At 66.5% G+C, this 56,584-nt stretch carries 50 protein-coding genes (1 of these 50 cut by a window edge); 17 read left to right on the forward strand and 33 right to left on the reverse strand.

The window, feature by feature from the left end; translation table 11 throughout:
* Window positions 1-82: 82 nt before the first annotated feature.
* Together AAIL17_RS13420 and AAIL17_RS13425 are read right to left on the reverse strand one after the other, a co-directional pair.
* On the reverse strand, window positions 83-607 hold the full coding sequence (locus AAIL17_RS13420; protein ID WP_424683356.1) for a hypothetical protein: 525 nt from the start codon (window positions 605-607) through the stop codon (window positions 83-85).
* A 54-nt stretch (window positions 608-661) separates the two neighbouring features.
* Window positions 662-994 carry a hypothetical protein gene (locus tag AAIL17_RS13425; protein WP_424683357.1) on the reverse strand — a complete coding sequence of 111 codons (333 nt, stop codon included), beginning with the start codon at window positions 992-994 and terminating at the stop codon, window positions 662-664.
* Window positions 995-1,133: 139 nt separating this feature from the next.
* Between AAIL17_RS13425 and bla the strand changes: the two genes are divergently transcribed.
* Window positions 1,134-2,015 (forward strand): class A beta-lactamase, encoded by an 882-nt coding sequence (gene bla, locus AAIL17_RS13430; protein ID WP_424683358.1) that lies wholly within the window; start codon window positions 1,134-1,136, stop codon window positions 2,013-2,015.
* Between the two features lie 17 nt (window positions 2,016-2,032).
* Here the strand turns inward: bla and AAIL17_RS13435 are convergent, their stop codons facing one another.
* The 3 genes from AAIL17_RS13435 to AAIL17_RS13445 form a co-directional block, all read right to left on the reverse strand.
* Entirely contained in the window at window positions 2,033-2,443 is a 411-nt protein-coding gene (locus AAIL17_RS13435; protein WP_424683359.1) for a hypothetical protein, read from the reverse strand.
* A 114-nt stretch (window positions 2,444-2,557) separates the two neighbouring features.
* Window positions 2,558-3,391, reverse strand: coding sequence for a class I SAM-dependent methyltransferase (locus tag AAIL17_RS13440; protein ID WP_424683360.1), 834 nt, complete (start codon window positions 3,389-3,391; stop codon window positions 2,558-2,560).
* Window positions 3,392-3,440: 49 nt separating this feature from the next.
* Window positions 3,441-4,358 carry a M14 family metallopeptidase gene (locus AAIL17_RS13445; protein WP_424683361.1) on the reverse strand — a complete coding sequence of 306 codons (918 nt, stop codon included), beginning with the start codon at window positions 4,356-4,358 and terminating at the stop codon, window positions 3,441-3,443.
* Window positions 4,359-4,546: 188 nt separating this feature from the next.
* Between AAIL17_RS13445 and AAIL17_RS13450 the strand changes: the two genes are divergently transcribed.
* On the forward strand, window positions 4,547-4,705 hold the full coding sequence (locus tag AAIL17_RS13450) for a hypothetical protein (protein ID WP_424683413.1): 159 nt from the start codon (window positions 4,547-4,549) through the stop codon (window positions 4,703-4,705).
* A gap of 105 nt (window positions 4,706-4,810) precedes the next feature.
* Here AAIL17_RS13450 and AAIL17_RS13455 read toward each other — a convergent pair whose 3' ends face one another.
* Both AAIL17_RS13455 and AAIL17_RS13460 read right to left on the reverse strand, forming a co-directional pair.
* Window positions 4,811-5,413, reverse strand: a complete 603-nt coding sequence (locus AAIL17_RS13455; protein WP_424683362.1) for an OmpH family outer membrane protein — start codon at window positions 5,411-5,413, stop codon at window positions 4,811-4,813.
* Window positions 5,414-5,515: 102 nt separating this feature from the next.
* Complete coding sequence (locus AAIL17_RS13460; RefSeq protein ID WP_424683363.1) at window positions 5,516-6,034, reverse strand: PH domain-containing protein; 519 nt, start codon at window positions 6,032-6,034, stop codon at window positions 5,516-5,518.
* 461 nt (window positions 6,035-6,495) lie between these two features.
* On the opposite strand from AAIL17_RS13460, the gene AAIL17_RS13465 reads away from it, so the two are divergent.
* The gene (locus tag AAIL17_RS13465; RefSeq protein WP_424683364.1) at window positions 6,496-7,098 is read left to right on the forward strand and encodes an SEC-C metal-binding domain-containing protein; all 603 of its coding nucleotides are present in this window, start codon (window positions 6,496-6,498) and stop codon (window positions 7,096-7,098) included.
* Between the two features lie 12 nt (window positions 7,099-7,110).
* Here the strand turns inward: AAIL17_RS13465 and AAIL17_RS13470 are convergent, their stop codons facing one another.
* Both AAIL17_RS13470 and AAIL17_RS13475 read right to left on the reverse strand, forming a co-directional pair.
* Complete coding sequence (locus tag AAIL17_RS13470; RefSeq protein WP_424683365.1) at window positions 7,111-7,515, reverse strand: DUF4440 domain-containing protein; 405 nt, start codon at window positions 7,513-7,515, stop codon at window positions 7,111-7,113.
* Window positions 7,505-8,038, reverse strand: a complete 534-nt coding sequence (locus tag AAIL17_RS13475) for a 2'-5' RNA ligase family protein (protein WP_424683366.1) — start codon at window positions 8,036-8,038, stop codon at window positions 7,505-7,507. The genes AAIL17_RS13470 and AAIL17_RS13475 overlap by 11 nt, the downstream gene beginning before the upstream one ends.
* Window positions 8,039-8,286: 248 nt before the next feature.
* Between AAIL17_RS13475 and AAIL17_RS13480 the strand changes: the two genes are divergently transcribed.
* The gene (locus AAIL17_RS13480; RefSeq protein WP_424683367.1) at window positions 8,287-10,503 is read left to right on the forward strand and encodes a prolyl oligopeptidase family serine peptidase; all 2,217 of its coding nucleotides are present in this window, start codon (window positions 8,287-8,289) and stop codon (window positions 10,501-10,503) included.
* Between the two features lie 74 nt (window positions 10,504-10,577).
* On the opposite strand, the gene tsaA is transcribed toward AAIL17_RS13480, so the two are convergent.
* Window positions 10,578-10,982 carry a tRNA (N6-threonylcarbamoyladenosine(37)-N6)-methyltransferase TrmO gene (gene tsaA, locus AAIL17_RS13485; protein WP_424683368.1) on the reverse strand — a complete coding sequence of 135 codons (405 nt, stop codon included), beginning with the start codon at window positions 10,980-10,982 and terminating at the stop codon, window positions 10,578-10,580.
* 186 nt (window positions 10,983-11,168) lie between these two features.
* Here tsaA and AAIL17_RS13490 point away from each other — a divergent pair, with 186 nt between their 5' ends.
* Window positions 11,169-11,717, forward strand: a complete 549-nt coding sequence (locus AAIL17_RS13490) for a hypothetical protein (protein ID WP_424683369.1) — start codon at window positions 11,169-11,171, stop codon at window positions 11,715-11,717.
* A gap of 189 nt (window positions 11,718-11,906) precedes the next feature.
* Here AAIL17_RS13490 and AAIL17_RS13495 read toward each other — a convergent pair whose 3' ends face one another.
* The 3 genes from AAIL17_RS13495 to AAIL17_RS13505 form a co-directional block, all read right to left on the reverse strand.
* Entirely contained in the window at window positions 11,907-12,668 is a 762-nt protein-coding gene (locus AAIL17_RS13495) for an ABC transporter permease (RefSeq protein WP_424683370.1), read from the reverse strand.
* On the reverse strand, window positions 12,668-13,630 hold the full coding sequence (locus AAIL17_RS13500) for an ABC transporter ATP-binding protein (protein ID WP_424683371.1): 963 nt from the start codon (window positions 13,628-13,630) through the stop codon (window positions 12,668-12,670). Before AAIL17_RS13500 ends, AAIL17_RS13495 begins: the two co-directional genes overlap by 1 nt.
* A 143-nt stretch (window positions 13,631-13,773) precedes the next feature.
* Window positions 13,774-14,688: a hypothetical protein gene (locus AAIL17_RS13505; protein WP_424683372.1), complete on the reverse strand. Its 915-nt coding sequence runs from the start codon at window positions 14,686-14,688 to the stop codon at window positions 13,774-13,776.
* Between the two features lie 223 nt (window positions 14,689-14,911).
* Here AAIL17_RS13505 and AAIL17_RS13510 point away from each other — a divergent pair, with 223 nt between their 5' ends.
* Window positions 14,912-15,421, forward strand: coding sequence for a GFA family protein (locus AAIL17_RS13510; RefSeq protein ID WP_424683373.1), 510 nt, complete (start codon window positions 14,912-14,914; stop codon window positions 15,419-15,421).
* A 19-nt stretch (window positions 15,422-15,440) separates the two neighbouring features.
* Here AAIL17_RS13510 and AAIL17_RS13515 read toward each other — a convergent pair whose 3' ends face one another.
* The 3 genes from AAIL17_RS13515 to AAIL17_RS13525 form a co-directional block, all read right to left on the reverse strand.
* Window positions 15,441-15,770, reverse strand: a complete 330-nt coding sequence (locus tag AAIL17_RS13515; protein ID WP_424683374.1) for a SecDF P1 head subdomain-containing protein — start codon at window positions 15,768-15,770, stop codon at window positions 15,441-15,443.
* Between the two features lie 298 nt (window positions 15,771-16,068).
* Window positions 16,069-17,877, reverse strand: a complete 1,809-nt coding sequence (locus AAIL17_RS13520) for an amidase (protein ID WP_424683375.1) — start codon at window positions 17,875-17,877, stop codon at window positions 16,069-16,071.
* A 321-nt stretch (window positions 17,878-18,198) separates the two neighbouring features.
* Window positions 18,199-18,876 carry a lysostaphin resistance A-like protein gene (locus AAIL17_RS13525; RefSeq protein ID WP_424683376.1) on the reverse strand — a complete coding sequence of 226 codons (678 nt, stop codon included), beginning with the start codon at window positions 18,874-18,876 and terminating at the stop codon, window positions 18,199-18,201.
* Window positions 18,877-19,080: 204 nt separating this feature from the next.
* Between AAIL17_RS13525 and AAIL17_RS13530 the strand changes: the two genes are divergently transcribed.
* The gene (locus tag AAIL17_RS13530; RefSeq protein ID WP_424683377.1) at window positions 19,081-19,326 is read left to right on the forward strand and encodes a hypothetical protein; all 246 of its coding nucleotides are present in this window, start codon (window positions 19,081-19,083) and stop codon (window positions 19,324-19,326) included.
* A 67-nt stretch (window positions 19,327-19,393) separates the two neighbouring features.
* Here AAIL17_RS13530 and AAIL17_RS13535 read toward each other — a convergent pair whose 3' ends face one another.
* The 8 genes from AAIL17_RS13535 to AAIL17_RS13570 form a co-directional block, all read right to left on the reverse strand.
* The gene (locus tag AAIL17_RS13535; protein WP_424683378.1) at window positions 19,394-20,014 is read right to left on the reverse strand and encodes a DUF1294 domain-containing protein; all 621 of its coding nucleotides are present in this window, start codon (window positions 20,012-20,014) and stop codon (window positions 19,394-19,396) included.
* Window positions 20,015-20,090: 76 nt separating this feature from the next.
* A complete protein-coding gene (locus tag AAIL17_RS13540; RefSeq protein ID WP_424683379.1) occupies window positions 20,091-20,516 on the reverse strand; it encodes a hypothetical protein in 426 nt (141 codons plus the stop codon).
* Between the two features lie 52 nt (window positions 20,517-20,568).
* Window positions 20,569-22,914, reverse strand: coding sequence for an FG-GAP-like repeat-containing protein (locus AAIL17_RS13545; protein ID WP_424683380.1), 2,346 nt, complete (start codon window positions 22,912-22,914; stop codon window positions 20,569-20,571).
* A gap of 159 nt (window positions 22,915-23,073) precedes the next feature.
* Window positions 23,074-23,655, reverse strand: coding sequence for an STM3941 family protein (locus tag AAIL17_RS13550; protein WP_424683381.1), 582 nt, complete (start codon window positions 23,653-23,655; stop codon window positions 23,074-23,076).
* 65 nt (window positions 23,656-23,720) lie between these two features.
* Entirely contained in the window at window positions 23,721-23,981 is a 261-nt protein-coding gene (locus AAIL17_RS13555; RefSeq protein ID WP_424683382.1) for a hypothetical protein, read from the reverse strand.
* Window positions 23,978-25,522, reverse strand: coding sequence for an alpha/beta hydrolase (locus AAIL17_RS13560; RefSeq protein ID WP_424683412.1), 1,545 nt, complete (start codon window positions 25,520-25,522; stop codon window positions 23,978-23,980). The genes AAIL17_RS13555 and AAIL17_RS13560 overlap by 4 nt, the downstream gene beginning before the upstream one ends.
* A 135-nt stretch (window positions 25,523-25,657) precedes the next feature.
* Window positions 25,658-26,371 (reverse strand): DoxX family protein, encoded by a 714-nt coding sequence (locus AAIL17_RS13565; RefSeq protein WP_424683383.1) that lies wholly within the window; start codon window positions 26,369-26,371, stop codon window positions 25,658-25,660.
* Between the two features lie 215 nt (window positions 26,372-26,586).
* Window positions 26,587-28,941 (reverse strand): FG-GAP-like repeat-containing protein, encoded by a 2,355-nt coding sequence (locus tag AAIL17_RS13570; RefSeq protein WP_424683384.1) that lies wholly within the window; start codon window positions 28,939-28,941, stop codon window positions 26,587-26,589.
* Between the two features lie 396 nt (window positions 28,942-29,337).
* Between AAIL17_RS13570 and AAIL17_RS13575 the strand changes: the two genes are divergently transcribed.
* On the forward strand, window positions 29,338-29,715 hold the full coding sequence (locus tag AAIL17_RS13575) for a hypothetical protein (protein ID WP_424683385.1): 378 nt from the start codon (window positions 29,338-29,340) through the stop codon (window positions 29,713-29,715).
* 672 nt (window positions 29,716-30,387) lie between these two features.
* Window positions 30,388-30,978, forward strand: coding sequence for an NADPH-dependent FMN reductase (locus AAIL17_RS13580; RefSeq protein WP_424683386.1), 591 nt, complete (start codon window positions 30,388-30,390; stop codon window positions 30,976-30,978).
* Window positions 30,979-31,108: 130 nt separating this feature from the next.
* Here AAIL17_RS13580 and ggt read toward each other — a convergent pair whose 3' ends face one another.
* The 8 genes from ggt to AAIL17_RS13620 all read right to left on the reverse strand — a co-directional run bounded on the left by ggt (window position 31,109) and on the right by AAIL17_RS13620 (window position 40,827).
* Window positions 31,109-32,830 (reverse strand): gamma-glutamyltransferase, encoded by a 1,722-nt coding sequence (ggt, locus tag AAIL17_RS13585; RefSeq protein ID WP_424683387.1) that lies wholly within the window; start codon window positions 32,828-32,830, stop codon window positions 31,109-31,111.
* A gap of 316 nt (window positions 32,831-33,146) precedes the next feature.
* Window positions 33,147-33,482 (reverse strand): hypothetical protein, encoded by a 336-nt coding sequence (locus AAIL17_RS13590; RefSeq protein WP_424683388.1) that lies wholly within the window; start codon window positions 33,480-33,482, stop codon window positions 33,147-33,149.
* Window positions 33,483-33,866: 384 nt separating this feature from the next.
* Complete coding sequence (locus tag AAIL17_RS13595; RefSeq protein ID WP_424683389.1) at window positions 33,867-34,589, reverse strand: MAE_28990/MAE_18760 family HEPN-like nuclease; 723 nt, start codon at window positions 34,587-34,589, stop codon at window positions 33,867-33,869.
* Window positions 34,590-34,618: 29 nt separating this feature from the next.
* Entirely contained in the window at window positions 34,619-35,758 is a 1,140-nt protein-coding gene (locus AAIL17_RS13600) for a DUF262 domain-containing protein (RefSeq protein ID WP_424683390.1), read from the reverse strand.
* A 5-nt stretch (window positions 35,759-35,763) separates the two neighbouring features.
* Window positions 35,764-37,074, reverse strand: a complete 1,311-nt coding sequence (locus AAIL17_RS13605) for a DNA methyltransferase (protein ID WP_424683391.1) — start codon at window positions 37,072-37,074, stop codon at window positions 35,764-35,766.
* Entirely contained in the window at window positions 37,067-37,801 is a 735-nt protein-coding gene (locus AAIL17_RS13610) for an NrdJb (protein ID WP_424683392.1), read from the reverse strand. The genes AAIL17_RS13605 and AAIL17_RS13610 overlap by 8 nt, the downstream gene beginning before the upstream one ends.
* 237 nt (window positions 37,802-38,038) lie before the next feature.
* Window positions 38,039-38,554 carry a histone H1-like repetitive region-containing protein gene (locus AAIL17_RS13615; RefSeq protein ID WP_424683393.1) on the reverse strand — a complete coding sequence of 172 codons (516 nt, stop codon included), beginning with the start codon at window positions 38,552-38,554 and terminating at the stop codon, window positions 38,039-38,041.
* Window positions 38,555-38,676: 122 nt separating this feature from the next.
* On the reverse strand, window positions 38,677-40,827 hold the full coding sequence (locus tag AAIL17_RS13620) for an adenosylcobalamin-dependent ribonucleoside-diphosphate reductase (protein ID WP_424683394.1): 2,151 nt from the start codon (window positions 40,825-40,827) through the stop codon (window positions 38,677-38,679).
* Between the two features lie 376 nt (window positions 40,828-41,203).
* On the opposite strand from AAIL17_RS13620, the gene AAIL17_RS13625 reads away from it, so the two are divergent.
* The 8 genes from AAIL17_RS13625 (at window position 41,204) to AAIL17_RS13660 (ending at window position 54,797) form a co-directional block, all read left to right on the forward strand.
* Window positions 41,204-42,580 (forward strand): Do family serine endopeptidase, encoded by a 1,377-nt coding sequence (locus tag AAIL17_RS13625; RefSeq protein ID WP_424683395.1) that lies wholly within the window; start codon window positions 41,204-41,206, stop codon window positions 42,578-42,580.
* A 372-nt stretch (window positions 42,581-42,952) separates the two neighbouring features.
* A complete protein-coding gene (locus tag AAIL17_RS13630; protein WP_424683396.1) occupies window positions 42,953-44,260 on the forward strand; it encodes a LysM peptidoglycan-binding domain-containing protein in 1,308 nt (435 codons plus the stop codon).
* A gap of 12 nt (window positions 44,261-44,272) precedes the next feature.
* The gene (locus AAIL17_RS13635) at window positions 44,273-44,974 is read left to right on the forward strand and encodes an HAD family hydrolase (protein WP_424683397.1); all 702 of its coding nucleotides are present in this window, start codon (window positions 44,273-44,275) and stop codon (window positions 44,972-44,974) included.
* Window positions 44,975-45,131: 157 nt separating this feature from the next.
* Window positions 45,132-46,526: a leucyl aminopeptidase family protein gene (locus AAIL17_RS13640; RefSeq protein WP_424683398.1), complete on the forward strand. Its 1,395-nt coding sequence runs from the start codon at window positions 45,132-45,134 to the stop codon at window positions 46,524-46,526.
* Window positions 46,527-46,607: 81 nt separating this feature from the next.
* The gene (locus tag AAIL17_RS13645; RefSeq protein ID WP_424683399.1) at window positions 46,608-47,936 is read left to right on the forward strand and encodes an aspartyl/asparaginyl beta-hydroxylase domain-containing protein; all 1,329 of its coding nucleotides are present in this window, start codon (window positions 46,608-46,610) and stop codon (window positions 47,934-47,936) included.
* 251 nt (window positions 47,937-48,187) lie between these two features.
* Window positions 48,188-51,004, forward strand: coding sequence for a TonB-dependent receptor domain-containing protein (locus AAIL17_RS13650; RefSeq protein ID WP_424683400.1), 2,817 nt, complete (start codon window positions 48,188-48,190; stop codon window positions 51,002-51,004).
* A gap of 102 nt (window positions 51,005-51,106) precedes the next feature.
* The gene (locus AAIL17_RS13655; RefSeq protein ID WP_424683401.1) at window positions 51,107-52,957 is read left to right on the forward strand and encodes a tetratricopeptide repeat-containing sulfotransferase family protein; all 1,851 of its coding nucleotides are present in this window, start codon (window positions 51,107-51,109) and stop codon (window positions 52,955-52,957) included.
* 97 nt (window positions 52,958-53,054) lie between these two features.
* Window positions 53,055-54,797 (forward strand): M1 family metallopeptidase, encoded by a 1,743-nt coding sequence (locus tag AAIL17_RS13660; RefSeq protein WP_424683402.1) that lies wholly within the window; start codon window positions 53,055-53,057, stop codon window positions 54,795-54,797.
* A gap of 100 nt (window positions 54,798-54,897) precedes the next feature.
* Here the strand turns inward: AAIL17_RS13660 and AAIL17_RS13665 are convergent, their stop codons facing one another.
* A protein-coding gene (locus AAIL17_RS13665) for a carboxy terminal-processing peptidase (protein ID WP_424683403.1) crosses the window boundary here: on the reverse strand, window positions 54,898-56,584 show its 3' portion. The gene runs 551 nt beyond the window's last position; the window shows 1,687 of its 2,238 coding nt (coding positions 552-2,238); its start codon lies beyond the right edge, outside the window — the gene reads right to left on this strand; it ends in the stop codon at window positions 54,898-54,900.

Raw genomic sequence — 56,584 nt, forward strand, 5'->3', positions numbered from 1 at the left:
CGTGGCCTGCGCTACGCAGGCCACGCGCCCGTTTGCATCCTGCGCACGTCCAGGAGCGCGGCCCGGAGCCCGCTGGTCGGGATCACTGTGCGGTCTTGACCGCCGCGGTGTCGCCCAGCCTGAGCTTCTGCCGCTGGTAGTCGATCAACAGCTGGTTGGCGTCCAGGTAGCGCTTTTCCTTCAGCGCGCCTTGCATCAACTGCGCGACCTCCTGGTCGCTCTTGCCGCGCAGCGACGTGTGGTGGATGTGCTGCGCAAGGTTCGGATCGTACGCATCGGCGACGACCTTGGCGCCCTGCGGCGACATGCCCATACCCTGCCAGGCCTCGGCCAGCTTGGCGCGCAGCTTGGCCAGGTTGGCCATTGAATTCAGCCAGGCCTGGTGATCGCCCCGCTCGAAGTCCCTTTCGGTATTCTGCCCTTGCCGATTCACCGAATCCGCATGCCTGCGCAGCATGTCCCCAAGAGGATCGCGCTGCTGCGACTGCTGTTGCGCATACGCCGCCGGCGCAACCAGTACCAGCATCGCGACAAAAAGAACGGACTTGCTCATCACGTCTCCCTCCAGATGTTTACGCCAGTCGACGACCGGCGAATGACCGTCCATCTCACCCCGCGCCACCCTACACCACGCCGATCCCACGTGGGAGTGGCCCGGCTGTCACCTGACCACCACCAGCGGCGGCCGGAGCGGGCTGTGCCGTGGCGCCGGCTCTCCGGTGTCCGCGTGAAAAACAGCGTATTGCTGCCGAGGCGTTCGAAAGCCACGTGGCCAGCGGTCGGCCCGGAACTCCTGCCGCACGCCGTGCACCGTGAGCGCGCGGTCGAACGCCGACACGCCGACCGGTTCGTAGCTCGGCGGCAGGTGGACGATGCCACTGCACCCGGTCGGGTCGCCTCGGCGACTGCCTTTCATCGACTTCGCATGCACGGCCAGCATCGACACGCGGCCGGCGAGCGGCGGGTCGCCGTTGGCCGACGAGCGTAGGTCCATCCGCGGCCGATCGTAACGCCGGTCGCCGCGTCGCCGCGGCAGGCCTGTGCGTCGTGCCCCAAGCTCGCCCGCACCGCGGCCGCAAACCGGTAGATGATTCGCGCAGCATCGCCTCACCGCCACGCGCACCGGGTTTTCCATGAAACGCCGCGACTTCATCAAGGGCAGCCTGCTGGGCGCCCTGCTGCCAGCCTCGCTGGTCCATGCCGCAGCCGCCGGCACTGGACAGGATCCGGCCACCCGGCTCGCCGCACTGGAGCGGCGGCACGGCGGGCGGCTGGGTGTGGCCATTCTCGATACCGCCAGCGGGCGTCGGGTGGCCTACCGCGGCGATGAACGCTTCCTCATGTGCAGCACCTTCAAGGTGCTCGCCGTGGCGGCGGTGCTGGCGCGGGTCGATCGCGGCGAGGAGCGGCTGGACCGCCGCATCGTGTTCGGCCGCGACGTGCTGCTCGGCCACGCCCCGGTCACGCGGCTGCACACCGGCGCGCCGGGGTTGCGCCTGGAGGAGTTGTGCGCGGCCGCGATCACGGTCAGCGACAACACTGCGGCGAACCTGCTGCTCACCGCCCTCGGCGGTCCCCAGGCGGTGACTGCCTTCGTGCGAGATCTGGGCGACCGCGTGACCCGGCTCGACCGCACCGAGCCGGAAGTCAACGTGACCCGCCCGGGCGATCCGCGCGACACCACCACCCCGGATGCGATGGTCGAGACGCTGCGCAAGCTGCTGCTCGGCGATGCGCTCAGGCCCGCATCGCGGGAACGGCTGCTGGCCTGGATGCGCGGCTGCCTGACCGGCACCGACAAGCTGCGCGCCGGCCTGCCCGAAGGCTGGAGCGCCGGCGACAAGACCGGCGCCGGTGCGCAGGGCGAAAGCAACGACGTCGCGATCCTGTTCCCGCCCGCGCAGGCACCGCTGCTGGTCGCCGCCTACTACGCCGCACCCGGCGCCGAGGCGCAGGAGCGCAGCGCGGTGCTGGCGCAGGTCGGCAGCATCGCCGCCTCGCTGCGGACCGCCTGACGGCGCGACGTGATCCGCTAACCTTTCGGCGAACGCCCGATGTACTCGACGCGGCGGAAGCGCAGCGCCGACCAGTCCTCGTCGATGGCCACCTGGCGCACGCTGTCGAAGCCGAGCGCGCGGATGACGTCCCAGCCGGTATCGTGGTTGAACTCGCAGCGCTGGCGCCGGGAGGATGCCTTCGGGTAGGCGAACCACAGCACCGCGTCGCCGGGCGCCTTGGCGGCCAGCAGGTCCGACAGGGCGTCCAGCCTGGCCTGCGTGGTCACGAACGCCAGCGCGAAGGCGACCGTGGCCGCCTTCGCCGGATCGCGCAGGACGGTGACGCCTTCGAGCGCCCGCAGCTCCGGCTCGAAGGCCGGCGGTGGATCGACCACCAGGATCTCCTGCTGGCCCTTCAGGTTGAGCTTGGCGAAGACGGGCGGCATGCGGATTCCGGGTTCAACAGGATGAAGGTGCAGTTGTTTCCAGGACCTGTCGGGCACGGCCCGCTCGCCCGATTGCGCCACCGCAGGTGCGAAGACGGTCCCGCCGGCGCGCCGTCAGCCCCACGAGGCCGACGCCACGATGCCGCGGGCCTTCTTCGGCAGGGCGATCTCGATGTGCAGGTTCGGCCGCAGCAGCGGCAGCCGGTCGAGCGTCCACTGCACGGCGCTCTTCCAGCGCACCCTGGAGCGCATGTAGGAAGGCATGAGCCGTGCCTTGAACGGCACGAAGTCGGGCGAAAGCAGGTGGAAGTAGCGCAGGACTTCCTTGCGGCTGTACTCGCGCCAGTGATGCCCGTAGGTATGCGTGCTGAGCACCTGGCTCACCGGGATGCCGCCGCCGTTGCCGCTCAGGTACCGGGCGAACTGCCAGGCCCGCCCCTTCCAGGAATAGTAGTTGGGCGTGGTCACCACGATGCGCCCGCCCGGGGCCAGGATGCGGTAGACCTGCCGCCAGAACTCGATCGGGTTGAAGGTGATGTGCTCGAGGATCTCGGTGAACAGCACGACGTCCATCGAATCGTCGGGAATAGCCGCAAGCTCGGCGGCGTGCTCCAGGTCGGGACACGGCACGAGCGGAATGTCCATCGCCTGGGCCAGGCGGCGCACGCTCGGCTCCGCGAAGGTGCCGGGCAGGTCCACCGCGGTCACGTCGAAGCCGGCCTGCCGCCACATCACGGCCTGGTGCAGCCAGTGCGCGCCGATGTCGATGACGCGCCCGCCGTTTCCGTTCCAGGTGGAGCGGAATTCCTCCAGCGTCACCACGAAACGCCGGTAGTGGTCGGCGAGGTAGCTCTCCTCGGTGCCGCCGTTGCGCTGGAACAGCGCCAGGTAATCACGGTAGCCGGCATCGCCGGTGACACCTGCATCCATGTTGTCGGCCTGGTTCATGGCTCTTCCCGGTCGGTCCGTCGTCTGCGATGGCTTGCGTGGCGCCGCGTTACGCGTGGGCAAGCGCGAAATCGATCGCCGCGCAGACGGCCGCCACCTGGGCCTCGTTGCACTGCTCGGGGGTCGCCCGCGGGCTGTCGGGGTAGACCTCGGTGGTGGTCTTGTAGCGCGCGTTGGTGATGCTTGCGCACAGGCCGAGCTGCCTGAGCGGGTAGTTGATGACGCCGGGCGCGACGACCGGCGAGCCGATGATCTGCCCGGCGGCGTCGGCGGGCGCAATGTGGGTGACCCTGGCCACGGCTGCGATCACCGCCTGCTGGAAGGCCGGCTGTGGATCTTCCGTGTCGCCGACCAGGTAGAAGCCGTCGGGGATCTCGCCGGGCTCGAAGGCCACGCCATCGCGGGCGGCCAGCGCCGGGCGGAACTCGGACTCGTCCGAATCGGTGGTCTCGTGCAGGTCGATGTGTACCCGCACGCGGTCGCGCAACGGCTCGACCAGCCGCATCAGCGCCGTCGATTCCTGCGCGGGGCTGTCGACGCGGAACGAACGGTTGGGATCCAGCGCGTGCGCATTCCAGCGATGGATCCGTTCGTAGGCCCAGGGGCTGACGCACGGCACGACGACCAGGTTGACCCGTCCCTCGTAGCGGGACGCATGCTTCTCCACGAACCGCAACGCGCCATGCACGCCGCTGGTCTCGTAGCCGTGCACGCCGCCGGTCACCAGCACGCACGGCAGCTCGTCGCGCCAGTCGCGGCTCCTGATCGCCAGCAGCGGGTAGGCGTCGGGCGGGTAGTCCAGATGGCCATATTCGCTCACGTCCCAGCGCGCGCCCAGCGCGCGGACCGGGCCCAGCACGTCCGTTTCGAAACTACGCTTGCGGGTCTGCCCGGCAAGCCAGGCGGCCACTTCCGCCTTGCCCCAGGGAACGCCGGGAGTGCCGATCGTGGAGGTGGTGGTCGTCATCGATTGTTCCGAAGCCGCGCAGGGAAAGTGACGGACTGTATCACCCGTGCCGGCCGGTGCGGCATGGCGACCGGCCGCAGGCGCGGCGCGCGTGGAGCCGGCGCTTTACGCGGTCGTGGTCGATCGGCGACCGCGTGTTAACCGCTCGCCCGCTAGCGTGTGGCCATCACCACTGCAGGAGTACGGCCATGTCCCAGGGCGACAAGTCTTCATACACCGACAAGCAGAAGCGCCAGGCGGAACACATCGAAAAAAGCGAGAAGAAGGAAGGCAAGTCGCAGGAGACTGCCGAGCGCATCGCCTGGGCGACGGTGAACAAGCAGGACGGCGGCGGCAAGAAGCACTAGACCGCGGCATTTTTTTCGTCCTAACGACCGGACCAGGGCGTCCCGCGACGCCCTGGTTCGTTCCGTGCGTGTGGCATGGCAGGTGGGCTGAAGTCCACCCGTGCCTTACTTGGCCGTATTGCTGTTGCTCGGCAGCGGTTCGAGGTCGAAGGTGATCGTGGTGACCTTGCGGTCCAGGCCCTGGACCACGTCGGGCGTCAGGTCATTGGTCATGTTGCCGCCCAGCACCGAATCGCGATCCAGCAGCAGGCCGCAGCGGTGGTTCTTGTAGACGGTGCTGACGATCGGTTCGGCGTCCTGGCCGATGCGCTGCATGGCCTTGGAGCGGGTCAACTGGATGCGCTGGTTGAGCTCGCCCGCCTGGCCCTGGAACGTCTGCACGCGCTGCTGCAGGGCTTCGCCCTGCTGCTTGCGCTGCGCCTCGCTCAGCGACGCGGCCTTCTGCTGGAAGCTCTGCAGGTCGGTATCGAGCGGCTTGCGCTGGTTGTCCAGCTGCGTCCGGGCCTGCTGGGCCAACTGCCCCAGCCGCTGGCTCGCCGCCTGGCCGACCTTCGATTGCGCGAAGACGCCCTCGCGCGAAAGCATGCATACGCCCGGCACGGCGTCGCCGCCCAGGCCTTCCGCTGCGCGCGCGGGTGACACGGGAAGGATGGAAAAGCCGGCCGCGGCAACCACGGCGGCGGCGAGCAGGGAGCGATGCAGGTTCATGGGTTCGTCCAGTAGTGGCTTTGGGCAATGGTCCGTGGGACCCCTCGCGGGGCTGGCGGTTCCCCAGCATACCCAAGCGGGGCGTCGCGGGCTCGGGATCGGCTACATCTGCTCCATCGGCAGCACGCGCCTGCGGGTGCGCTCGCGCAGCGAACACTCGCGCAGGGTGTCGGCCATGGCCTCCAGGCCGGGGATGCCGAACAGCTCGACCACCGGCATCTCCGCGTCCGACGAGTGCAGTTGCACCCGGCAAAGACCCAGCATCCGCATGCCCAGCGGCTTGAAGATGTCGAAGTGGTCGATGCGGAACAGCTCCACGTTGTCCTGCGCCTTGGAGAACAGGCCGCGCTCGACGCGCACGCGCTGGGTGGTGATGGTGAAGGTGAGGCTCAGGCTGCGCAGCCAGTAGACCAGCAGGCCGATGCCGAGCGTGCAGACCACCACCACGTATTGCCCGAAGGTGTAGATCACTTTCGGATGGCCGGCGAACAGGGTCTGCTCCGCGGTGGTCTCGTGCGCGGCGACGTACGCGTCGAGGTCCGTGCCGCAATACCGGCACTTGTGGGCGGCCGCCTGGATCAGCTCGGCGCAGGCCGGGCAACGCTTCATCTCGTCGTTCATGGCTCTTCGGTTCCGTTCGACCGCAGCGGTCGCCGCCGCGATGGTAGCGCCGACTTGTGCGGTAGGCGGTGCATCTTGCATCAGGCAAGGCGCGGCGAAGCGATACACAGGCATGATGGCAGGCCCCGGCCAGCGGGCCTTGCGCGCGGCTGGAGGCGGGACCGGCTTCCCGGCCGGTATCCCCCTGCCAGGCGCGACCGTGCTTCGATGCGATCTTCGCAAAGCACGTGGCAATCTCCGCGCCGTTCCGGGCCCGCAGCCCCCGATCGCTTCAGCCCGGCGAACCTGCGCAGCGCCACAGCATGCATTCCCAAAAGGCGCGCGGTCGCGATCGCACCCCCATCGGAAACCGCCGCGCCCTCGCGGCCGCAGCGAATCCGCCAGGCGGTCGCATGCACGACGCCGCACGGCGGCCCGGACGCGCGCCGTCGATTCCAGTTCCCCACCCGAGCGAGGATGCGATGTACACCACGACGACACCAGCCCGGATCGATCCCTGCGTAAGCCGGCTGATCGAGATGCTTGCGCCAGGCGGGCAGGCCAGCTACCTAGCGGTCCGCCCGGAGCCCGACGCCACCGTCAACGGATGCTTTTCCAACGTGCGCGCCAAGAGCGAACGCGATGGCGGCCGCATGCTGTGCGGCTGGCAGCTCTGGGAGTGGCCACAGGTGCTGGTCGAAGCCGAGTTCCATGCAGTCTGGCTGTCGCCGCAAGGCCACATGGAGGAAATCACTCCCAAGCCGCACGGCGAGACGTCGGTACTGTTCGTGCCGGACGAGCGGCGCAGCTACGACGGCCAGGTGGTCGACAACGTGCGCGTGGCGCTGCACGACGACCAGTTGATCGAGCACTTCATCCGCGTATCGCACGCCATCGCGCAGGCCATGGCGTGCAGTGCGCGCGACCACGAGCCGCCGGAGCGGATCGCGCCGCTGCGCCAGGTGCAGCGCTTCCTCGGGCGTTCCATCCACTCGGGCCTGCGCGAACACGATCCGTGCCCCTGCGGCAGCGGATCGCGCTACCGGCGATGCCACGGCCACGAACTCGAGCGCGCGCTGGCCTGAGGCGCCGCCGGATCACGGCCCGTCGGCGACGACCGTGCCCTGGTGATAGACGGCCTGCCAGCCTTCCGCTGCCCGGCGCCAAAGGGTCGCCCGGCGGGTGATGCGGCCGGACTGGTCGAGCGTGTACGTGGCCAGGAACAGGTCGGTCGCGACCTGCTGGCATCGGAAGTCGCTGACGCCAAGCGGTTCGGCTGCCGCCGGTTCCCGGTGCCGCGCTTCCAGCGTGTCCAGCACGAAGGCCCGCGAGTAGATCTGGCCGGACGCACCGACCTCCCAGAACTCCGGCGCCGTCATCCGCCCGAAATCGTCCCGCGTGGTGCCGAACTCGAGGCGGTGGAAGAGCGGCTCGCGCGCGGCCAGTTCGGCGTGCATCGCCTCGCCGGCAGCCATCGATCGGGTGTCAGTTTCAGCGGTCATGCGGTGCGTCCGGCAGGTCGAACACGTGCATCGTTTCCCAGCGCCCCGACGAGTTCCCGATCAACGCCACCGCCGAGCAGGTGCTTTCGACGGGGCCATGCTTCTGCATGATGGCCTCCAGTTCTGTCGCCGCGGCCTCCACGTCTGCCGCGCGTCCATGGGCCACCGTCAGATGCGGGACGATGGATTCGAATTCGCCGCGGAACGGCGGGTAGTCCGGGAAGCTGCGCGCCAGGTTCTGCGTCAGCACGATGAAGGGAGCCGCCGGCTCGGGCGCAAGGTAGGCGACAGCCGGAAAGCGCCGCACCTTCCTGAGCGTGAAACGGAAGGCCGCGACCTGGCCGAGCGCCCGGCCTGCCTGCTCGAGCACGGCCGAGGTGATGCGTTCGGGCGGCATGAACGGCATGAGCACGGTGATGTGCGCCGGCACGCCGAGCCTCGCCGACGCATCGAATCGTTCGCGCAACGGACGGACGCAACACTCGGCTTCGGGTACGCGGACGATGAAGGCGGAGTCAGCCATCGATCAGTTACGACATGTGCCCGGGAAGGACGGATGATTATGCCCGGTTCCCTTTGCGCCTCCTTTGTTCCCACTATGGGCGCGTGAGGCCAACGCCCGGCCGGCGAGGGTCCCGGCGCAAGAAAGCCGGGTTGCCTCTTTCGATCGGGACACCGTTCGCACTCCCGGCAGCGACATGACAAATGACAGTGCCCCGCCGTGCCGGCCGGGGCTAGGCTCCGGAGGCTCTCCCCACCAAGGACATGGTCATGCATCGCACTCCCCGTTCGCGCCGCCAGCCGCTTTCCCTGCGCAGCGCCGCCGTCGCCTGCGCGCTGGCGCTGGGCACCTTTCCCGCCCTCGCCCAGGACGACGCGCCGCCCACCGCACGCACGGCTGACGTGGTCGACCACGTGTTCGGCGTGACGCTGCACGATCCCTATCGCTGGATGGAGGGCGAGCACAACACCGAGTTCCGGCAATGGCTCGCCGCGCAGGGCCAGTACACGCGCGCCCGGCTGGACGCGCTGCCCACGCTGAAGACCTGGCAGCAGACCCTGCAGAAGACCAGCGGTGCCTCGGTGGTCCACCGCGGCCAGCGCGTTGCAGGCGGCCGCCTGTTCTTCATCCGGCAGACGGCGCAGGGCAGCGGCACCCTGATGGTGCGCGAGGCGGACGGTAGCGAGCGCGTGCTGCTCGATCCGGGCAGCGACAAGAGCGACGGCGGCCATGCCTCGATCACGTTGTTCGTGCCCTCGCCGGACGGGCGCAAGGTGGCGGTGGACATCGACCATGGCGGCAGCGAAGTCACCCGCATGGAGGTGTTCGACGTCGCCAGCGGCAAGCCCACCGGCGACGCGGTCGAGCCAGTGTGGGGCGAGTTCGGCGCCCAGTGGCTGCCCGACGGCAGCGGCTTCACCTACACGCAGATGGCGCCACCCGACCAGCGCACCGGCGGCGATCCGCTGCAGGACATGCGCGCGCGGCTGCACCGGCTCGGCACGCCCGCGACGCAGGATCCGGTCCTGTTGCGCGCCGGCACGGGCGAGGGCGCCAACCCGTCGTTCCCGATTGCCGCCAACCGTTTTCCGGTGATCGCCTTCCCGGCCGGCTCGCGCTGGGCGCTGGGCTCGGCTTCGGGCGCGCAGCCCGAGCAGAGCGTCTGCGTGACGACGCAGGCCGAGGCGGTGAAGCCCGGCGCACACTGGCGCTGCATCGCCGGCCTGGACGACAAGGTGCAGTCGGCGGCCATCCACGGCGACACGCTCTACCTGGTGTCCTCGGGCGCGCGCTCGAACGGCCAGGTGCTCTCGCTCGACCTCTCCAAGCCGCAGGCAACCTTCAGGGACGCGCGGCCGGTCCTGCCGCTGCACGGCGACGAGATCGTCGTCGGCGTCAGCCTGTACGACACGATGCAGGTGGCGCCTGCGCGTGACGCGCTGTACGTGAAGGTGTCCACGGACGGCTTCGACGGCATCCGCCGCGTCGACTACCGCACCGGCAAGGTCGAGACCGTGCCGATGCCGCTCGCCGGCGCGGCCTCGCTGTTCCATGCCGACAACCGCGAGGACGGCTTCCTGCTCGAACTGCGCGGCTGGACCACGCCGCCGAAGTCCTGGCGCTACGACCCGGCCGACCACGCGCTGCACAGCCTCGGCCAGGACGAAACCAGCCCGGCCGACTACAGCATGATCGAGGCGACCGAGACCGAGCTGGTGAGCGCGGACGGCACGCACGTGCCGCTGACCGTCCTGCATCGCAAGGACGCCGCGCTGGACGGTTGCCACCGCGCCATCCTGTTCGCCTACGGCAGCTACGGGCTGTCCATCCTGCCTTCGTTCAAGCCGGTGCGGCTGGAATGGGTCAAGCACGGCAACGTCTTCGCCTATGCGCACGTGCGCGGCGGCGGCGAGAAAGGCGAGGCCTGGCATCTGGCCGGCAAGGGACCGAACAAGCACAAGGGCGTGGAGGACTTCGTCGCCGGCGTGGCGCGCCTGAGCGAGCTGGGCTACAGCCGCCCGCAGCGCACCGCGCTCATTTCGGGCAGCGCCGGCGGCCTGCTGATCGGCGGCGCGGTGACCGGTTATCCGGACAAGTTCGGCGCCGCCGTGTTCCTGGTCAGCGTGCTCAATCCCGTGCGCCTGCTGCAGGCGCCCAACGGCGCCAACCAGCTGGGCGAATTCGGCGATCCGCGCAAAGCGTCGGATTTCCCCTGGATCCTCAGGAACGATCCCTACCAGCAGATCAAGCCGCATGCCGCTTATCCGGCGATGATGCTGGACGTGGGCCTAAACGACAGCCGCGTGGCGCCGTGGGAAACCGGCAAGTTCGCCGCGCGCATGCGCACCGCCGACACCAGCGGCCGCCCGGTCTGGATCCGCACCGACGCCAACGGCGGCCACGGCATCCAGCACTCGCTCGGCGCGGAGGCGGCCGAGTTCGCCGACATCTATGCGTTCCTGGATGCGCAACTGCCGGCACGATGAAGGACTGACCAGCGTGTGGGTAAACCGTCTCGCCCGGCAGTCCGGATCACCGTATCTGCCGGGCTCCCCGCACCCTAGCGTTCACGGGCGTCCAGCACCGGCTTCAGATCGATGATCGGGGTTTCGTCGAAAGCCTCGAGATCGGCGACGCGTAGTCCCGCCGGACCTTCGACGGCCAGCACCCGTACGCGATGGATGCCGATCGGATTGGGCCTGTCCGGCGATCGGGTACTGAACACGCCAGTGAGTGGCAACCGCACATCGCCTTTCGGATGAACCTGAAGCGCGCTCCTGTCGCCGCGGTGCAACCAGGTCAGGATCAGCAGTGCGTCACCGGGCCGGATATTCGCCAGCCCTGGCCAGAACTCTTCGAAAAAGACCAGCCGCGCCTCGGGAGCGCCATCGCTTCCCTGCTTTGGCGCATGCTCGCGAAGCGTGAGCGGGGATTGCACGAGCCCGATGGGTTTCAGGCTGAACATGGATGTCTCCGGTGGATTGTGGAGTTGCGGACTTTCGTCGGACCCGACCGATAGACGTTCCCAGCGGGCCGGATGTGACCGCGGGAGGCTCGGCACCTGCCGAGCACCTTCCGCGGTGGTAACGTGGGCGTTGCACGGCCGCCATCGGCCGGGCGGTAATCTGTAATCCGTACTGCGTGACCTGCTTTGCGCAAGCCGGTTCTGGAGCCGGCCGGCTCGTGGAGCGAGAAATGGATCTCCGTCGCCGGCGACGCCGGCCAGCATCGGGAGGTAGTCGCGATGAACAGAAGCTTTCTTCTCGCCATGGGACTGGTGCTGGTTGCGCCAGCGGCATTTGCGCAAACCGCGCAGTTGCTGGATTCCGAGGCCGACCAGGCGCGGCGGCACCAGGAGATGATGAACAGGGAGCTGCAAAATGCCCGGCAGGCCATGGAGCAAGGGGAACGCCAGGCCTGGTTCAATTCCATTGCCAACATGGCCAAGCTGCGTATCAAGCTGGCCGAGGCATGGCAGAACATGGGCATGTCGCCCCAAGGCGCCAAGCTGGTCGCCGACGCGTACGACCCGGAGTTGGCCATGCGCATCCACCATGAGCCGCTGCGCGGAAAGAGCGACGAGGAAGTCGCCGGGATGCTGCAGTCCGCCCTCAGGCAGCAGCACTACCTGGTCGCCAACCAACTGCTGATCGATTACCAGCGGGACAAGCTCAGGCTGGGTGCACGGCCGTCGATGTGAGCCGGTAAGCACGCCGTACGGGAGCCGCCGCCGCGCGGCTCCCACGCGCCGCGATCGTCGTGCGCGCCGCAACCGCAACCGCAACCGCAACCGGTGCACTCCGCCACGGTCCCTCGCGCAGCAGTAGGGAAGCGGAGGCAACACGCCGACTTGCCCACCTTTTTGCTGCTCGTCGGTCCAGCACGGGATTCAGCTCTTGAGCTTGTAGCCGGTGCGGAAGATCCAGCCGATCGCGATCACGCAGGCGACGAGGAAGCCGGCGATGGCCGCCAGGCTCGCGTCGACGCCGACGTCCGCCAGGTCGTAGAAGCTCCAGCGGAAGCCGCTGACCAGGTAGACCACCGGGTTGAGCAGCGTGATCTTCTGCCACAGCGGCGGCAGCATGTGGATCGAATAGAAGCTGCCGCCGAGAAAGGTCAGCGGCGTGATCACCAGCAGCGGGATCACCTGCAGCTTCTCGAAGTTGTCCGCCCAGATGCCGATGATGAAACCGAACAGGCTGAAGGTGATCGCCGTCAGCAGCAGGAACGCGACCATCAGCAACGGATGGGCGATGTGGTAGTCGACGAACAGCCTCGCCGTGGCGAGGATGATCACGCCCACGATCACCGACTTGGTCGCCGCCGCGCCGACGTAGCCGGCGACGATCTCCACGAACGACACCGGTGCCGAGTGGATCTCGTAGATGGTGCCGGTGAACTTGGGAAAGTAGATGCCGAACGAGGCGTTCGAGACGCTCTGCATCAGCAGCGACAGCATGATCAGCCCCGGGATGATGAAGGCGCCGTAGCTGACCCCCTCGACCGAGGTGATGCGCGAGCCGATGGCCGAGCCGAACACCACGAAGTAAAGCGAGGTCGAGAGCACCGGCGAGGCGATCGACTGCATCAGCGTGCGCCGCGTGCGGGCCATCTCGAACTTGTAGATGGCGGCGATGGCATACCAGTTCATCAGCGGCTCCTCACCAGGTCGACGAAGATTTCTTCCAGCGAGTTCTGGCGCGTGCTGATGTCGCGGAAGCGGATGCCGGCGGCGGCGAGGTCGCCGAGCAAGGCGGTGATGCCGGTGTGTTCGGCCTGGGTGTCGTAGGTGTAGGTGAGCTCGCTGCCGTCGGCGGACAGCGCCAGCGGGTAGCGGGAGAGCGACGCAGGGATCGCCGCGAGCGGGTCGTGCAACTGCAGGGTGAGCTCCTTCTTGCCGAGCTTGTGCATGAGCGTGGCGGTCTGCTCCACCAGGATCAGCTCGCCCCGGTTGATCACGCCCACGCGGTCGGCCATGTCCTCGGCCTCCTCGATGTAGTGCGTGGTCAGGATGATGGTGACGCCGCTGTCGCGCAGGCGCCGCACCAGGTTCCACATGTCGCGGCGCAGCTCGACGTCGACGCCCGCGGTGGGCTCGTCCAGGAACAGCACGCTCGGCTCGTGCGACAGCGCCTTGGCGATCATCACGCGGCGCTTCATGCCGCCGGAGAGCGTCATGATCCGGTTGTTGCGCTTCTCCCACAGCGACAGGTCGCGCAGTACCTGTTCGATATGCGCGGGCTTGGGCGGCAGGCCGAACAGGCCGCGGCTGAAGCTCACCGTGTTCCACACCGTCTCGAAGGCGTCGGTGGTCAGCTCCTGCGGCACCAGGCCGATGCGCGCGCGGGTGGCGCGAAAATCGCGCACCACGTCGTGGCCGTCCACGGTGATCGAGCCGTTACCCGGATTGACGATCCCGCAGATGATGCTGATCAGCGTGGTCTTGCCCGCGCCGTTGGGACCCAGCAGCGCGAAGATCTCGCCGCGGCGGATGGCGAGGTCGATCGGCTTGAGCGCCTGGAAGCCGCCTGCGTAGGTCTTGTCCAGGCCCTTGACGACGATGACCGGATCGACGGTCACGGGCGTGGGCGCCTCGGTGTGCAGCAGGGTCATCGGCGGTCACCCCGCCGCGTTGCGCGATGCGTGCTCATGGCGTTCCTTGTGGGGACAGGAGGGCAATGGCGGGCGCAGGCGGACCCGCGTCGCCGGGGCATCCTAGCGCGAGCCGTCCGCCGATGCAGTCGAAGCGGCGAGGGTCAGCCGCCGTAGAAATGGATGCCCGGCCGGAGCACGAGCTGGAAGATCAGCAGCAGGCCCACCACGGCAGCGAGCGGATAGGCGAGGGACGGAGCCGTCGCGGCGCCGCGGGGCCGGATCCCGCGCACACGCCAGGCGCCCGCCTGGATCCAAGGCACGCCGCACAGCATCACCAGCAACGGCACCAGCAACACTTCCACCAGCTCCCGCGGAACGCGAAACGGAAGGACCAGCGCCGTTCCGGCGAGCGCCGGCAGCGTCACCCAGCGGAACACCTGGCGCGTGCGCGCGCCGGCGCCGGCGAGGGCCGGCGTATCCGCGAATTCGAGCATCGATCGGCACAACCGCATGGCGATCAGCGGCATCGCGCCCAGGGCGACGATCGCCGCAGCGATGCGGGTACCCTGGCCCAGTTGCAGGTAAGCCATCGCCATGCCGAGGTCGCTGCCCGCGCTCAACGCGCCGATGACCACCTGTGGCAACGCCATGAAGCAGCCGCAATACGCCATCCAGAACACGAACAGCCGGGTTCCGGCCGACCATGCCCGCGGACGCCGCAGCAGCCACAGGCAGGCCAGGCCGACCAGCAGGGTCGCCAGCGCGCCGGTGCCCTGGAACAGGCCCGCAAGCGGATTGGCGCCCTCCCACCCGTGGTTGTTGTGGTAGAGGGTCGGACGCAGCCCGGGCGTGAGCGCCTTGGGCAGTACCAGGAACAGTTCCTGGATGAAGAACGTCAGGTTGAACGCGAACACGTACACCAGCATCGACGCCGCCGCGAACCGCCAGCTTCCGCCGGCCGTCGGCGCGGCATCCGCGCGGCGCGCCGATACGAAGCCCGCCAGTCCAAGCGCCAACGGACCGGCCAGGATCGCCAACGCCGAGGCGACGAGGAGCAACGCGGTACCTGTGGCCATGTGCCGGTTTCCCTGGTGGACAAGCTGCATAGTGCGGAGCGGGCGCTCATGCCGTCGATAGGCTATCGGTCACGCCCCTCTTCGAGTGGCACCAAGGAGCGCAGGCGCCAGGCTCCGGGATCACCGGCCGACGGCAAGCGATGCATGACCGCGCCGGCTGCCCACGTGGATAATCTTCGCTCTTCTTCCGATCGACCCGAGCAGGACCTGCCTGGAGGTTTGCATGTCGGATGGCTGGAAGCTGCCGTGGGAGGGCGGATGCCTTTGCGGCGGCATCCGGTTCCTGGTCAGTGCGCCTCCTCTGCTGACGCTGGCCTGTCACTGCACCTGGTGCCAGAAGCGAAGCGCAAGCGCCTTCTCATCGGTCATCTCGCTGCCCGCCAGCGGATTCGAGATGACCCGTGGCGAACCGGAAGCCGGCTGGTCGCCCAGCGAGCATCGACACTTCTTCTGCCCGCGCTGCAGGAACTGGCTGTTCCTGTCCGTGGCCGGCATGGGCATCATCAACCTTCGGGCGACGATGCTCGACGAGCACCGCTGGTTCGCTCCCTATATCGAGATTTTCGCGGCGAACAAGTTGCCATGGGTCTCGACCGCCGCACGGCACAGCTTCGCCGGCATGCCGGACGCGCAGGCGTTCGCGTCGTCGATGCAGTCCTTTGCCTGCGACGGGCCACGACCCGAACCCTGGACAGTCGCCCGGGGTGCAGGCGACAACGAGGAAGGGCTCTGACACCTGCTTCGGCGGGCACCTAGATGGATCTGCCGCCCTTTCCGGACTCGGCACCGCTTTGCGGGCGGACGGCAACCTCGCGCAGCAGATCCTCAGCCTCCTGCCGGGAACTCAAGGTTTCTTGAAGGGAGTCAGTCATCGGAGCCGCGATAGAGGCGACCGTAACGACCTTGTCGTCCACGACGATCGCCAGGTAGCGCCCGATGTGCGACGTACTGAAGCGAGCCATGCGGCGCGCACCGTTGGCAGTGAACCGGAAGTTGACGTGGCAAGCGCCTCCGGAACAGCCTCCGTCCTGCACGTACTCGATATCCCTCGAGCCAAGGACCACATCGGGATCGAGATACACCGTTCCGGTGGGGGTCCGAACCTGGCTCCATCCGGGTACCGCATCGAGGGACCCCTGTCGGAACCTGAGTCCTTCCCGTGCACGGTAAGCCGCTCCACCCGTGTCGCAACCGACCAGGCAGAGCGTGAAAAACACAGCAAGCGCGCCGACGATTCTTGACACTCCCATTCCCCTTTTCAACCACTCACCAGACCCAGGATCGAACAACGAACACGCGTCTGCCGTCCTCCCGCAACGTACTCGGCCCTGGGACGCCGGCACATCCCCTTCCCCCAGGTCTTATCGGCCATACACCGGATCAGAATCCCGGCGGCCGCTCCCCAACCACCCCGGCCTTCGCCTCCAGCGCGCGACCGACGCGGGCCAGCGTGCCTTCCTCGAACAACCGACCGACCAGGGTCACGCCGTAGGGCACGCGGTGCGGCCGGGACAGTTTCGGGCGTGGATGCGCCGGATTGGGCGCCCAGTCGCTGCGCACCTGGTCCACGTCGACGAAGCCGGTGCGCAGGGTGAGCGAGGGATGGCCGGTCATGTTGGAGATCACCATCATCTCGTCGCGCAGCGAGGGCACCAGCAGCAGGTCGACCTCGCCCATCACGCGTGCCATCTCGATCGCTACCTTGCGGCGCAGGCGGTCGGCCTGCACGAAGTCGACCGCGGAGAGGAAGCGCGATTCGCGGAACAGGTTCGGCCAGGCATCCGGCGTCTGCTCGCGCATCCGGTCGGCCTCGCCGGAGAGCGTGAGCTCCTCGAACGCGGCGGCGGACTCGGCGAACAGCAGCACGTTGAGGTCGTCGTAGGGCCAGTCCGGCAACGACACCTCGGTCGGCACCAGGCCGAGCGCGCGCAACTGGTCGAGCGCGGCCCGGTCCAGTCCGGTGGCCGGCGCTTGCTTCATCCAGTCCGGGAAGTAGCCGACCTTCAGGCCCTTGATCGGGGCAGTGGCCTCGTAGTCCAGGTGCGCCGGCACGCTGGCCGTGTCGCCGGCATCCGGGCCGCCGATGGCGTGGAGCACCAGCAGGGTGTCCTCCACCGAGCGGGCGATCGGCCCGAGCTTGTCCATCGTCCAGCACAGCGTCATCGCGCCGGTGCGCGGCACGCGGCCGTAAGTCGGGCGCAGGCCGGTGGTGCCGCAGCGCATGCATGGGCTGATGATGCTGCCCTGGGTCTCGCTGCCTATCGCGAACGCGACCAGGCCCGCCGCCGTGGCGGCGGCCGGGCCGGCGCTGGAGCCGGAGGCGCCTTCCTGCAGCAGCCACGGGTTCATGGTCTGCCCGCCGAACCAGATGTCGTTGAGCGCCAGCGCACCCAGGCTCAGCTTGGCCACCAGCACCGCGCCGGCCTCGTCGAGCCTGCGCACCACTGCCGCGTCTTCCTTCGGCACCCGGTTGCGGAACGGCTCGGCACCGTAGGTGGTGGCGATGCCGGCGGTGTCGAGCAGGTCCTTGGCGCCCCAGGGGATGCCGTGCAGCGGACCGCGGTAACGGCCGGCGGCGATCTCCTTGTCGGCCTGCGCCGCCTGCGCCAGCGCATGCGTTTCGCACAGCGTGATCACGCAGCGCAGTTGCGGATCGAAGCGCTTGATGCGATCGAGGTAAATCTTCGTCAATCGCGTGGAGGTGAGCTTGCGCGCGCGCAGCCAAGCGCCGAGCTGGGCCACGGACGCGAAGGCGATGTCCTCGTCCTTCGCCGGCAGCGGCGCCGCCGGCAACCCGACCGGCGCGAAGCGGTTCTGCGCGGGACCGACGTGTGCCCGTCCCATCGCCGGGAACCAGGTGGTGGCCGGCGCCAGACCTTCCTCCAGGGCGACCTTGCGCGGGCCGGTGCGGCGCTCGACCAACGCCGCCATCGACGTGGACCAGTTGGCCACGGCCATCTGCCGCTGCGCCTCGGTCATCGTCACCTGCACCAGTTTCTCGGCCTCGGCGAAGGTGTCGACGGTCAGCTTCGGTCCCACCGGCGGCGCCGTATTGAATGCCCCCGGCGAGCCCGGCGGCGGCGCGCTCTGTGCAGGCGCTGCACCGTTCTGCGCCACCGCACGACCAGCCACCACGGCACCCAGCACGCCCAGCGGCGCCTGGGTGAGGAAATCGCGACGCGTCTTCATGCTGTTCCCCCAACGGCCGCACCGGGAGGCTCCTGCCCGCGGGGCGGCACAGACGGGTCGGCCGCGCATCCGTGAGCCGGCCGTGGCTCCGATGGCGATCGGAGCATTCGTCCACTTTGGCGAAGCGCGGGCGCGGAGGCAACCGTGCGGGAAGGCAAGGGCTTCACGCCGGGGCCCCGTGCGCCACAGGATCCATTTGAGCTGCAAAGGTGGCCTGCTCTTTACCGCTTCGTCTCCCCCTCTATTGAGCCCCTTCCGTTCGCGGATTCAACCATCGGAGAGACTGCAGGCGGAGCCAGCAGCTTCGCTGCCGGACCGTGCCTAGCCCAGGTAGCCCAAACGGATCAGCGTGAACGCGCTCATGTCGGCGCAGGCGTGGAAGCTGATCACGTACCACAGGTTGGCCGGCCAACGGGAGCGCACCCCGGCGGCGAACAGCGCGAACACCAGCGCATTGGCGACTCCGAAAGCGCCCAGTTGTGCGTGATAGGCGGCGAACGCCAGCGCTGTCAGCAGGATCGCCAAGCCGGACCGCACCCTCCCGTCCGGCAGGTACTGCATGAGCGACGTGTGCAGGAAGCCACGGAACACCAGCTCTTCATAGAAGCCGCCGATCACCCAGGCCAGGGCCAGCGCGATCAAATAGCCGGAGAAATGCGCGCGCACGAAGGCGAAGTCGGAGAGGTCCGGTCGTTCGCCCAGCAGGAGCGCGAGCACAGGGCCGATCAGGCTGAAATTGACCGCGGCATAGAGCACACCAAGAAGTCCACCCACCAGCACCGCACCCATGCCCAGCCCACGCCAGCGAAACCCCGTGTCGGCCCACCGCAGCCCCTGGCCGCGCAGCATCACCGTGCACAACCCGAGCCCGAACCACGGATAGAGCACCATCGGCACGCCCAGATGGGGCGCGACGAGCACGCCGAGGGTCCCGAGCACGATAAGGCCCGTCTTCCCGAGCGAACAGGCGGACGAGCTGGTAGGGACGTCGCGCATCATCGCCGATACTCCGCGTTCTCGTCTCAAGTGGTGCCACCCTTTACTTACCCCTGAAGCCCCCCTTTTCGGGGCCGTTACTCATCACGCGGCTGCGGCGAGGTGCAATCGCACAACTTCTCGACGCCCACCCGTTCACGCCGAGCTTGCTGCCCTCGGAGTATGGCGCGCACCATGGCTACACCGAACAGCACGGGGAGATTGCACATGAGCACTCACAGATGCGACCGGTACACCGAACTGGGCCCCTACATCGCGTGGCTCCGCAAGATCAATGACGGCGAGTACACGATCGTCGTCCAGATCGCCGATCATTTGCCGGAATGTGCCGACCAGCCCTTCGAGACCGAAGAGCAGGCCCTGCGGGCGGCTGACGTATTCGCTCACCAGTTGCAGGAGTCGATATGCGGCACGGCTGCATCTGACCCAGGTAGTCCAGGCGCATTGGCGTAAACGCGCGCATGCCGGCGCAGGCGTGGAAGCTGGTCAAGGTGCGACCGGCTTGCTGGGCCGTTCCCGGCTAGCCTTGAACCAGCGCATGCAGGAACGCCCTGCCGCGCGACGATGCCAGCCACGACACGAAGGCGATATTGGCGAACACCGTGAACCAGAACGGCGCCCGGAACGAGGCCTTCCGTGACTTGTGCCGCAGCAGCCCCTGCGCGGCGCAAGCCCCGGGCCATCCGCCGGCGAGCGCAAGCAGGTGCAACGATCGCTCGCGCACGCGCCACCGCCCCTGCTGCGCCGCAGACTTGTCCAGCGCGTAGACCAGGAAGGTCAACGCGCTCATCCCGGCGCAGGCCGCCGGCACCACCAAGGGCAGTCGCCCGAACATGGCCGCGCCTACCTGCGCGACCAGGAAGCCCGCGGGCAACCACCATCCGCCGAAACCGGACGCCGACGGCCGCGAACTCGCCACCCGCGCAGGCCGCATGTCCACGCACCTCACCTCGGCAGCGCACGGACGTCCGCGCCCATCACGGGCGTGGCCGTAGGTGACGATCTCGCCACCGGCAGGCTGCCCGCGCCAGCCACGCAGCGCCTTGGCATGCACGAACAGCTCGTCGCCACCACCGTTGGGCGTGATGTAGCCGAAGCCGCGGCCATGGTGCCAGCGCGTAATGCGACCCTGATAACGCATCCTGCTCCCCTTCCATTCACTGCTCACCAGGCGGCCCAGCCCATACGAAGCTTACGCAGCCACGGCTTCGTCCCCGTCACTGGTTTCGATGACTGGCAGCCAATTCGGCGAGCATCGCTTTGTTGTATCTCTTCGCGTAAGCCCGTGCGTTCGCATTGAGCTGCTCTTCCTCGGCATTGCAGTAGGCGTCACCCGTACCCGCAAGCACACGTATTGCCTCCGGATGCGCATAGGGATCACCGCGGTACGCAGGCACCTCGAATGCGAAGCCATACACCCCTAGAAGGCGGTAGTCGCCCGACCTGTACGCACTGATCGCGTCGGTTTCGGCGCGAGGCACCTTTAGCTTACGTAGCTCCGCCAATCCGCTTCGGGTAGCACAAGCCGCCACCCGGCGATCACATCCCGTAATCGATACCGCAGCGAAAAACAAGCCAATCCAAAAAACAACGGGCAAATACGGACCCTCAGCCCGACCAGCTCGCAAGATCAGGGGAGACATGGACGCACACTCCAGGCGTGGGTCATCGGTCCGGGTTAATCGAAACGACCGCTTATTTCCATGGCAATACGGCCGCGCCGTTCGCCGGGGCGCCGACCACGTACCAGCCAACCGGGTAGCTCCAGAGCATCGGCACGGGCGTCGGGCCCGAGCCGGTGTAGCCGGGGAGCGGCACGCCGCGGGTGCCCAACTGGTGTGCCGTCCGGTCCAGCTCGTACAGGCCCGTACCGGCATGCGTTCCGGACACGATCAGATAGCCTGCCGAGGCCGCACGCTCAGCCGGAACCTGGCCTGTCCACAGGGTGTCTGCAGTGAGTCCGGTCTGACGACCCAGGCCATCGAAATTGCGATAGACGGCGCGGCCGAACGCTGCGTCCGTATCGTCGCGCCGCTCGAACTGGATGTTCTTGCCAGCGACACCGCCGCCGATCGCCCAGACGTGGCCGATATCCAGGTCGCCCCCATCGGCAAACGCCGACGTCAGGTTGTAGCTGCGAAACCCGGGCGGGACGCTGTCCCAGATGTAGAGGTCGTTCAACGGGCTGGTCCAGAGGATGCTGAGCCGCTTGCCGGGGGTGTAGTAGCCGATCCCGATCGGGTAGTAGCCGCAGGCGACGGACGTGACGTGGGCCGCCTTGCGCGTCGCACCCCGCATGAGCCAATAGCCGAACTGGCAATCGGACGGATCCAGCCACAGGAGATCGTCGTAGCCGTCCCCATCCAGATCACCCGCGCCGACCAGTTGCCAGGCATCGGGGTAACTGCCGATCCGGGTCGAGCGCCACTTGCCCGCGCGGTTGTTGGTCCACAGCCACAAATCGCGCGAGGCGCCGGTGAACACCAGATCGGCGTACCCGTCGCCCGTCAGGTCACCCACCGCGCCAACCAGATAGCCAGGAGTCACGCTGTAGGTGTGCGTGCCGATCCGACTGGCCGGGGGATCGGCGTCCGGGTTGGCCCGCATGAGCCAGTAACCGACCTGGCTCGTCGTCGGATTGAACCAGAGCAGGTCCGATGTGCCGTCCCCGTTGAAGTCGCCCGGCACGCGCGAACTGCCAGGAATCGGCGTAGCCGCCTGAAGGACCGGCAGCGTCTCGAAGGCGATCCTCGGCGAATAATGCCCAGTGACAGGATCGACCGTGATGGTCGCGGTCGCCGTGGCCGAGACCGGGCCGTAATAGGCGCGGAACACGAACGAATCCTCGCCTGCGTAGCCCACGTCCGGGACGTAGACGGCGATGTCGTCTCTCACGGTCACATGGCCGTGCGCCGGCGGGGTCACCACGTCGAAGTCGCTGTCCGGGATCGTGCTGTGGAGCGGGATCCATACCTGGCCACCCCCGCTGTTCGCGGTGACCGGCCCGGTCGCGATCGAATCGTACAAATGGACGAATCGCACACCGCCGGTGACCGCCACCATCAGTATCTGGCCGTCCGGCGAGATGCGGGTCCGCCCCTGCCCGTAGGCAACATTGCCCGTATGGTCGAACGTGTCGTTGAAGTTGTAGCTTCCGAGCAGTTGCATCGTCTGCATGTCGTAGACGCGCACGTCGCTGGATTCGGCCCAGGGAAAATAGGCTCTGGGCCTGACCGGGTCGTAGGCCACGCCAGTGGGCTGGCCGGCGGCGTATTCGCCGAGCGTCGCCGTCTTCTGGTACTGCGCGTCGTACACGAACGTACCGTCGTAGGTCGGTAGAGCGAACTGGGTGCCGTCCGGGTTGGCTGCGATCTCGAAGTTGAACCACGAGGTACCGTCGGTGTACCCCTGGCGCCGCACGATCTGGCCAGTCCCCGGGTAGTACACGCCCCACGGACCATCGGAACTGTTCGACTCGGCGAAGGCGATTGCCGAGCGGTCGGCGCTGGCCGACAGCATGGTGGCCTGATTCACCGAGGCGAGCGTCGTCCATTGCAGCGTTGCCAGGTCGAGCCGCCGCATGGACACCCACCCGGAGCCTACGAACAGCGACGTCGTCAGGAGCCCGCCATCCCCGGTGAAGGCGACCGAGTAGGTGCCGACCTCGCCGACGATGTTCGTCCCGTCGACGGGGAACGTCACCTTCCTGTCGGTGAGCGTGGCGAGGTTGACCAGGTGGACCCAGGCCGTCGGCGCCATGCCGGATCCATCCCCGACGGCAAGCGTGTTGCAGTCCGGCGAGATGTCGAGCCCGTAGAGTCTTCCGCCCAGCACGATCGGCGCGAGCAGGCGCTGGTTTGTCACGTCATAGCGCAACACCCGGTCGCCGTTGGCGATGTAGATGACATTGCGCGCATGGTCGAACACCATGTCCGTGCGATTCGCCGCGGCGATGAAGGTGCCATCCGCACGGGCGACCCCGGCCCCGGCGCCGAGCGAAAGAAGAAATACCGCGATCCAGCCCCTGATCCAGCGATGCATGTCCTGCCCCCTGCCACCGAAGCGTCGGCGCCCCCCATGGGCGAGCTCGGCGGCGAGCCATAGTAGTGCGAACCTGGGGCCGTACCCGAGTTTTGGCGCTTTTTTTAGTGTCGCCAGGAATTGAACTGCGTTTCCTGTCCCCATTTTTTTGCGACCGGATTAGCTGGCTGGCAACAAGCTCTCTACCGGAAGTAGGTTCGTGCCGCCGATGTGCGACCGAATTGCTTGCACTAATCCATCCGCATCGGCATCCAGGCCCTTGGTCGAAAAGTAGATATCTCCCATTCCCCGAGAACGGCCGTAGGCGGCAACATACCTGGCGATACGTCCCTGCCTACCGCGAAACGCGTCGGCATCCTTGAGAGAAAGACATACGTAATCCACTTTGACCTGCCCGAAGCGGACCGGCACGTTTTGCTCATATTTCCACGCGCGCTCGATGTCGCCCCATGCAATCGGGCAGCCCTTCCAGCCTCTCACCCATACGCCTTTCTCGTTTAAAAGGAGGCGAGGGCGGTTATCGAAGAGTACGGCGAGGGCAAGCAGGCCACCGAAACCAAAAAAAGCCATGCCGAGCTCATCCATCCACACGCTTTGGGATGCGGCGCGATGGGACGCAAACACGGACGCGCCGATGGCCGTGAACGCGGCACATCCAACGAGAAAAAGAAACGTTTTCGGAATTGACCGCTTCACTTCGATTGGAAGTGAACCGGCAAGCAGGCTCGCCAAACTTGACATGGCTGACTCAACCCTCGCATTTTTGAAGAAGCACGTGACATGGCGTTAAAGGGCTCTGACCCCCGTTATTCCACCCTGAATGCGCCCATGTCGGCGCAGGCGTGGAAGGCGATCGCATATCCGAAGTTGGCCGGCCAATGCGAGCAGATGGCGGCGGCGAACACGGCGAAGACCAGTGCGTTGGCGATACCGAAGCGTCGAGCTGGCAGGGATAGGCTGCACACGCCCAGGTGCGGTGCCATCAGCACGCACGCCGTACCGAGTGCGACCAGTCCCGTCTGCCGGCGCGGCGGCGGATGCGGGCTTGTCGATGGTTCGACCTTCACCTTGGCGCCTGGTCGGACACCGCGTCCCCGGCCTTTCTGGCCGGAGGCGCAAAGGAAGGCAACGCGAACGTCGGCAGCGGCGCCGATACGGCGACCGGCAGGCCCTCCATGCGACCGGTCCGCAGAAAGGCGTAGACCGCCGCCTTGGCCGCCGGCTCGCCGCGCAACTGGTAGAACGTGCCGTCGTGGCCGGCGCGATGGACGAGGATCGCGTGGCCGTTCGGGAAGTAGGGCAACAGACCCAACGTGTTTTCGATCGGCGTGGAGGTATCCCAGTCGCCGTGCACGAACACGACCGGAATCGGGCTCACGACCGGCTCCCTCACCGCATCCCCCATGTCGCGGGTGGGCCAGTCGGGCGCCGAGGCGATGTTGGCCGCGAAATCCCAGGTACCGAGCAGTTCCACGCCCGGATCGGTGCGCAACTCGTGCTCGCGTGCGGCGGTCACCCCGAGGCTGCTGTCAGACAGCGGGCCGATCAGCGTGGTGGTGCCCTCGCGGCGCTCGTCGATGACGTCGCGCGCCCACTCGTCGTAGTGCCCGTAGTAGAGCGAGAGGATGAAGGCCGGCCATTGCTCGGCCTCCTGCGTGTGCGAAAGCAGCGCCAACTGCAGATCCTCGGCGCCGAGCGCCACGGTCTGCATTGCCCCATCGCCGTCGCGCACCCGGACGCGCACGGGCGCCGCCGCGAAACGCAGGTGCAGGGTGCGCACCGCCGCCATCAGGCCGCCCCTGGGGAGATAGGGCGCGAGCCCGGGGTCGCGGTCCGCGTCATAGGCGATGCGCTGCAGCGCGGCGAGGACGTGCGAGGGCATGTCGTAACCGTTGTTGAGCGGCTCGACGCTCGACAGCACGGCACGCGCGACGATCTGCGGATGCAGCCGCATCACCGCCAGGCTCCATTGCGAGCCGAAACTGCCGCCGAACAGGCTGATCCGCTCGTAACCCAGCGCGCGGCGCAGATCGTCCACGTCCGCAGCGAACTCGCCGATGTCATAGCCGGAAAGATCCTTGCCCGGATTCGCCGCGACCGCCGCGCGTGCCTGCGCGCGCATGGCCTGCACATCCGCCTGGACCGAACCGGGCCGGTCCAGCGGAACGGCGGCGCGCTTCGCCACCAGCATCTCGCCACGGCGGGTGTAACCGCGCTGCTCGACCACCACCAGGTCACCGACGTCGCGATAGGTCAGCCAGGACCGCAACCGCGAAGCGCCCGCCGCATCCTTGTCGATGAGCACGCCGAGCACGCTCAGGCCGGGCCCGCCCGGCAGCCAGAACACCGGCGGCGCGCCGGTGGCACGCGCCGCCCTGATCCGCGCGAAGCCGACGCCGATCACACGGCTGCCGGGCTTCCCGCGGTTCTCGGGCACATAGAGCGTTCCGATCTCGTAGGGCACCTCAACGCCGGCCTCGGACTTGACCGTACCCCGCTCGATCACGATGTCCCCGGCCTTGTGCCCGGCCGCGGCGAACGCCGGCATCGCGACCCACCATGCAACGAGGACATGCCTCCAGAACCGCATCCGCAGAACACACTGCATGCCAGGCACTCCTTTGGTCGAGGGGTGTTGCGGGGACGGGATGGAGCCGACTCTAAGCGAAAATCCACGCCCGGCGCTTTTCGGCCGGACTCTTGTTGTTGCTTGCGACCCACGGTCTGCGGACCAGCCAGGCATTCACTTGTCGACATAAGCGTTCGAGAGCGCTCCGCCCCGTGGGCGTGCACCGCGCCGGAATCGATCGAGGAGGGCCACGCTGGCGACCAGCAGCAGCATGCGCACGGCATCCAGCGAATCCGTGACCGGGTCTCCGTTGCGCGCATGGGTGGCGATCGCCCCTAGCATGAGCGCCCCGAGCAGCACGGCAGCCGCCGTGCGCAGGCGCGCCACCAACAATCCAGCCGCGCCGATGATTTCCAGCACCATCACCGCATACATGAAGGCCACCGTGTAGCCCGATCCGAGGAAGAACTGGCGCATCTGTGTATCGTGCGCCGCCTTGCCGATCTCGAAGCCGGCAAACGACAAGGCCACGTACCACGCCAGGCCGATCGTCACCCAGGCAGGTTCGGCTGACGCAGCGATGCGCGCGCCTTCAGGCCGCCGTCCGACCAGCGGGGCCACTGCAGCGCCGACGGCGAAACCCGCGATCACCTGCCCGACGGCCACGGTGCCGCCGATCATCGCGCGATAAAACGCCGCTGACGGGGACAAGTGGAGGGTGACTGCAATCACCCCGAACAGACCGACCAGCGCATCGGCCATGCAGAGCGCGGCGAACCCGCGGGATAGCCACCGGGGGCCGCTCGAATCATCGCGGGCACGCAGCAGGAGGAAAGCAGCCAGCGCCCCGATGGCGATGCTGGCGAAGAAGCTTCCGGTATCGGTCATTACGGTTCCCTGCTGCGAGAAGGGGCGCAGGTAGTCAGGTTTCCACCCGCTCGGCAAACCGGCGCCTCCTGCCAGGGCGGACAGCCAGCGCCCGACCAAGAGCGATTTCCGCCTTCGCTGAAAGCGCTCGTGGCCGACTAGACAAGTGAACCTGACCCCTTGCGTCCTTCATTGGCTAGATAATTGAACCCGACCCCGTCGTGTCTCGCCCTGACCTATTTCCATGGAAGCGGCGCAGCGCCATTCGCCGGGGCGCCCACCACATACCAGCCCTGGGGATATGCCCAGAGCCCGTACGTGGGGATCGGCGCTGGGCCCGACACGGTGGGATCCGACGTGGGCAAGCCACCCGTGCCAAGCGCGGGTGCCATCTTGTCGATTGCGTACAGACCCGTGCCGCCCTTGGTTCCCGAGCGCACCAGATAGCCTGCCGAGCCGGCCCAACCGCCATCCGACGGGTCCGTCCACAGGATGCTCGCGGTGTGGGCGGTCTCGCGACCTTGCGGGTCGAAGCTGCGGTTGATGATCCCGCCCTTGGCGACGCCTGCGTCGTCGCGGCTCTCGAAGCCTATGCCCTTGCCGGCAGTGCCGCCGCCGATCGCCCACACATGGCCGATGTCCTCCTCGCCCAACGCGCCGGCCAGTGAAGCGGTCAGGTTGTAGCTGCGGAAACTGGGTGGAGCGCTGTCCCAGACATAGAGATCGTTGATGCCGCTGGTCCAGAGGATGCTCAGTCGCTTGCCCGGGGTGTAGTAGCCAATCCCGAGCGGGTAGTAACCGCAGGTGACCGGGACGGTCCGGCTCGCCTTGCGAGTGCCTCCTTTCATCAGCCAGTAGCCAAACTGGCAATCGGACGGATCCAGCCACAGCAGGTCGTCGTAACCGTCGCCGTCGATGTCGCCGGCGCCCACCAGTTGCCAGGCGTCGGGGTAGCTGCCGATGCGGGTCGAGCGCCACCCGCCCGTGCGACTGTTGGTCCAGAGCCACAGGTCGCGGGACGCGCTGGTGAACACCAGATCCGCATAGCCGTCACCCGTAAGGTCGCCAGCGGCACCGACGAAATAGCCGGGAGTCACGGCGTACGTACGCGTGGCGGAGATGCTGGCGGGCGGCCTGAGGCCCGGCCGGGCTGCCATCAGCCAGTATCCGACCTGGCTTGTGGTCGGATTGAACCAGAGCAGGTCCGAGGTGCCGTCGCCATTGAAGTCGCCGGGCACGTGTGTGCTGCCCGGGATCGGCGTGGCTGCCTGCAGGGCAGGCAGCGTCTCGAAGGCGACCTTGGGCGAATAAGGGCCATCGACCGGATCGACCGTGATCGAGGCGACGGCGGTGGCCGACAGCGGGCCGTAATGCGCTCGGAAAACGAACGAATCCTCGCCATGGTAGTCGGCGACCGGCGCGTAGATGGCGACGTTGCCCTCAATGGTCACGTGACCATGCGCCGGTGGGGTTTCCACGTCGAAGTGGGCGTCGGGTACCGAGCTTTGCAAGGTGATCCACACCCGCTCGCCACCGCTGGTCGCGGACACCCGCTCCGTCGTTATCGAGTCGTACTGCCGGAGGAAACGCACGCCTCCGCTGACCGTGACCATCAGCCACTGGCCGTCCGGCGATATCCGGGTCCGCCCCTGGCCGTAGGCAATGTTGCCGACGGTCTCGAACGTGTCGCCGAAATCGTAGCTGCCGAGTGGTTGCATCGACTGCATGTCGTAGACGCGTACCTCGCTCGATCCCATCCATGGAAAGTAGGCCCTCGGTCTGACCGGATCGTAGGCAAGGCCGATCGGCTGACCGGCGGCGTATTCGCCGATCGTTGCGGCTTTCTGGTACTGCGCGTCATAGACGAACGTACCGCCGTAGGTCGGTATGGTGAACTGGCTGCCATCGGCGTTGGCCGCGATCTCGTAGTTGGGCCATGAGGTTCCGTCGGTGTACCACTGGCGCTGGACGACCTGGCTCGTCGCCGGGTAGTACACGCCCCAACGGCCGTCGGAGATGTTCGATTCGGCAAAGGCCACCGCCGAGCCGTCGGCACTGGCGGACAGCATGGTGTCCTGGCGTACCGAGACCAGGAGCGTCCACGTCAGCGTGTGCAGATCCAGCCGGCGCATCCATACCCACCCCGAACCTGCATAGCTCGAGGTGGTCAGCAGCCCGCCATCGTGGGTGAAAGCGACGGAGTAGGTGCCGTACTCGCCCCACTCGCTGGTCGGGAACGTCACCTTCCGGTCGGTGCGCGTGGCGAGGTCCACCAGGTGGACCCAGGCCTCGGGAACGTCACCATCCGCATCCGCAACGCCCGCCGCGTCCGCGACGGCAAGCGTGTTGCCGTCCGGGGAGATGTCGAGCCCCTTGAGCCGTCCGCCCAGCACGATCGGATCGAGCAGGCGCTGGTTGGCTACGTCATAGCGCAACACCTGGTCGCCGTTGGCGACATAGATGACGTTGCGCGCCTGGTCGAACACCATGTCGGTGCGGTTCGCCGCAGCGATGAAGGTTCCATCCGCATGGGCGACGCCGGCCCCGAGCGAAAGAAGAAGTACGACCACCCAGACCTTGATTCGATCCATTTCCCACCTCCCTGCGGCCGAACGTCGGAGCGCCCCACAGGCGAGCTCGGCGGCGTGCCATGGTAATGCCTGTGCTTTACCCATGTAACGCTGCGTGGCGCCAGAGGAAGCGCGCCAGATCAACCCTGCCTTGCCGGCTCGCCTTGGAATCAGGGCCGGGCAGAAAACGAAAAAGGGGACGTGGCAAATTAATTTCGGCGCCGAAGCGCATTTTAATTAGCCACGCCGCTTTATTTTTGACGCTTGAAAGGTCGATCCCGTTAACCGGACTCATTGGTTGACGCCCGGCAAGCAAACTGAAGGGTTACGCTGTTTTTTTGCTTTATCGGATCACTCAGGCGTCACCCGATTCGCCGGACCATCCCGCCCACTGCTGTTATCCGACGGAGGTGTGCCATGGCAAGCAGCATGTATCAAGGGGATGATTGGGGTCTCGAAGGAACACCCAAATGGTGGTGGAAATACGTAATTCCGAGCCCGGAAAGTTTCTACGGGCAAATACTGGCGCAAGCCAGTCGGGCTACCTCGCCCGAGGCGGGCTCGTGGTTGCAGCACGCTTCGGGCGAAATCATGGAGGGGTTGGCGATGTTTCATGCGGCCACCCGGATGGGTGACCGCGAAGGCTCGACGCGCCTCAAGAACGAGGCCTACGCCCGCCTGGCGCGCGCAGTCAACACACTGGGCAACGAGGCCGGCTTTGTGGGTGTCGACCAGAACGGTCCGATCGGGCCGCGAACGCACGGCAGCGGCGCCGAGGTCAGGACCGCCGGGTAAGGCGTCCAGGCTGGGACAACGGGGCGGCGCCGTAAGGATCCTGCGCCGTCCTGCGTTGTCGCTGCTGCTAGCGGATGACAAGGGAGACGTGGCAAATTAACCCCGGCGGACGAAGCCGACATTTAATTAGCCACCCTCCCTTTATTTACGTCCCCTTTATTTAGAAACATGGTGATCAATCGACGCGTTCCAGTGCCCGGCCACGACAATTTTCCGACTCATCCTTTGGCGGATAGTGATACCAGGCCTCGTGAGGCGATGATTGCTTGCAGCTTAAGCACTGTGTCCGCGCCCAGAAGTGTCCGCACCCGGGACAGCAGCCCGCCGTCCAGAAAGTGTTCCAACGCGTCCCGCATCCGGCCCCCGGCTCGGAAGGCGCGCAGAACCAGCGGCTACTTGCCTCGGGCTCCCAACGACATAGGGGGCAGTGGATGTGGGGCTGTGGCTTCATGTTGCATCTGCTCCTTTCCTGGCCCAGGCGCTCGAACGAGGCGAGCTAGGCAGCCTATCGGCATCGGTGAAGGGGCCATGATCCGACAAAAAGTAACGAGGTCATTTCGGATGTACGAGAAAATGAACCTGACCCCTTTTTTTTAATTCCCTCCGTCCCCTTCGGTCCAGTTGGCCCGGTGAGATGATGCGCATCTCCCGCTGACTGCCACGGCTGCCGCCATGCCCAACCGCGTCCTCGTGTTCTACGGTTCCTACCGTTCCGACCGCGCGGGCATCCGCCTGGCCGAGTACGTGACGCGCGGGCTGGCCGCGCGCGGTACCGACGCGGAACTGATCGATGCGCAGCGCGTCGGCCTGCCCATGCTCGATCGGATGTACAAGGAATACCCGCCCGGCGAGGCGCCGGCGGCAATGGAAAACCTCGCGCAGCAGATTCGCGCGGCGGACGGCTTCGTGTTCGTCACCGGCGAGTACAACTGGGGCGTGCAGCCGGGCCTGAAGAACCTGACCGATCACTTCCTGGAGGAATGGTTCTGGCGTCCGGCCGGCATCGTCAGCTACTCCGCCGGCCGGATCGGCGGCGCCCGCTCGAACCTGCACTGGCACGGCACGCTCTCGGAGATGGGCATGGTCGTCATCTCCAGCACGGTGACCGTGGGCCCCATCGCGCAGACGCTCGATGCCGGCGGCGAGCCCCTGGGGGAAGCGGGCAAGTTCCTCGACCGGTCGTTTGCACGTTTCGCCGACGACCTCGACTGGTGGGTCGAAGCAGCCAAGGCCCAACGCCAGCGCAAGGCGCCGCCGTATTGAAGCTTCGAACGCGGGTACGGCAACGCAAGAATGCGGGTCATTAACAAGGGGCCTTGCCCGGTTTTGTCATTTGACCCGGTTTCTGGCGATGTCGGGGACGCTGCCGTGCCAAGCCTGTGCGATGGCCTGATCAGTAGCCCGCCGCCAGGCCGGCTGGACGGCGCGGGTCATTGGCACCTTCGAGCAGGCCGGTGGCTGGGTTGCGACGGATCGCCTCGACCGCGCCGCCACTGAACGACTCGAACCGGTAGCCCATGGCTTCCAGGGCCTGCTGCGATTGGGGCGTGAGCAGGCCCTGGCCGGCGTAGACGACGTCCGGATACCACTGCTGGTGCAAACGTGGCGCATTGACCGCCTGCTGCATGTTCATGCCGAAGTCGACCACGTTGAGGAAGCTCTCCAGCGTGGACGAGATGATGGTGGCGCTGCCGGGGCTGCCCGTGAGCATGAACGGCTTGCCGTCGCGCAACACGATGGTCGGCGTCATGGAGCTCAACGGTCGCTTGCCCGGCTCGACCTGGTTGATCACGCCCTGCACCAGCCCGGCCCCGTTGGCGACGCCCGGTTTGGCCGTGAAGTCGTCCATTTCGTCGTTGAGGAAGAAGCCGGTATCGCCGGCGATCTGCTTGTTGCCGAACAGAAAGTTGACCGTGTAGGTCACTGCGACGGCGTTGCCGTCCTTGTCCACCACCGAGTAGTGCGTGGTGTGATGGCCTTCGGGTGCGCCGAGGCTGCCCTGGACCTCGGATGACGGTGTGGCCTTGTCCGGCTTGATGGTGGCGCGAAGCTTCGCCGCGTGTGCGTCCGACAGCAGCGTGTCGATCGGGTTGTGTACGAAGGCCGGATCGCCCAGGTAGGTGTTGCGGTCGGCAAAGGCACGACGCTCCGCCTCGACCAGGTAGTGCACGCTGTTGACCGAGCCGTAACCCCACTTCGCCAGCGGATAGGGCTTGATGATCTGCAGGATCAGGCACAGCGTGGTGCCGCCCGAGCTCGGCGGTGGCGCCGACACCACGGTGTAGCCGTGGTACTCGCACTGGATCGGCTTTTCCCACTGCGCGGTGTAGTCGGCAAAGTCGCGCAGCGACAGGATGCCGCCGTTGGCGTCGCTGGCCTTGACTACGGCATGGGCGATCGGACCTTCGTAGAACGCCTTGGGCCCGCCCTTGGCGATGCGCTCCAGTGTGCGCGCAAGGTCTTTCTGCACCAGCCGCTCGCCGACCTTGAAGGGCTTGCCATGGTTGAGGAAGATCGCCGCCACGTTGGCATGCTTCGCAAAGCCGCGGGTGCTCGAATCGAGGCTGTCGACATCCCCTTGTTCGAGCACGTAGCCGTCGCGGGCCAGCTTGATGGCTGGCGCGATGACCTCCTGCAGCGACATCGTGCCGTAGGCCTTCAGCGCCGTATCGAACCCCATCACCGTGCCTGGCACGCCCACGCCGAGATAGCCGTCGGTGCTGCGCCCCTCGACGACCTTGCCGTCGGCATCCTGGAACATCGTCGGCGTGGCTTTCGCGGGTGCCTTTTCGCGGAAATTGAGGAACAGGTTGCGACCGTCCTTGAGGTGGATGTTCATGAACCCACCGCCGCCGATATTGCCGCAGCACGGGTGCACCACCGCTTCGGCAAACCCGACCGCCACGGCAGCGTCCACGGCATTGCCGCCGCGCTTGAGAATATCCACGCCCACCATCGTGGCCAGGTGCTGAGCACTGACCACCATGGCGTGTTTGGCAGTGACCGGCCTGGCGCTCTGCAGTGCTGCCCGGGTGTTGACGGGCTCACGGCCGGTCTCGTCCGGGTTGATCTGCTGGGCGAAGACCGGTGCGCTCAACGCTGCCAGCGTGGCCACGCACAGGACGTGGCGCCTCCATCGGTTGGAGCGGGGCGATGCGGCGTGAATGGCTGGCGTGGTGGCGGCGTGTGCAGGGCGTGGGCTGGACATGGGCTCTCTCGGCATGGATCGGACCCAGCATAGCCGCGCTCGCGCGCCAGCCGAAAAAACAGGTGAGGCGTCTGCGAAGAAAGGGGACGCGGCAAATTAAGTTGGCCGACCACACGCCGGCAATCCTATTTAATTAGCCACGTCCCCTTATTCCTGGGCGGAGGGTCCATCGCCTTGACCGCCGTGACCTGCCCCAGAGTGTCAATTTAGTAGCGACCGAATCCTAAAAAAGCGGCGCTGACCCCGATAGTTGGCTGCGCAGCACCAGCCACACGCCATACGCCGGCACGAGCGCCTGCACCAGCACCACCAGCGTCACCAGCGCCGTACAGAACGCGAACGCGCGAATGTGGCCGATGCGGTGGGTGAGCCGCGGGACCGTGTAGGTGCCGACCAGGAAACCGGTGTAATACGCCGACGTCAGCAAGCCGATCATCGCCACCGAGAACCCCAGCGCCCGTCCCTCCAGTGCGATGTGCGAGTGGAGCAGGCCGACGCCCATCAGCAGGAACAAGGTACTCAGCAGCAGCGACGTCGAGGAGCGAAGGCTGGTCAGCATGGGTGCGCAAGGAGGCGAGCGAAAAAGCAGCCTACTGCCCCACCCTGCCGCGCTCCGTGACGAGCGGGCAACCCCTGGTTCGAAGAGACGGCGCGCGGCTTATCGCCCCAGGCAGCCTGAGGGAAGTGAACCTGACCCCGTTAGCTAAACCGCATCCCCTTATTAGACCGGCAGCAACCTTTCGTCCGCAGGACCATCTAGCGCGAGGTGCTTTGCTACCCGGGGATAAGGGGCTCTGACCCCGTTAGTTGTTAGTTGTTGACCCGTGTTTCGGTGTTTCGGATGAGAGTTACGACGTGAAAACGTGGGGAAACCTCAGGCCCTGATCCCGTTAGTTCGGGTCTGAGTCGACTGCGAAGAAAGCGCACTCTGACCCGGGTTTTATTAAACCCAGCTCAAACGACGGGCTGGGCTAATATTTCTTTGCCTTGGCGGAACCCCAGCGCGGCGATGACCATCTCTGAGAAAAAGGCGCGAAGAATACGCATCATAAACGGCACGCATCAAATCTTCCATAACTGTGAGCGATGAGTCCCTGATCTTCAAATAAACGATCTCCTTTATCCCTCGCTTAAACTCCCCGTGTGATATTTTGTTCCGGAGCAGAACAAGCGCATTAATACGATTGCGGTGAATATCAACGCTATCAAACGGAAGACCTAAGCGGTACAGATTCTTTTTTAACACCTCAGCCCAAAGATTGGACTCGGTCTGCACAACAGACTCCGGAATGTTAACTTTCCGGCCAAAGACTCGAGTGGACTTCTGTACGAACTCAACGTCTCGCGCGAATCCCTGGAGCGCGCCATCCTCGGAAGAGTGGTCGGTAAATATTTTTGATTTTTTCTTGTTGCTCTTTAGATCGTGAAGTACCTCGTGTAGCGTGGCCGCTACTAGAGAAGGCGCTGCGCGAGAGCAATGCACGCGCTCTTGGTTTACCGCGCGAACATAACTGTCTAATGCAAATTTACAAAACCCCTCGAAGTGAGCATACAAGAGCAACAGTAGTGCTCTGCGCAATTTATCCTTATCAGACTCAGGCACTGATGTCAGCGTGTTTTGGAGAAACCTAATTTCATCCGTTCTCCACAGAAGATCGGCTTCCATCTCGGCCCGCAACTGCCCGGGCGCTAGCCTCATACACGCCCCGCCAATTTTGATGCAACAAAGGAAATTCTTGAGTTCAAGGGCCCGGGGCTGTTCTTTCCACCGCCAGTAGTCAATGCAACAAATTCTGGGTCCAGTTTGATCTCTGTGAAGACCGCGCCCAAGTTCTGCATCTGCGCGAGGTCACTCGGGTCCAGCTGATCTATGACCGCCTGAAGGCCTATCGCGAATGCTTCGTAGTGGTAAACACCAAACCCAGCAATCAGCCCGCGGAGCTGTTTGTTCGCCCTTCCGAACATCTTTTCGGCCAAAGTTGCCCGAAAAATGCCAAATGTCTTCCGAAAGCTTTCTTTCTCCGAGTTCATATCGAAGGGCAGCGTTATCTCTGGGTCCGAAATTTTTTCCAGATATTCTGTCAGGAAATCTGCCACATCATGCCGGAAGTTGTCGCGATAATTTTTTAGAGCGTAATATCTAAGAACGAGTTCTGCAGGGTAGCTGGCTTTGATTTGCTCATCCGACAAGGTCGACGTACAGACAACAAAATCTTCGTCCTTAGCCAGTTGGTTCATAAAGTCTATGTACGTGCTATTCAGCAGGCGAATAGTGCAATTGCGCAGCTCTTGCGGAGTGAGCGCCTCACCACCGGCATTAAGCCTCTTAAACATATGGTATTTGAATCTTGGGTCACTCCCCTTTCTTATGACCTCTACTCGAACAAAGGATCGCTTAAGTTTGATTTGGAGGGATGTACCGAGATCGTCGTATGTTTTCCCGTTTAATTCCGGAACGATATCGCATTCCTGCAACGTAAGAAATTGGCCGACACCAATCGCTGGGTCGAGGTGAGGAGCATTCAATAGTCCACGGAAGTGGAGAAAGGAAGAGATCCGCTGGAGCCCATCGATAAGAAGCTTTCTTCCGTCATCCTCCTCCACCATGTAAATTGGCGGCACCGGCATCTCCAACAGAAGGGACTCTATGAATCTTGATCGAGCGCCCTCGCTCCATTGAAAAAGTCGTTGATAAGCCGGACTGATGTCCAATTCCTTTTCCTGGACCATGGACGCGAGCTCATTGAACGAAATATCAAGGCTCTGGGTATGAACGTTCTTCAACCTAGAGTCGACCGCACTAATGAGCTCGACGTATGTTTGACCGGTTGCCATGTCCCTCATCCTCTGAAGCAAAGAACGCTTTCAACGTTTACACGATCTCCCAGATGGGCCCTTGCACGGGAGTTCACGCTCGCCATCGACATTTTTATTTTGAAGTCGTGCCTTTCAAAGCATTCAAACTTTCCATTCATCATCTCAACAATAATTTGCTGAAGATCGTTGTGTATGTTCTTGTAATAAGAATCCTGCACTACTATGAAGCACATTCCCCCTGGGCGCGTAACGCGCCGTAGCTCAGACAACGCTTTGTAAAGCGCGTCAAAGTAGGCCAAGTGGTTCTTCGTGTAGTAGGTGGCGGACGCTTTCGAACCATGCGTACGGACGTCCTTCAAAAACTTCAGACAGGTGGGGCCCCAAAGCTCGTTAGTTTCCGGCGCAGTCTTGGGCACGGTCGAAGTCCCCATTAAAGCGCGTCTAAGTTGGTCGAAGGATTCCGGGCTTGCTGCCAGCACTGCAAGCTCGATCGACGTGGCAACTGCGTAATCAATTCGCGTGCAGTAAGGCGGAGACGTCAAAGTGCAGTCAACCGTATGGTCGCCCAATGGGATCCGGGTCGCGTCGCCCCGTTGCACCACCGGAGAACTACCGCCATAGGAACCAGGCTCAGCGGCTGCTACAAGTTCGGAGAGCTTCTCTACCTCGTGCAAAAAGGCCGCACGTATATCCGCTGCGTTCTTTTGAATCCGATGCGCCTTATCTTTCGGCTCACGTACCCACGTCGGATTTGACGGGATGAAGTCCCTCAGCACACTTCTTGCAGCTCGGAACAATGCCACATAAAAAAAAGCGGCAAGTGGCGTTGCTTGATCGACTAGCTTGCCAACGTCGGAATCCAAGCCTGCCTTGTGATCGATCAAGCCATAGCGCACGCCGCTCTCGATAGAGCGCAGCACCGCTGCGCCAGCTGGCTTCAGCCACGTGAGTAACGGGTCGGTAGCGGAAAGAGCTCGCAACTCCGTACCAGCCAACGTCCTAGCCAGCGGACGAACACTCGGCAAAATCTCTGGCGGGAGGAGCGCAGCTCTTGCGACGAGCACCATTGCCGGATTTAGGTCATAACCATAGCAGCGATACTTTCCTCTCGCTGCCAAAACAGTAGTGCCAGCACCGTTCCATGGATCTAGAACAACGCTACCTGTCTTCAGGCCTACCGATTGCAGCAATTCCTCTGCAAAACCCAACGAATATCCGGCGTAGTAAGGAAAGATCTTCTGGTCGAGCTTTTCCAGCTTGTCCGTCGAGCGCTTCGGATTGAGAACTTTTAAAGCCTCCAACGCATAGAGGCAGCGGACATCAGGCTCAGCCACACTTGCTATACCCACAATTCAAACAAGTCTGACACCCGTCCATCAGCACCAGCGCCTGCGTATTGCACTTCGCGCACAAGGTCGCCCCCGGCGGAAACCCACTGGCATTGCTCTCGGCATTGGACGCCACCTCAGCCGCCTTCTTCCCCGCCGCAGCCGCCTCATACGCCGCCCGCTTCTCGGCCACCAGCTTCTTCTGCGCCTCGTCCATCTCCGGATCATGGATGAGCCCGATGTTCTTCATGTGCTGCTCGATCACGGCGCCGATCTCGGCCACGATGCTGGGCATGTAGACGCCGCCGGCTTTGAAGTAGCCGCCCCTCGGGTCGAACACCGCCTTCAGCTCCTCGACGATGAACGTCACGTCGCCGCCCTTGCGGAACACGGCCGAGAGGATGCGGGTGAGCGCCACGATCCACTGGAAGTGGTCCATGTTCTTCGAGTTGATGAAGATCTCGAAGGGGCGGCGCTGTTCGTGCGGGGTGCCCTGGTTGAGCACGATGTCGTTGATGGTGACGTACAGCGCGTGCTCGAACAGCGGCGACTTGATCTTGAAGGTGGAGCCGATCAGTGCCTCGGGGCGCTCGACGCTCTCGTGCATCTGGATGATTTCGGCCTGGCGCGGCTCGGCGGCCTTCTTCTCAGGCTGGGCGGCGGCCGGGGCGGCCTTGTCCTCGGGCTTGACGACCTGGTAGCCCTTGATCTTCTTTTCGATCTTGATCGTCATGGGTGTGCGTTCTCTTTGCGCTGGGGCGTCGCCTGGGCGACAGCCGGGTGGTGGGCGATAGGCGTATCGCGAAAGGAGAAATCCATCTGGTGCGGCGAAGCGGGAGATGGATTTCCGCTTTGGCGGTGCGGCGGCGCGGGCTCGGAGCGGGCGTTAGATCCCAGGAGGCGGTGCGCGGCGGGCGGTGGTTCGAAGTGGTTCCGGCCCGGGCAGCGCCCGGGCCGGAGCCGGTGCTGCTTACTTGCGGCGGGCAGCCTTTTTCGGCGCCGCCTTCTTGCTGGCAGTGGACCGCTTGACCGTCGACTTGGCGACGGCCTTCTTGCTGGCGGACTTCTTCCCTGCCGCCTTCTTGGGAGCGGCCTTCTTCACGGCCGTCTTCTTGCTGCTGACCTTGCGGGTGGCCTTCTTGGCCGAAGACTTCTTGGCGGCGGCCTTCTTCGGCGCGGCCTTCCTGGCGGATGCCTTCTTCGGTGCCGCCTTCTTGGCCGATGCCTTCTTCACGGCCTTCTTGGCGGCGGCCTTCTTCGGAGCGGCCTTCTTGGCGGTCGCCTTCTTCGGCGCAGCCTTCTTGGCAGCGGCCTTCTTCGGAGCCGCCTTCTTGGCCGCCGCCTTCTTCGGCGCAGCCTTCTTGGCGACGGCCTTCTTCGGAGCGGCCTTCTTGGCCGCCGCCTTCTTCGGGGCTGCCTTCTTGGCGGCCTTCTTCGGAGCCGCCTTCTTGGCCGGTGCCGGGGTCTGCGGAGCGGGCGCGCCCATCGGCGCAGCGGCCGGTGCGTCACCCGTGGACGGCATGGAACTGTTCAACGCCTGGTTTTCGGTATCGATGGACATGGTGGTCTTCCCCTCCGACTCTGGTTTTGTGTGGGACCCGCTGTTGGCTAGAACTTGCCGTAATAGCCTTCCTTCAAGGCATCGAACAGGTTGGCGGCGGTGTGCATTTCGCCGTCGTATTCCACCTGCTCGTTGCCCTTCAGTTCGATAACGCTACCGTCTTCCAATTCGAAGCGGTAGAGGGTGCTTTCCAGGTCGGCTTCCTTCACCAGCACGCCCTGGAAGGCGGCGGGGTTGAAGCGGAAGGTGGTGCATCCCTTCAGGCCCTGCTTGTAGGCGTAGAAGTAGATGTCCTTGAAGTCTTCGTAAGGGTAGTCGGTGGGCACGTTCGCCGTCTTGGAAATGGACGAGTCGATCCACTTCTGCGAGGCGGCCTGGATGTCCACGTGCTCCTTCGGGCTGATGTCGTCGGCAGCCACGAAGTACTCCGGCAGCTTGGCGGCCGGGTCGTCGGAGAACGGCAACGCGTTGGCGTTGATGAGGGCGCGGTAGGCGAGCAGCTCGTAGCTGTAGACCTCGACCTTTTCCTTGGACTTCTTGCCCTCGCGGATCACGTTGCGCGAGTAGTGGTGGGCGAAGCTGGGCTCGATGCCGTTGGAGGCATTGTTGGCCAGCGACAGCGAGATGGTGCCGGTGGGCGCGATCGAGCTGTGGTGGGTGAAGCGCGCGCCGGTCTCGGCGAGCTGCTCGACCAGGTTGGGAGCAACGGTGGCGACGCGCTGCATGTAGCGGCTGTACTTGGCGTGCAGCACGCTGCCACGGATGGTGTCGCCGATCTTCCAGCCGTCCTTCGCCATCTCCGGGCGCTTGCGCAGCATATCGCCGGTGACGGTGTAGTCGCGGGCGAGCACCGGCGCCGGGCCCTTTTCTTTGGCGAGGTCCAGCGCCACTTCCCAGCCGGCCACGGCCATCTCGCGCGAGACGTCCTCGGTGAAGCCGACCGCGGCTTCGGAGCCGTAGCGCATCTTGAGCATGGTCAGCGTGGAGCCCAAGCCAAGGAACCCCATCCCATGACGCCGCTTGCCCATGATCTCGTCACGCTGCTGCTGCAGCGGCAGGCCGTTGATCTCGACCACGTTGTCGAGCATGCGGGTGAACACCTTGACCACTTCGCGGTATTCGTCCCAGTCGAAGCGGGCCTTCGGACCGAACGGGTCGCGCACGAAGGTGGTCAGGTTGATCGAGCCGAGCAGGCAGGAGCCGTACGGCGGCAGCGGCTGCTCGCCGCAGGGGTTGGTGGCGCGGATGTGCTCGCACCACCAGTTGTTGTTCATCTCGTTGACCTTGTCGATCAGGATGAACCCGGGCTCGGCGTAGTCGTACGTCGAGACCATGATCATGTCCCACAGGTGCCGCGCGCGGATGTGGCCGTAGATCTTGCAGGCGACCAAGCCGTCCTCGCGGTCGACGTAGTTCTCGTGGGTGGGCCACTCGCGCCAGACGACCTTGCTCGGGTCGGTGAGGTCGAGCTCGTCCTGCTCCTTGACGTGCACCGGGAACACCAGCGGCCAGTCCTGGTCGTGCTCGACCGCCTGCATGAAGCCGTCGGTGATCAGCAGGCTGAGGTTGAACTGGCGCAGCCGGCCGTCCTCGCGCTTGGCGCGGATGAATTCCTTGGCGTCGGGATGGGAGATGTCGAACGTGCCCATCTGCGCGCCGCGGCGACCGCCCGCGGAGGACACGGTGAAACACATCTTGTCGTAGATGTCCATGAAGGACAGCGGGCCGGAGGTGTAGGCGCCGGCGCCGGACACGTACGCGCCGCGCGGGCGCAGCGTGGAGAACTCGTAGCCGATGCCGCAGCCGGCCTTGAGCGTGAGGCCCGCCTCGTGGACCTTCTCCAGGATGTCGTCCATCGAATCGCGGATGGTGCCGGACACGGTGCAGTTGATCGTGGAGGTGGCCGGCTTGTGTTCCAGCGCGCCGGCGTTGGAGGTGATGCGGCCGGCCGGGATCGCGCCGCGGCGCAGCGCCCACAGGAAACGCTCGTACCAGTGCGTGCGCGCCTCGTCGGTGGCTTCCACGTCGGAGAGCGCGCGCGCGACGCGCTGCCAGGTCTCGTCGATGGTCCCGTCGACCGGCTCGCCCGACTTGGTGCGCAGGCGGTACTTCTTGTCCCAGATGTCGTAGGAAGCCGGTTGCAGCGGGATGGCTGCGGCATCACGGTTGGCGGCGAGTGGTGCGCGCATGGTGCTCATCGGATTGTTTGACCTCCGGCCTTGCGACCCGTCTTTAGAGTTGTTCTGTCCACGCCCTGCATCAGCCACGGCGTCCCTTGCGGACGGCACGGCGGCATGCGCGTTGCTGATCTTCCCGGCCTTGCGGCGCCCTCCCCCGAGGTTTGCCGCATCGACACAGCACTTGGGAGAGCGACCGAGCGACTCACACAAGATGTTGTGGTGCGACCGGGCATGAACGGTATCGCTGCCTTGCGTAGGCGTCAACTGAAAAATCGGTCGTCCACCGCCAGCGCGGTTTGGCGCCGACGACGCGGGCGCCCGTCGTCACCAGGGAACCCGGCCGGCCGGTTTACAGTCGCAGACCCGGTGCGTTTTTTTGTCGAAGGAGATCCGCATGACCGCCCGCCACTTTTCCCTTGCCCATGCGTTCGCGCTGTGCGGCGCGCTGCTGCTGGGCTGGCCCGTCGCCAGCCGGGCCGCGCTGCCGGCGAGCGTGGCCGGCGAGCCGCTGCCGTCGCTGGCGCCGATGCTTCAGAAGGTGACACCGGCGGTGGTGAACATCTCGACCAAGACGCGCGTGGCGGTGCGCGATCCGTATTTCGACGACCCGATCTTCCGCCAGTTCTTCGGCCTGCCCTCCTCGCCGCGCGAGCGGGTCGAGCAGAGCCTTGGCTCGGGCGTGATCGTGGATGCGGCCAAGGGCTACATCCTCACCAACAACCACGTGGTCGGCGGCGCGGACGACATCACCGTGACGCTGCAGGACGGGCGCACGTTCAAGGGCAAGCTGATCGGCACTGACCCGGACACCGACGTGGCGGTGGTGCAGATCCCGGCGGAGCACTTGAAGGCGTTGCCGGTCACCGATTCGTCGAAGCTGCGCGTGGGCGATTTCGTGGTGGCGGTGGGCGATCCGTTCGGGCTGGGCCAGACGGTGACCTCGGGCATCGTCTCGGCGCTGGGGCGCTCGGGACTGGGCGGCTCGGGCTACCAGAACTTCATCCAGACCGACGCCTCGATCAACCCGGGCAACTCCGGCGGCGCGCTGGTCAACTTGAACGGCGAGCTGGTCGGCATCAACACGATGATCCTCTCGCCCTCGGGCGGCAACGTGGGCATCGGCTTCGCCATCCCGAGCAACCTCACCGCGCAGGTGATGGGCCAGCTCATCGCGCACGGCAAGGTGGTGCGCGGCAGCCTGGGCGTGCAGACGCAGGACATCACCCCGCGTATTGCGAAGCTGCTCGGCCTGTCGGCCAGCGACGGCGTGGTGGTGACGCGCGTCGCGCCCGGTTCGGCGGCGGCCAACGCGGGCCTGGCGCCCGGCGACGTGCTGCAGTCGATCGACGGCAAGCCGCTGCACGACAGCGACGAACTGCGCAACGCCGAGGGCCTGCTGCCGCTGGGCAGCCAGGTCACGCTGAAGGTGTCGCGCAACGGCACCGCGCACCAGGTGAATGCGACGCTGACGCCGGAGAAGCTCGCCACGCTCGACGGCGGCACGCTCGATCCGCGCCTGGCCGGCGTGCGCTTCAGCGAGCTGTCGTTGGCCCAGCGCAGCCAGGGCGCCGCCGGCGTGGCGGTCACCACGGTCCAGCGCGGCAGCCGGGCCGACCGGCTGGGCCTGAGCGAGGGCGACACCGTGATCGGCGTGAACAACCGCCGCGTGACCAGCCTGCGCGACCTGCGCGGCTTGGTCGCGATGCAGCCGCAGCAGCTCGTGCTGGTGGTGCAGAACGATGAGGGCGTGCAGTACGTGCCGATGGATTGAGGTAATGGACTGCGCGGATGTGAGGCTCGCCGAATGCTGCTCCCTCTCCCCTGCGGGGAGAGGGTTGGGGTGAGGGGGCGCTCTTGCGCCGGAGCCTGTTCGTGCGCCGGACCAGGGCTTTTTCGATCCGACCCTGCAGCGACATCCCCGCGAGCCCCGGCCCCTCACCCCAGCCCTCTCCCCGCAGGGGAGAGGGAGCAGAAGCGCGGCAACTTCATCCGCGCCCTACTCCGCCTTTCCTTAACGCCAACCTGTGACCGCGCTTGATGTTTGGCGATGGGACCGATGAAATACCGGACTCCCATCACTGCGCGCATGCCGCCTGCACGGCACGCTCACGCCATTCATCGTAGCCGTAGGTCGTCCGAAGTCATGCCCGTCCGTTCCGTTCGCCTCATCGTCGCCGCGCTGCTCGGCGCCTGCCTCACGTCCATCGCCCTCGCGGCCGGCCCCACCCTGGTGTTGCGCGGCGACGTGGCCACCACGCGCGGCATGATGGAGGACGTCGCCAAGGCCTGGGCCCGCAGCGGCCACGGCAAGATCGACCTGCAGCCGTTCAACACCGCCTCGGGCCTGGACGCGCTGCGCAACGGCAGCGCCGACATCGCCGGCAGCGCGCGCCCGGGCAACGGCAGCGCGGCCGAGGCCGGGTTGGTGTTCACGCCGGTGGCGTGGGACGCCATGGTGATGATCACCCACCCGTCCAACCCGGTGAGCAGCCTGACCCTGCAGCAGGTGCACGACATCTACTACGGCAAGATCACCAACTGGAACCAGGTCGGCGGGCGCAGCGAGCCGATCGACGTGTACGCGGCGGCCAGCCCCGGCGACGGCGTCGAATTCAGCCTGCGCAAGCTGCTGTTCGGCCGCGGCAACCAGCCGGTCGCCGCGCCGCGCCTGTACGTCAACACCGCCAAGCTGGAAGAGGCGGTGACGCTGGACCCGAAGGCGCTGGGCGCGACCACGCTCTCGCGCGTGGCGGCCAACGGCAAGGTCAAGATGATCCGCATCGACGGCGTCGCGCCGAGCGCCAGCACCGTCGCCAGTGGCAGCTACAAGCTGTACGCGCCGCTCTACCTGGTGACCAACCCGTCCAGCCCGCACGCCGCCGAGGCCAAGGCCTTCGTCGACTTCGCCACCTCGGACAAGGCGGTCGCGGCGCTGCGCTCGCACAACACCGTGCCCTACGCCGCCGGCACCGCACTGGCCTCGATGGACGCCTCGCGCCGTGCGCAGATCCTCGCCGCCGTCGGCGCGCGCGCCGTGCGCGAGCCTACGCCGACCGCGCCGCCGGTCGCCGCGCCGGGCGCCACCTATGCCTCGCGCGCCGCCAACGCGCCGACTTCCGAGCGCACCGCCGAGGCGCGCCGCGCGCTGGAGGAACGCCGCGCCAAGGCCGCCGAAACCGCGGCCGCCAGGGCGAGCCTGAAGAACATCAAGGGCGAGGCGACCACGGTCGATGCCGCCGCCGCGCGCGGCCCGGCCTTCGCCAAGGTCACCGCCAGCGCCACGGTCAAGTCCACCGCCGCGAAGCCGCGCACCTATACGGTGAGCAAGGGCGACACGCTGTTCTCGATCGCCCGCGCGCATGCGGTGGACGTGTCCGACCTGCGCAGTTGGAACCACCTGAAGGGCAATGCGGTGAAGGCTGGCCAGGTGCTGCGCATCGGCGAACGCTGAGCGCGGGCGCGCGTGCGCATCCTCGCGCTCACGCTCGACCTGGACGACACCCTGTGGCCGGTGCTGCCGGCGCTGGAATGCGCCGACCGCGAGGTCGACGCCTGGCTGCGCACGCACCACCCGGAGGTCGCCACGCGCTGGCCGATTGCGGCGATGCGCGAGCTGCGCGCGCAGGTGGCCGCCGAGCGGCTGGACCTGGCGCATGACTTCACCACCCAGCGCCAGTTGACGATGCAGCGCGCCTTCGCCGCCTGCGGACTGGCCGAGGCGCCGGTCGAGGTGCTGTGGGAGATCTACTACGCCGCGCGCAACCGCGTGGAGCTGTACGCCGACGCGCTGCCGGCGCTCGAGCGGATCACCGCGCGCTGGCCGGTGGCGAGCCTCACCAATGGCAACGCGGACCTCGAACGGATCGGCATCCACGCGCACTTCCATTGCCACGTCTGCGCGCGGGACACCGGCGTGGGCAAGCCGGATGCGCGGATCTTCCGCGAGGCGGCGCAGCGGCTGGGCGTGGCGCCGGAGCAGATCCTGCACGTGGGCGACGATCCGGGACTGGACGTGTGCGGCGCGCGTGATGCGGGGTTGCGCACGGCGTGGATCAACCGCGAAGGCAAGCCATGGCCTGCCGGATTGGGGGCGCCGCCGGATCTCGATCTGCCCGACATGACCGCGCTGGCTGACTGGCTCGAGCGGAGCCAGGGCGGCGGCTAGGTTTCGGCAGGCGATCCCGCGAGCCCCGGCCCCTCACCCAACCCCCTCCCCGGAGGGGAGAGGGCTCGGATCACGCGCGCGTCGGAGTGTGATGGTTTGGCATACCCGGCCGATCGGCGCATCATGTCCGACTCGCCGCACGCCACGAGGCCAAGCCATGCCGGAGAGCTCCACGTCCGCCCTGATCGAACGCAAGGCCGGCAAGGCCCGGGGCATCGCCATCGAGACCGTCGACAGCGCGTCGTACAAGGCGGCCCTGCGCCGCCTGGACGCCGGCCAGCGACGGTGGCTGGAGCAGACCGGCTTCGAGCCCAAGCCCGCGCGCTGCGCGCTGCTGCCCGACGGCAACGGCAGGCTGGCCCGCGTGCTGGTGGCGATCGATCCGGCCGATCCGCTCGGCGCACTGGCCGGCCTGCCGTTCGCGCTGCCGGCGGGCAGCTACCACCTGGCCGAACAGGGCGCGCTCGGCGACACCTTCCTGGCCGCACTGGGCTGGGCGCTCGGCGCCTACCGTTTCGAGCGCTACCGCAAGGGCGGACGCGCGCCGGCCACGCTGGCCGTACCCGCCGCGGACCTCGCCGCGCTGGCGCCGCTGGTGGAGGCGACTGCGCGCGTGCGCGACCTGGTCAACACGCCGACCGAGGACATGGGCCCCGAACAACTGGCCGACGCCGTGAAGGAACTGGCCAGGGCGCACAAGGCCAGGTTCCGCGACTGGGTCGGCGAGGAGCTGCTCAAGGCCAATTTTCCCACCATCCATGCGGTCGGCCGCGCCAGCCACCGCGCGCCGCGGCTGGTGGAGCTGAGCTGGGGCAAGGCGTCCGATCCGAAACTGGTGATCGTCGGCAAGGGCGTGTGCTTCGACACCGGCGGGCTCGACCTCAAGCCCGCCGACGGCATGCGCAACATGAAGAAAGACATGGGCGGCGCCGCGCACGCGATCGCGCTGGCCGGGCTGGTGATGCAGGCGAAGCTGCCGGTGCGCCTGACCCTGCTCGTTCCCGCGGTGGAGAACGCGGTCGCCGGCAACGCGATGCGCCCGGGCGAGGTGATCACCACCCGCGCCGGCCACACGGTGGAAGTGGACAACACCGACGCCGAGGGCCGGCTGATTCTCTGCGACGCGCTGGCCTACGGCGCCGAGCAGCAGCCGGACCTGATGCTGGACTACGCCACCCTCACCGGCGCCGCGCGCGTGGCGCTGGGCCCGGACCTGCCGGTGCTGTTCGCCAACCAGGATGCGGATGCCGAACAGTTGCTCGCTGCCGGCCGCGCGGTGGCCGATCCGCTGTGGCGGCTGCCGCTGTGGCGGCCGTACCGCAAGATGCTCGACTCCTCGGTGGCCGACTTCGCCAATTCGGGGCCGTCGCGCCATGCCGGCGCGATCACTGCGGCGCTGTACCTGGAGCGGTTCGTGCCCGAGGGCTTGCCGTGGATGCACCTGGACACTTACGCCTGGAACGATGCCGATCGCCCCGGCCGTCCGCGCGGCGGCGAGGCGATGGGCCTGCGCGCAGCATTTGCGTTCCTGCAGCGCCGTTACGCGCACTGACCTGACCCGTCGATCGCCGGTGCATGACCGGCCGCTCCACGGCCTGACCCGATCCGGATACTTGTCCGCTACGCTGCGCGCATGAACGCACCGATGGGCACCCCGCCGGACGCCGCCGCCGCGGCCTGCCGCGAGCAGGCACTCGCCGCGATGCAGCGCGGCGACCTGGCCGGTGCCGAACAGGCCTTTGCGCGCCTGCTCGCGATCCGGCCCGATGATGCCGACGCGCTGCAGTTCGTGGCGTCCCGCCAGCTCGGCCGCGGCGACGCGGCGGGCGCGATCGCGTCGTTGCACGCCGCGCTGCGCGCGCAACCGCGGGATGCGGCCATCCTGCATCAACTGGGCGCCGCACAGGTGCAGGCGGGGGATCTGCACGGCGCCGAAGAGAGCCTGCGCGAGGGGCTGGCGCTGGCACCGGGCATGTTCGTGGCACGCCTGCGCCTGGGCGTCGTATACGAACGGCAGGGGCACCGGCACGATGCGATGGTGGCGTACCTGGGTGCGATCAATGCGGCACAGGCGCAGGGACGCTGGCTCAGCGACGACACCACCGCCCCCGGCCTGCGCGAGGCGGTGAAACACGCCACGCAGTACGTCGCCGCGGGTCGCCGCGAGCTGTTCGACGCGGTCATCGAACCGCTGCGACAGCGCTACGGGCGCGCGGAATTGTCCCGCGTCGACCAGTGCCTGGCCATCTACCTGCACGAACAGCCCGCACCGCTGCCCGACCCGCGGCAGCGCCCGCTGTTCCTGTACTTCCCCGGCGTGCCCAGCCAGCCCTTCTACCCGCGCGATCGCTTTCCGGAACACGCACGGCTGGAGCAGGCCGTCGAAGTCATACGCGAGGAACTTCGCGCCGTCCTGTCGGAGGCGGAAGACCGGCTCGTGCCTTTCCTGGGGGCGCCCACGGCCGAGGCGGTGGCGGCGCAATTGCTCGGCTCGACCGGCACGCAGGAAGGCGCATGGGATGCGTTCTTCTTCTACCGGCACGGTGTGCGCCACGATGCGAACTGCGCGCGCTGCCCACGCACCAGCGGACTGCTGGACGCCATGCCGCTGGTCCGGGTGCGCGACCACGCGCCGGAAACGCTGTACTCGGTGCTGCGCCCGGGCACGCACATCCTGCCGCACCGCGGCGTCACCAACACGCGCCTGGTCACGCACCTGCCGCTGATCGTGCCGCCGGATTGCGCTCTGCGTGTCGGCGGGCAAACCCATGTGTGGGAAGAAGGCCGTTGCGTCACCTTCGACGACACCTTCGAGCACGAAGCGTGGAACCACAGCGGGCAGACCCGCGTGGTGCTGATCATGGACAGTTGGAACCCCGACCTCAGCGAAGTGGAGCGTATGGCGGTGGCCGACCTGGTCGCGGCCATCGGCGACTTCAACCGCTCGACGCCGGACGCCTAGCCGGCCAGGCCGATACCGTCCACGGCAAGCATCGGCGGGGACACGCACGGCGCGCCCATCGCCGCACCCATGACTAAGCGCATGGGCACTTGCTTGTTAAACAGTTGTTGCTGTCATACTCGGTGCGCTCGAAAAGAGCGGGGGAAGCAGGGGATCTACTTCACCGGGGAGTGCACATGAAAAACGACTTGAATCGCTTGTCATTGGCAGTGCGTCTTGCGTTGAGTGTGGGTGTTTTTTCGGTGGCGGGAATGGTTCAAGCGCAGGTGTCGACGCCGGAGAATCCGCCGTCGACGGATCAGGCCACGCCTGATCAGACCTCGCCCCCGTCCAAGAAGGAAGCCAAGACGCTGGAATCGGTTCTGGTGACCGGCTCGCTGATCCGCCGCGTGGATGCCGAAACGGCCAGTCCGGTGGTGACGCTGGATCGCGCAACGATCAGCAACTCGGGCAAGCCCGTGCTGGGCGACGTGCTGCAGCAGATGCCGAGCATTTCGGGCAATGCCACCAATCCGCAGAACAACAGCAACGGCGGTGGCGTGGCCAGCCCCTTGCTGGAGGCCGGCGACGGCGCCTCGCGCGTCTCGCTGCGCGGCCTGGGCAACAACCGCACGCTGGTGCTGGTCAACGGCCAGCGCATGTCCAATCCGGACATCAACCTGATCCCGCCGGAAATGATCGAGCGGGTCGACGTGCTGGCCGAAGGCGCTTCCACGGTGTACGGCTCCGACGCCATCGGCGGCGTGGTCAACTTCATCCTGCGCAAGGACTTCAAGGGCGTCCAGTTCAGCCTGAACGACGGCATCTCCAGCCACGGCGACGCACAACGCCACGGCTTCAACCTGACCGGCGGCATGACCGGTGAGCGCTACAGCATCGCCGCCGGCCTCGACTACAACAAGTACGACGAGACGCTCGCCGCCCGGCGCAAGTTCTCCAGGCAGCAGTTGTACCTGTCGAGCGGTTCGGTGGTGGAAGCCGGTTCGAGTTCGATCCCGACCGGCCGCATCCAGGTGCCGGCCTCGATCGCCTCGCAGTACGGCTGCGCGATCGATCCGGCGACCGACACCGCGATGGTGACGCTGGCCTCGGGCGACGGCTCCAGCCAGGCGGACTACCGCTGCCGCCTCTCTTCCGACACCTACAACTACGCCGCCCTCAACTACATCCAGACCGCGCAGAAGCGCACCAACGGCTTCGTTCTGGCGAACTTCAACATCACCGACAACACGACCGCATTCGTCGATGCGTTCTACAACCACACGGTGTCCAGCGGACAGGATGCGCCTTCGCCGGTCGGCACGGGCGACGGCCTGATCATCTACTCCAACAATCCGATCAACCCGTTCGGCGTCACCTTCAGCCAGAACCCGGTGGCTGGCGATCCCAACAGCGGCTACAGCTTCCAGACCCGCCTGACCGGTGCCGGCACGCGCGTGCACAGCTACACCACCAACACCGGGCAGATCAACGCGGGACTGCGCGGCAATTTCGGCGAAACCAGCAGCTGGATCTGGGATGCGTCGGTCAACTACAGCCATACCAAGCGCGACCAGCGCGACACCAACGAGATCGACATCCCGGCACTGCAGGCCGCCGTCGATGGCGGCGCGAACATTTTCGACCAGGCCAGCGTGGGCGACTTGCTGAGTGCCGGCGTGAAGACGCCGATCTATGTCTTCACCCAGTCCACCAAGCAGGCCCAGGTGGATGCCAGCGGCGAACTGTGGGACTTGCCCGCCGGCGCGGTGCAGCTGTCGGTCGGGGCGCTGTATCGCCGGCAGTTCATGAACTACACCGTGAGCGACTTCGCGGTGCTCGACCCGGTGACCACCACCTGCCAGATCCTGCAGGAAGCCTGCGGCTCGCCCGGTCGCGGCAGCTTCAACGTCAAGGAGCTGTTCGCCGAAACGCTGATCCCGCTGGTCTCCGAGGTGCCCTGGGCCAAATCGCTGTACCTGGACCTGGGCGTGCGCAGTTCCAACTACAGCACCACCGGCACCACCACCAACGGCAAGATCGCGATCGAGTGGCGGCCCTCCGACGACCTGCTGGTGCGCGGCACGATCTCGCAGGTGTTCCGCGCGCCCAACCTCAATGAGCTCTACGACGGCCGCACGCTGGTGCAGCCGGTCCTGAACGATCCGTGCGTCGGACGCACTGCCGCCGACCTGGCGGCGCACCAGGCGGCCTGCCAGTTCGTCCCGGTGAACTGGGCCGGCAACTCGCCGGCGCAGGTCAACACGTTCTACTCCGGCGCCGCCACGGTCGGTGCATCGCTGAAACCCGAAAAGGGCAAGTCGGTCGATATCGGACTGGTCTACGACCCGGACTGGCTGCCCGGCCTCTCCACCAGTCTGGATTTCTGGCACATCTATCTGTCCGACACGCTGACGGCGATCCAGGCCGATACCGTGGTCAACTCCTGCTACAATAACGCCAGCAGTCCGTACTGCTCGTTCATCCACCGCCAGGACAACACCAGCAGGCAGCCGGGCCAGGTGTTCCTGATCAATACCCCGGTGGTCAACCTGGGCAACCTCAGCACCAGCGGCGTCGACTACACGCTGCGCTACAAGATCCCGCACTTCAACCTGGGCAGCATGGATCCGGGCGACTTCCGCGCCGGCCTCAACACCAGCTACACGTCGACCTACAACGTCAACGCGACGCCGGGCGAGCCGGGTGCCGAAACGGTCAACTACGCCGGCACCTTCACGCCGCAGTTCGGCAACATCTCGCGCTGGCGCGGCACGCTCACGCTCGGCTGGGACAAGGGCAACTGGAACGCCCAATGGCAGACGCGCTACATCAACAACCTGACCGCGCTCAACGCCGACGCCGCCATCCATGGGGTGAACATCCCGATCGCCTCGGTAATCTACCACTCGATCCAGTTGGGCTACGCGGTGCCCTCGATCCACACCCGCTTCGACATCGGCGTGGACAACCTGATGGACAAGCAGCCGCCACGGCTGTACCAGAACGGTTCGAACTACAACGTGGACACCGCCACGTACGACGTGCTCGGGCGCTACTACTGGGCCCGTGCGACGGTGAAGTTCTGAGGCTGTAGCAACGCCGCGAGGCGTCGAGGCACCCGGAGGGGCCGCGGCTGATACCGCGGCCCCTCTTGCATAATGGGCCGGTCGACCTGCAATCGAGTACGCATGCCTCACCCAGCCAGCGATCTCGCCAACGCCATCGGCAATGCCTACAACGCCGGCGACATGGAGCGCGTCATCGCGCTCGCCGCACAAGCGGGCACGGAGACCGATGAAGGCATCCAGTTGCTGCTCGGCGTGGCGCAACAGGCGACCGGCCGCTACGGCCTGGCCGCGGCAACGTTCCGCCGGCTGGCGCAACGGCGGCCGGAAGTCTCCGCCTACTGGAACAACCTGGGCGTCGCCTGCCGGCTGGACGGTGAGCTGGAGGCCGCCGAGCAGGCCCTGTCGAAGGCACGCGCGCTGGCGCCGGACGATGCCGACGTGCTGTACAACCTGGGCCTGCTCTACCTCCAGCAGCGGCGCTGGATGCCGGCGCGGGAGATCCTGCTCGACGCGGTGGAACGATCGCCGGATTTCATCGAGGCGCGCCTGCAGGCCGCGCACGCCTGCTACGTCTGCGGCGACAACATCCAGCAGGAGGCCATGCTGGCCGGAGCCATCGGCTGGCCCGCCCAGCCGGCCGAGCAGGCGCTGGTGCTGGCCGCAATGCTGTCGGTGCAGGGCGAGCTGGAGGCGGCGCTGCACACGCTGGCGCAGGCGCAATTGCCCGCAGGCCCGGCCGAAACGCCGATGCGATTGCGCATCGCCGCCCAGCGTGTCCTGCTGCACGAGCGCAACAACCAGCTCGACCAGGCGCGGCAGGAACTGGAGCAACTGCCGTTGGCCGTGCTGGACGCGCTGCCGGCAGAGGCCAGCCAGGCGCGCGCGGACGGCTGGCGCGCGCACGCCGCGCTGGCGATGCGCGCTGGCGCCTGGGCCGAAGCGGAGGCGCTGTACCGGCGCGTGCTTGCGCTTGCCGCCGACGACGAAGCCCGCGCCAGCGCCGGATTCGCCCTGGCCTCGGCGTGCGACCGGCAAGGACTGCACGCACAGGCATGGCAAGCCCTGCAGGCAGCGCACGCCGCGCAGCTGGAGATCGCGCGCACCGTGCTGCCGGAACTGCTGGCGCCCGGCAGCCAGCCATTGCAGATGGCCGAGGTCGACCGCGACGCACACGGCCACTGGACGCCGCTGCCCGCACCGGCCAGCCGGCAAAGCCCGGTCTTCGTGGTCGGCTTTCCGCGTTCGGGCACCACCCTGCTGGAGCAGATGCTCGATGCGCATCCGGACTTCCGCTCCATGGACGAGCGCGCCTTCATCCACGAGCTGACCGAGCGCATGGAACTGGCCGGCCAGCGCTACCCCGATGACCTCGCGAACCTGACCGGCGCCGAGGCCGAGCAGTTGCGCGCCGTCTACTTCCGGATGGTCGGGCGCGTGTTGCCGGACCTTGGGCAGCATCGGCTGGTGGACAAGAATCCGCTCAACATGCTGTGTCTGCCGATGATCATGCGGCTGTTCCCGCAGGCGCGCATCATCCTGTGCCTGCGCCATCCGTGCGACGTGCTGCTGAGCTGTTCCATGCAGCCGTTCCGCTCGCCGGCGTTCATGGTGCTGTGCTCGTCCCTGCAGCGGCTCGCACAAGGCTACGTGCAGGCCTTCGAGCAGTGGTACCGGCAGGCGGACATCTTCCGCCCCCGCGTGTTCGAGTGGCGCTACGAATCGGTCGTCAGCGATCCCGCCGACGCACTCGCAAGCCTGGCGGCGTTCCTCGATATCGCTGATGCATCGCCCATGATGCGTTTCGCCGAGCATGCGCGGAACAAGCGCTTCATCAGCACACCGAGCTATGCCCAGGTCACCCGGGGCATCCATCCCGGGGCGATCGACCGCTGGCATGGCTACCGCGACCGGTTCGAGCCGGTGCTGCCCCTGCTGCGGCCACTGATCGATCGACTCGGCTACGACGCCTGAGCTTCCGCGGCGGCGGGCATCGCCGTGACTTCTGGCCTAGTCGCGACGACCGCGCGCGCGGCATGCTGCCCGACTGAACCCCAAGGAGCCGCCCCTCATGCATCCACGCCTGCCCTTGCTGGCGCTCGGCATCACGCTCGGCCTCGCCGCCGGCGCGCACGCGTCCGAACCGGCCGCGGTCGAGCAGCCCAAGCTCACCGCGCTGACCCTCGATTCCGGTGGCGTCATGCCGGCCGAGCAGGCGCGCCTGAACTTCGACCACGCGGAGCTGCACTTCACGATCGATCCGGCAAAGCGCCATCTCGACGGCGAGGCCACGCTGCGCTTCACCGCGCGCGAGCCGACCGACGTGCTGCTGCTGGACCTGGACCGCAACCTCCCCATCAAGAGCGTGGCCGTGGACGGCAAGCCGCTGGCCAAGGCCGCCTGGAGCAACCCGGACGGCCGGCTGCGCATCCAGTTGCCCCACGCCCTGGCCAAGGGCGGCAGCGTCAGCACCACCATCGTCTACGGCGGCCAGCCGCACGTGGCCAAGAAGGCGCCGTGGGACGGCGGCTTCGTATGGAGCCACACCGACGATGGCCAGCCATGGATCGCCAGCGCGGTCGAGGGCGAGGGCTGCGACCTGTTCTGGCCGTGCATCGACCAGCCCACCGGCGAGCCGGACCTGGTCGACACGTACGTGACCGTGCCCAAGGCGCTGGCCGCGCCGGGCAACGGCGTGCTGGTCGGCATCAAGGACAACGGCGCCACGCGCACCTGGCACTGGCGGATCAAGCAGCCCGATACCTACGCGATCACCATCAACGTGGGTCCCTTCGAGGAGCTGAAGGGCGACTACAAGAGCCGCTACGGCAACACCATCCCGATGCAGCTGTGGTACCTGCGCGGCCACGATGCCGGCGCCAAGGCGCTGTTCGGCGAGTTCCCCCGCATGCTCGACTTCTTCGAGCAGGAGATCGGCCCCTACCCGTTCGGCGACGAGAAGATGGGCGTGGTCGAGACGCCGCACCTAGGGATGGAACACCAGACCATCAACGCCTACGGCAACGGCTACCCGAAGAGCGAGTACGACTTCGACTGGCTGCTGCAGCACGAGTTCGCGCACGAGTGGTTCGGCAACCAGGTGACCAACCGCAACTGGGACGACATGTGGCTGCACGAAGGCTTCGGCACCTACATGCAGCCGCTCTACGGCCAGTACCTGCACGGCGACATGCCCTACTTCGCCATGCTGCACACCGAGCGGATGGCGCTGTCCAACAAGAAGCCGATCGTGTCGGGCCAGCCGAAAACCGAGGAGCAGGTCTACGACGGCAAGACCGGGCCGGGCCTGGACATCTACTACAAGGGCTCGCTGGTGCTGCACACGCTGCGCGGGCTGATCGGCGACGACGCGTTCTTCGAGAGCGTGCGCCGGCTGGTCTACGGGCGGCCCGACCCGAAGCCGGGCAACTTCAAGCCGCGCTACGCCACCACGCAGGACTACCTCGACATCGTCGACCAGGTCACCGGCAAGAACCTCAAGTGGTTCTTCGACGTCTATCTGTACGACGCCGCATTGCCGAAGCTGGAGACGACGCGCGACGGCGACATGCTGCAGTTCCGCTGGGTGACCGGGCACGGCGAGCCGTTCCCGATGCCGCTGGAGGTGCAGGTGGGCCACACCATGCACACGCTGCCGATGACCGGCGGCACGGGCGAGCTCGAGGTGCCGGAAGGCAGCCTGCTGATCGTCGACCCGCGCTCGAAGGTGCTGCGCGATATGCCGCACGTGGAAGCGTTCCGCGCGTGGAAGAAGGCGGAAGAACAGAAGAAGAAGGCGGCCGGGAAGGACTGAGGGCCTCGCCAGGCGGGCCTTCGGTTCCCGCAGGCTCCCTCTTCCAGCGAGAGGGAGCCCCAACGAAAAGAGCCCGGCATTGGCCGGGCTCTTTCGTTTCTCAATGCGGCTGCGTGACCGCTTTTTCCGGCGGCGTCACCGCCGCGGTGGTCGAGAACTTGCCGCCGTAGGGCAGCACCTCGGCCGCCAGCTTCGGGTTCGCCTTGATCAGGCCGATCGCGTCGAACAGGATGTGCGCCGTTTCCTGCAGCTCCGGATCCTTGGCGTTCTTGGCTTCCTTCTCCTGCTTGAGCTCGCTCTTCAGGCTGCGCTCGTTGGCGTTGAGGCCGTCGTCCAGCACCGGTTCGTCCGAAAGGTCGCCGTCGGTGCCGTCGATCGCCTTGTGCCGCGCGCGGAAGTCAGCCTGGATCGCATCCTGGCGCTTGCGCTCGGCCTGGCGCTGGGCGAGGTTGAGCGAGATCGTGGTCTGCTCACGCATCTTCTTGTACTGCGCCAGTTCGTCCAGCATCAATTGCCAGGCCGGCGACTTGGCCACGCGGGCGTCGTGCTTGCCGGTCAGCTGCGGCAGGTAGGCCTTCAGGTCGGCCACCGCGCTGTACGGCGCCGGCTGGATCTGCGTCCACGGCAGCGCGTTGTCGTAGGTGGACTCGCCGAAATCCTTCTCGTCGCCGTTCTTGGGGAACAGGATGTCGGGCGTGACGCCCTTGAGCTGCGTCGAGCCGCCGTTGATGCGGAAGAACTCGGCGATGGTCATCTTGAGCTCGCCGTACTGCGGCTTCTCGCTGTCGCCTTGGGCGAAGCGGTCCAGGTCCACCAGGTTCTGCACGGTGCCCTTGCCGAAGGTCGGTTCGCCGACGATCAGGCCGCGGCCGTAGTCCTGGATCGCGGCGGAGAAGATTTCCGACGCCGAGGCCGAGCCGCGATTGACCAGCACCGCCATCGGGCCGCTCCAGGCCAGGCCGGGCTCGTCGTCGCCCTGCACTTCCACCTGGCCGCGTGCATCGCGTACCTGCACCACCGGGCCCTGGTCGATGAACAGGCCGGTCAGTTCGTTCGCCTCGGCCAGCGAACCGCCGCCGTTGTTGCGCAGGTCCACCACCACGCCCTGCACGCCCTCGGCCTTCAGTTCGCCCAGCAGCTTGGCCACGTCGCGGGTCGCGCTCTTGAAGTTCTTGTCGCCTTCGCGGCGCGCGCCGAAGTCGGAATAGAAGGTCGGCAGGTCGATGATGCCGATCTTGCGGCTGACGTCGCCGTCCTTGACCTCGATGACCTTCTTCTTGGCGGCCTGCTCCTCGATGCTGACCTTCTTGCGCACCAGGGTGACCAGCTCGTGCTTGCCGTCCAGGCCGACGTCGGCGGGCAGGATCTCCAGCCTTACGGTGGTGTCCTTCTTGCCGCGGATCTTGTCGACCACGTCGTCCAGCCGCCAGCCGATGACGTCGGTCATCGCGCCGTCGGTGCCCTGGCCGATGGCCACGATGCGGTCGCCCACGTGCACCTTGCCGGACTTGTCGGCCGGGCCGCCGGGAACCACCTCGCGGATCTGCGTGTATTCGTCGCGCGCCTGCAGCACCGCGCCGATGCCCTCGAGCGAGAGCTTCATGGCGATGTCGAAGTTCTGCGCCGCACGCGGGCCGAGGTAGTCGGTGTGCGGATCGGTGGTCTCGGCGTAGGCGTTCATGAAGGTCTGGAACGCGTCTTCGCCGTCAAGCTGCTTCACGCGGTCGATGTAGCCGGCGTAGCGCTTGTCCAGTGTCTTGCGGATGTCGTCGTCGCTCTTGCCGGCG

Source organism: Frateuria sp. YIM B11624, from assembly GCF_049727805.1.
Classification (GTDB): Bacteria; Pseudomonadota; Gammaproteobacteria; order Xanthomonadales; family Rhodanobacteraceae; genus Frateuria_A.

Excerpts from the sequence above, each read along its gene's own strand:
- AAIL17_RS13420 (WP_424683356.1), bottom strand. The coding sequence starts at position 607 with ATGGACGGTCATTCGCCGGTCGTCGACTGGCGTAAACATCTGGAGGGA.
- AAIL17_RS13425 (WP_424683357.1), bottom strand. The coding sequence starts at position 994 with ATGGACCTACGCTCGTCGGCCAACGGCGACCCGCCGCTCGCCGGCCGC.
- bla (WP_424683358.1), top strand. The coding sequence starts at position 1,134 with ATGAAACGCCGCGACTTCATCAAGGGCAGCCTGCTGGGCGCCCTGCTG.
- AAIL17_RS13435 (WP_424683359.1), bottom strand. The coding sequence starts at position 2,443 with ATGCCGCCCGTCTTCGCCAAGCTCAACCTGAAGGGCCAGCAGGAGATC.
- AAIL17_RS13440 (WP_424683360.1), bottom strand. The coding sequence starts at position 3,391 with ATGAACCAGGCCGACAACATGGATGCAGGTGTCACCGGCGATGCCGGC.
- AAIL17_RS13445 (WP_424683361.1), bottom strand. The coding sequence starts at position 4,358 with ATGACGACCACCACCTCCACGATCGGCACTCCCGGCGTTCCCTGGGGC.
- AAIL17_RS13450 (WP_424683413.1), top strand. The coding sequence starts at position 4,547 with ATGTCCCAGGGCGACAAGTCTTCATACACCGACAAGCAGAAGCGCCAG.
- AAIL17_RS13455 (WP_424683362.1), bottom strand. The coding sequence starts at position 5,413 with ATGAACCTGCATCGCTCCCTGCTCGCCGCCGCCGTGGTTGCCGCGGCC.
- AAIL17_RS13460 (WP_424683363.1), bottom strand. The coding sequence starts at position 6,034 with ATGAACGACGAGATGAAGCGTTGCCCGGCCTGCGCCGAGCTGATCCAG.
- AAIL17_RS13465 (WP_424683364.1), top strand. The coding sequence starts at position 6,496 with ATGTACACCACGACGACACCAGCCCGGATCGATCCCTGCGTAAGCCGG.
- AAIL17_RS13470 (WP_424683365.1), bottom strand. The coding sequence starts at position 7,515 with ATGACCGCTGAAACTGACACCCGATCGATGGCTGCCGGCGAGGCGATG.
- AAIL17_RS13475 (WP_424683366.1), bottom strand. The coding sequence starts at position 8,038 with ATGGCTGACTCCGCCTTCATCGTCCGCGTACCCGAAGCCGAGTGTTGC.
- AAIL17_RS13480 (WP_424683367.1), top strand. The coding sequence starts at position 8,287 with ATGCATCGCACTCCCCGTTCGCGCCGCCAGCCGCTTTCCCTGCGCAGC.
- tsaA (WP_424683368.1), bottom strand. The coding sequence starts at position 10,982 with ATGTTCAGCCTGAAACCCATCGGGCTCGTGCAATCCCCGCTCACGCTT.
- AAIL17_RS13495 (WP_424683370.1), bottom strand. The coding sequence starts at position 12,668 with ATGAACTGGTATGCCATCGCCGCCATCTACAAGTTCGAGATGGCCCGC.
- AAIL17_RS13500 (WP_424683371.1), bottom strand. The coding sequence starts at position 13,630 with ATGACCCTGCTGCACACCGAGGCGCCCACGCCCGTGACCGTCGATCCG.
- AAIL17_RS13505 (WP_424683372.1), bottom strand. The coding sequence starts at position 14,688 with ATGGCCACAGGTACCGCGTTGCTCCTCGTCGCCTCGGCGTTGGCGATC.
- AAIL17_RS13510 (WP_424683373.1), top strand. The coding sequence starts at position 14,912 with ATGTCGGATGGCTGGAAGCTGCCGTGGGAGGGCGGATGCCTTTGCGGC.
- AAIL17_RS13520 (WP_424683375.1), bottom strand. The coding sequence starts at position 17,877 with ATGAAGACGCGTCGCGATTTCCTCACCCAGGCGCCGCTGGGCGTGCTG.
- AAIL17_RS13525 (WP_424683376.1), bottom strand. The coding sequence starts at position 18,876 with ATGATGCGCGACGTCCCTACCAGCTCGTCCGCCTGTTCGCTCGGGAAG.
- AAIL17_RS13530 (WP_424683377.1), top strand. The coding sequence starts at position 19,081 with ATGAGCACTCACAGATGCGACCGGTACACCGAACTGGGCCCCTACATC.
- AAIL17_RS13535 (WP_424683378.1), bottom strand. The coding sequence starts at position 20,014 with ATGCGTTATCAGGGTCGCATTACGCGCTGGCACCATGGCCGCGGCTTC.
- AAIL17_RS13540 (WP_424683379.1), bottom strand. The coding sequence starts at position 20,516 with ATGTCTCCCCTGATCTTGCGAGCTGGTCGGGCTGAGGGTCCGTATTTG.
- AAIL17_RS13545 (WP_424683380.1), bottom strand. The coding sequence starts at position 22,914 with ATGCATCGCTGGATCAGGGGCTGGATCGCGGTATTTCTTCTTTCGCTC.
- AAIL17_RS13550 (WP_424683381.1), bottom strand. The coding sequence starts at position 23,655 with ATGTCAAGTTTGGCGAGCCTGCTTGCCGGTTCACTTCCAATCGAAGTG.
- AAIL17_RS13560 (WP_424683412.1), bottom strand. The coding sequence starts at position 25,522 with ATGCAGTGTGTTCTGCGGATGCGGTTCTGGAGGCATGTCCTCGTTGCA.
- AAIL17_RS13565 (WP_424683383.1), bottom strand. The coding sequence starts at position 26,371 with ATGACCGATACCGGAAGCTTCTTCGCCAGCATCGCCATCGGGGCGCTG.
- AAIL17_RS13570 (WP_424683384.1), bottom strand. The coding sequence starts at position 28,941 with ATGGATCGAATCAAGGTCTGGGTGGTCGTACTTCTTCTTTCGCTCGGG.
- AAIL17_RS13575 (WP_424683385.1), top strand. The coding sequence starts at position 29,338 with ATGGCAAGCAGCATGTATCAAGGGGATGATTGGGGTCTCGAAGGAACA.
- AAIL17_RS13580 (WP_424683386.1), top strand. The coding sequence starts at position 30,388 with ATGCCCAACCGCGTCCTCGTGTTCTACGGTTCCTACCGTTCCGACCGC.
- AAIL17_RS13590 (WP_424683388.1), bottom strand. The coding sequence starts at position 33,482 with ATGCTGACCAGCCTTCGCTCCTCGACGTCGCTGCTGCTGAGTACCTTG.
- AAIL17_RS13595 (WP_424683389.1), bottom strand. The coding sequence starts at position 34,589 with ATGGAAGCCGATCTTCTGTGGAGAACGGATGAAATTAGGTTTCTCCAA.
- AAIL17_RS13600 (WP_424683390.1), bottom strand. The coding sequence starts at position 35,758 with ATGGCAACCGGTCAAACATACGTCGAGCTCATTAGTGCGGTCGACTCT.
- AAIL17_RS13610 (WP_424683392.1), bottom strand. The coding sequence starts at position 37,801 with ATGACGATCAAGATCGAAAAGAAGATCAAGGGCTACCAGGTCGTCAAG.
- AAIL17_RS13615 (WP_424683393.1), bottom strand. The coding sequence starts at position 38,554 with ATGGGCGCGCCCGCTCCGCAGACCCCGGCACCGGCCAAGAAGGCGGCT.
- AAIL17_RS13620 (WP_424683394.1), bottom strand. The coding sequence starts at position 40,827 with ATGAGCACCATGCGCGCACCACTCGCCGCCAACCGTGATGCCGCAGCC.
- AAIL17_RS13625 (WP_424683395.1), top strand. The coding sequence starts at position 41,204 with ATGACCGCCCGCCACTTTTCCCTTGCCCATGCGTTCGCGCTGTGCGGC.
- AAIL17_RS13630 (WP_424683396.1), top strand. The coding sequence starts at position 42,953 with ATGCCCGTCCGTTCCGTTCGCCTCATCGTCGCCGCGCTGCTCGGCGCC.
- AAIL17_RS13640 (WP_424683398.1), top strand. The coding sequence starts at position 45,132 with ATGCCGGAGAGCTCCACGTCCGCCCTGATCGAACGCAAGGCCGGCAAG.
- AAIL17_RS13645 (WP_424683399.1), top strand. The coding sequence starts at position 46,608 with ATGAACGCACCGATGGGCACCCCGCCGGACGCCGCCGCCGCGGCCTGC.
- AAIL17_RS13650 (WP_424683400.1), top strand. The coding sequence starts at position 48,188 with ATGGTTCAAGCGCAGGTGTCGACGCCGGAGAATCCGCCGTCGACGGAT.
- AAIL17_RS13655 (WP_424683401.1), top strand. The coding sequence starts at position 51,107 with ATGCCTCACCCAGCCAGCGATCTCGCCAACGCCATCGGCAATGCCTAC.
- AAIL17_RS13660 (WP_424683402.1), top strand. The coding sequence starts at position 53,055 with ATGCATCCACGCCTGCCCTTGCTGGCGCTCGGCATCACGCTCGGCCTC.